Origin of the sequence: Pseudomonas sp. PA15(2017), from assembly GCF_001945395.1 — a bacterium.
Classification (GTDB): Bacteria; Pseudomonadota; Gammaproteobacteria; order Pseudomonadales; family Pseudomonadaceae; genus Aquipseudomonas.
In genome coordinates, this window is the sequence record NZ_MSXV01000051.1 from 1 (window position 1) to 45095 (window position 45095).

Annotated in this window: 36 protein-coding genes and 1 pseudogene; 21 read left to right on the top strand and 16 right to left on the bottom strand. The window is 65.4% G+C overall.

Annotated features, from left to right (window positions below; all coding sequences use genetic code 11):
* The 4 genes and pseudogenes from BVH03_RS26005 to BVH03_RS17090 form a co-directional block, all read left to right on the top strand.
* Nucleotides 1-105 (top strand): annotated as a pseudogene (locus tag BVH03_RS26005) (IS481 family transposase); the annotation flags it as partial.
* Nucleotides 106-307: 202 nt separating this feature from the next.
* Complete coding sequence (locus BVH03_RS17080) at nt 308-817, top strand: (2Fe-2S)-binding protein (RefSeq protein WP_075962292.1); 510 nt, start codon at nt 308-310, stop codon at nt 815-817.
* On the top strand, nt 814-1803 hold the full coding sequence (locus tag BVH03_RS17085; protein WP_075962293.1) for a xanthine dehydrogenase family protein subunit M: 990 nt from the start codon (nt 814-816) through the stop codon (nt 1801-1803). Before BVH03_RS17080 ends, BVH03_RS17085 begins: the two co-directional genes overlap by 4 nt.
* Complete coding sequence (locus BVH03_RS17090) at nt 1800-3995, top strand: xanthine dehydrogenase family protein molybdopterin-binding subunit (protein WP_075962294.1); 2196 nt, start codon at nt 1800-1802, stop codon at nt 3993-3995. Before BVH03_RS17085 ends, BVH03_RS17090 begins: the two co-directional genes overlap by 4 nt.
* Here BVH03_RS17090 and BVH03_RS17095 read toward each other — a convergent pair.
* Entirely contained in the window at nt 3973-4938 is a 966-nt protein-coding gene (locus tag BVH03_RS17095; protein WP_075962295.1) for a DMT family transporter, read from the bottom strand. The two genes, BVH03_RS17090 and BVH03_RS17095, sit on opposite strands and share 23 nt — an antisense overlap.
* A 98-nt stretch (nt 4939-5036) precedes the next feature.
* On the opposite strand from BVH03_RS17095, the gene BVH03_RS17100 reads away from it, so the two are divergent.
* The gene (locus tag BVH03_RS17100; RefSeq protein ID WP_075962296.1) at nt 5037-5891 is read left to right on the top strand and encodes a LysR family transcriptional regulator; all 855 of its coding nucleotides are present in this window, start codon (nt 5037-5039) and stop codon (nt 5889-5891) included.
* On the opposite strand, the gene hutC is transcribed toward BVH03_RS17100, so the two are convergent.
* From hutC to BVH03_RS17140, 8 genes are all read right to left on the bottom strand, one after another.
* Nucleotides 5892-6599, bottom strand: coding sequence for a histidine utilization repressor (hutC, locus tag BVH03_RS17105; protein ID WP_075962297.1), 708 nt, complete (start codon nt 6597-6599; stop codon nt 5892-5894).
* Nucleotides 6600-6745: 146 nt separating this feature from the next.
* Nucleotides 6746-8281 (bottom strand): histidine ammonia-lyase, encoded by a 1536-nt coding sequence (gene hutH / locus BVH03_RS17110; RefSeq protein ID WP_075962298.1) that lies wholly within the window; start codon nt 8279-8281, stop codon nt 6746-6748.
* A gap of 3 nt (nt 8282-8284) precedes the next feature.
* Complete coding sequence (gene hutU, locus BVH03_RS17115) at nt 8285-9955, bottom strand: urocanate hydratase (protein WP_075962299.1); 1671 nt, start codon at nt 9953-9955, stop codon at nt 8285-8287.
* 41 nt (nt 9956-9996) lie between these two features.
* Nucleotides 9997-11310 (bottom strand): YjiH family protein, encoded by a 1314-nt coding sequence (locus BVH03_RS17120; protein ID WP_075962300.1) that lies wholly within the window; start codon nt 11308-11310, stop codon nt 9997-9999.
* An 87-nt stretch (nt 11311-11397) separates the two neighbouring features.
* On the bottom strand, nt 11398-12354 hold the full coding sequence (gene hutG, locus BVH03_RS17125; protein ID WP_075962301.1) for a formimidoylglutamase: 957 nt from the start codon (nt 12352-12354) through the stop codon (nt 11398-11400).
* Nucleotides 12344-13561, bottom strand: coding sequence for an imidazolonepropionase (hutI, locus tag BVH03_RS17130; RefSeq protein ID WP_075962302.1), 1218 nt, complete (start codon nt 13559-13561; stop codon nt 12344-12346). The genes hutG and hutI overlap by 11 nt, the downstream gene beginning before the upstream one ends.
* A 137-nt stretch (nt 13562-13698) precedes the next feature.
* Nucleotides 13699-14070 (bottom strand): GFA family protein, encoded by a 372-nt coding sequence (locus BVH03_RS17135; protein ID WP_075962303.1) that lies wholly within the window; start codon nt 14068-14070, stop codon nt 13699-13701.
* A gap of 58 nt (nt 14071-14128) precedes the next feature.
* The gene (locus BVH03_RS17140) at nt 14129-14764 is read right to left on the bottom strand and encodes a TetR/AcrR family transcriptional regulator (protein WP_075962304.1); all 636 of its coding nucleotides are present in this window, start codon (nt 14762-14764) and stop codon (nt 14129-14131) included.
* A gap of 93 nt (nt 14765-14857) precedes the next feature.
* Here BVH03_RS17140 and BVH03_RS17145 point away from each other — a divergent pair, with 93 nt between their 5' ends.
* Both BVH03_RS17145 and BVH03_RS17150 read left to right on the top strand, forming a co-directional pair.
* Nucleotides 14858-15961, top strand: a complete 1104-nt coding sequence (locus tag BVH03_RS17145) for an efflux RND transporter periplasmic adaptor subunit (protein WP_075962305.1) — start codon at nt 14858-14860, stop codon at nt 15959-15961.
* A 6-nt stretch (nt 15962-15967) separates the two neighbouring features.
* Nucleotides 15968-19057 carry an efflux RND transporter permease subunit gene (locus BVH03_RS17150; RefSeq protein WP_075962306.1) on the top strand — a complete coding sequence of 1030 codons (3090 nt, stop codon included), beginning with the start codon at nt 15968-15970 and terminating at the stop codon, nt 19055-19057.
* A gap of 688 nt (nt 19058-19745) precedes the next feature.
* Here BVH03_RS17150 and BVH03_RS17155 read toward each other — a convergent pair.
* From BVH03_RS17155 to plsB, 3 genes are all read right to left on the bottom strand, one after another.
* Entirely contained in the window at nt 19746-20423 is a 678-nt protein-coding gene (locus tag BVH03_RS17155; RefSeq protein ID WP_075962307.1) for a DUF4197 domain-containing protein, read from the bottom strand.
* Nucleotides 20424-20548: 125 nt separating this feature from the next.
* Nucleotides 20549-21577, bottom strand: a complete 1029-nt coding sequence (locus tag BVH03_RS17160; protein ID WP_075962308.1) for a peptidoglycan-binding protein — start codon at nt 21575-21577, stop codon at nt 20549-20551.
* A gap of 159 nt (nt 21578-21736) precedes the next feature.
* Nucleotides 21737-24220 carry a glycerol-3-phosphate 1-O-acyltransferase PlsB gene (plsB, locus tag BVH03_RS17165; protein WP_075962309.1) on the bottom strand — a complete coding sequence of 828 codons (2484 nt, stop codon included), beginning with the start codon at nt 24218-24220 and terminating at the stop codon, nt 21737-21739.
* 43 nt (nt 24221-24263) lie between these two features.
* Between plsB and BVH03_RS26010 the strand changes: the two genes are divergently transcribed.
* The 4 genes from BVH03_RS26010 to BVH03_RS17180 all read left to right on the top strand — a co-directional run bounded on the left by BVH03_RS26010 (nt 24264) and on the right by BVH03_RS17180 (nt 28148).
* Nucleotides 24264-24743, top strand: a complete 480-nt coding sequence (locus BVH03_RS26010; RefSeq protein ID WP_143485987.1) for a hypothetical protein — start codon at nt 24264-24266, stop codon at nt 24741-24743.
* Between the two features lie 263 nt (nt 24744-25006).
* Nucleotides 25007-25786, top strand: coding sequence for a cytochrome b561 domain-containing protein (locus tag BVH03_RS17170; RefSeq protein ID WP_218189547.1), 780 nt, complete (start codon nt 25007-25009; stop codon nt 25784-25786).
* Between the two features lie 36 nt (nt 25787-25822).
* Nucleotides 25823-27178 carry a gluconate:H+ symporter gene (locus BVH03_RS17175; RefSeq protein WP_075962310.1) on the top strand — a complete coding sequence of 452 codons (1356 nt, stop codon included), beginning with the start codon at nt 25823-25825 and terminating at the stop codon, nt 27176-27178.
* Between the two features lie 37 nt (nt 27179-27215).
* The gene (locus BVH03_RS17180; protein WP_075962311.1) at nt 27216-28148 is read left to right on the top strand and encodes an SMP-30/gluconolactonase/LRE family protein; all 933 of its coding nucleotides are present in this window, start codon (nt 27216-27218) and stop codon (nt 28146-28148) included.
* 52 nt (nt 28149-28200) lie between these two features.
* Here BVH03_RS17180 and BVH03_RS17185 read toward each other — a convergent pair whose 3' ends face one another.
* The 4 genes from BVH03_RS17185 to BVH03_RS17200 all read right to left on the bottom strand — a co-directional run bounded on the left by BVH03_RS17185 (nt 28201) and on the right by BVH03_RS17200 (nt 32373).
* The gene (locus BVH03_RS17185; protein ID WP_075962328.1) at nt 28201-29139 is read right to left on the bottom strand and encodes a LysR family transcriptional regulator; all 939 of its coding nucleotides are present in this window, start codon (nt 29137-29139) and stop codon (nt 28201-28203) included.
* Between the two features lie 112 nt (nt 29140-29251).
* Entirely contained in the window at nt 29252-30772 is a 1521-nt protein-coding gene (locus BVH03_RS17190; RefSeq protein ID WP_075962312.1) for a tripartite tricarboxylate transporter permease, read from the bottom strand.
* Complete coding sequence (locus BVH03_RS17195; protein WP_075962313.1) at nt 30769-31299, bottom strand: tripartite tricarboxylate transporter TctB family protein; 531 nt, start codon at nt 31297-31299, stop codon at nt 30769-30771. The genes BVH03_RS17190 and BVH03_RS17195 overlap by 4 nt, the downstream gene beginning before the upstream one ends.
* Nucleotides 31300-31368: 69 nt before the next feature.
* Nucleotides 31369-32373 carry a tripartite tricarboxylate transporter substrate binding protein gene (locus tag BVH03_RS17200; RefSeq protein WP_075962314.1) on the bottom strand — a complete coding sequence of 335 codons (1005 nt, stop codon included), beginning with the start codon at nt 32371-32373 and terminating at the stop codon, nt 31369-31371.
* Nucleotides 32374-32628: 255 nt separating this feature from the next.
* Between BVH03_RS17200 and BVH03_RS17205 the strand changes: the two genes are divergently transcribed.
* The 10 genes from BVH03_RS17205 to BVH03_RS17250 form a co-directional block, all read left to right on the top strand.
* Nucleotides 32629-32997, top strand: coding sequence for a hypothetical protein (locus tag BVH03_RS17205; protein WP_075962315.1), 369 nt, complete (start codon nt 32629-32631; stop codon nt 32995-32997).
* The gene (locus tag BVH03_RS17210) at nt 32994-34010 is read left to right on the top strand and encodes a 4-hydroxythreonine-4-phosphate dehydrogenase PdxA (RefSeq protein ID WP_075962316.1); all 1017 of its coding nucleotides are present in this window, start codon (nt 32994-32996) and stop codon (nt 34008-34010) included. The genes BVH03_RS17205 and BVH03_RS17210 overlap by 4 nt, the downstream gene beginning before the upstream one ends.
* Nucleotides 34011-34141: 131 nt before the next feature.
* Nucleotides 34142-34669 (top strand): TRAP transporter small permease, encoded by a 528-nt coding sequence (locus BVH03_RS17215; RefSeq protein ID WP_075962317.1) that lies wholly within the window; start codon nt 34142-34144, stop codon nt 34667-34669.
* The gene (locus tag BVH03_RS17220; protein WP_075962318.1) at nt 34666-35946 is read left to right on the top strand and encodes a TRAP transporter large permease subunit; all 1281 of its coding nucleotides are present in this window, start codon (nt 34666-34668) and stop codon (nt 35944-35946) included. Before BVH03_RS17215 ends, BVH03_RS17220 begins: the two co-directional genes overlap by 4 nt.
* A 31-nt stretch (nt 35947-35977) precedes the next feature.
* Nucleotides 35978-36964: a TRAP transporter substrate-binding protein gene (locus BVH03_RS17225; RefSeq protein WP_075962319.1), complete on the top strand. Its 987-nt coding sequence runs from the start codon at nt 35978-35980 to the stop codon at nt 36962-36964.
* Between the two features lie 48 nt (nt 36965-37012).
* A complete protein-coding gene (locus BVH03_RS17230) occupies nt 37013-37939 on the top strand; it encodes a YncE family protein (RefSeq protein WP_075962320.1) in 927 nt (308 codons plus the stop codon).
* A gap of 24 nt (nt 37940-37963) precedes the next feature.
* Nucleotides 37964-38974, top strand: a complete 1011-nt coding sequence (locus tag BVH03_RS17235; RefSeq protein WP_075962321.1) for a TRAP transporter substrate-binding protein — start codon at nt 37964-37966, stop codon at nt 38972-38974.
* Between the two features lies 1 nt (nt 38975).
* Nucleotides 38976-39938 carry an amidohydrolase gene (locus BVH03_RS17240; RefSeq protein ID WP_075962322.1) on the top strand — a complete coding sequence of 321 codons (963 nt, stop codon included), beginning with the start codon at nt 38976-38978 and terminating at the stop codon, nt 39936-39938.
* Nucleotides 39939-40374: 436 nt separating this feature from the next.
* Nucleotides 40375-42099, top strand: a complete 1725-nt coding sequence (locus BVH03_RS17245) for a ShlB/FhaC/HecB family hemolysin secretion/activation protein (RefSeq protein ID WP_075962323.1) — start codon at nt 40375-40377, stop codon at nt 42097-42099.
* A gap of 26 nt (nt 42100-42125) precedes the next feature.
* The coding region (locus BVH03_RS17250) for a filamentous hemagglutinin N-terminal domain-containing protein (RefSeq protein ID WP_218189548.1) at nt 42126-45095 on the top strand (2970 nt) is incomplete at its 3' end.

Sequence of the window (45095 nt, forward strand, 5' to 3'; positions counted from 1 at the left end):
CTGCACCACTACAACTGGCACAGGCCGCACAGCAGTCTCAACTACAAACCACCAATCAGTCGGGCTCCATTGCCACTGAACAACGTACTGGGTTTACACAACTAGGCGTCCCCGCCCGTTCCCACAGGTGAAGCAACGATGGCCGCTCCTGCCTTGTAACCGCCTCACCAATGTCGCCGAAAAAGACCGTGACCAGGTCTTTCGACGAACCGCTCTACGGTCGTGATCCAACCTGAACGTTTTTGGCGGGCCTCACCTCAGATTTTGAACGGATGCACGAGACATCCGAGCGAACCGAGGTAGCCCCATGAGCGAGACCATCACAGCTGGCGCTGAGCGCCGGACGATTTCCCTGTCGTTGAACGGCAGCCCTACTCAAGTCGAGGTGTACCCGTGGATCACCGCCCTCGACCTGCTGCGTGAACAGCTCGACCTGATCGGTACCAAGAAAGGTTGCGACCACGGCCAATGCGGCGCCTGCACGGTGCTGGTGGACGGCCGGCGGGTCAACGCCTGCCTGACCCTGGCGGTCATGCTCGACGGTCGTCAACTGACCACCATCGAAGGCCTGGCCGGCGGCGACGAACTGCACCCGATGCAGCGCGCCTTCGTCAAGCACGACGCTTTCCAGTGCGGCTATTGCACGCCAGGGCAGATCTGCTCGGCGGTCGGCCTGGCCAATGAGGGGCGGGTCGGCGACGCTGCCGACATCCGCGAGCGCATGAGCGGTAACCTGTGCCGTTGCGGCGCCTACAGCAACATCCTGGCCGCCATCGAAGAGGCGCTGCCCGAGAGCGAACAGGCGGTGCGCCCATGACCCCCTTCGCCTATAGCAAGCCTGCGGCCATCGACGAAGCGGTGCGCCTGGCCGGGCCCGACAGCCTGTTCATCGCCGGCGGCACCAACCTGGTCGACCTGATGAAGGAAAACCTGGTACGGCCCAAGCGCCTCATCGATATCAATGCGTTGCCGCTGCGTGACGTGACCGTCACCGCCGACGGCGGCCTGCGCATCGGCGCCCTGGCCGGCAACGCCGAACTGGCCTGGCACCCGGAGATCGAGCGACGTTATCCGCTGCTCGCCCAGGCACTGCTGTCCGGTGCATCGCCCCAGGTGCGCAACATGGCCAGCGCCGGCGGCAACCTGCTGCAGCGTACCCGCTGCCATTACTTCTACGACGCCCAGGTGCCGTGCAACAAGCGCGAGCCAGGCAGCGGCTGCCCGGCTCGCGAGGGGCTGAACCGCAACCATGCGCTGTTCGGCGCCAGCGAGCATTGCGTGGCGGTGCACCCGTCGGACTTCTGCGTGGCCCTGGCTGCCCTGGACGCTCAGGTGGTGATCACCGGCCCGCAAGGCGAGCGCCGCGTGGCCATGAGCGACTTTCACCGCCTGCCGGGCGATACCCCGCAGCGCGACACGGTGCTGGAGCCAGGCGAACTGATCCTTGCCATCGAGCTGCCGGCTGAAGATTTCGCCAGTCATCACGCCTACCTCAAGCTGCGTGACCGCGCCTCGTTCGCCTTCGCCCTGGTGTCGGTGGCCGCAGCGCTGCAACTGGATGAAAACGGGCAGATTCGCCAGGCCCGCATCGCCCTGGGCGGTGTGGCCCACAAACCGTGGCGGCGAGCGGATGTGGAGGCCAGCCTGGTCGGCCAGGCCGCCACGCCGGAGCATTTCGAGGCTGCCGCTGAGCTGCTGTTGGCAGATGCCCAGCCGCTGGGCCACAACGCCTTCAAGGTCGAACTGGCGCGTCGCGCCGTGGTTCGTGCCCTGTCTACCGCCGCAAGAGGAGCCCGCCCATGAACGCGCGAACCCTCGGCCAACCCCTGGACCGCGTCGACGGCCCGCTGAAAGTCAGCGGCCAGGCGCGTTATGCCGCCGAGCATCCGGCCGATGACCTGCTGCACGGCAGCGTGATCTGCAGCGTGATCGCCCGCGGCCGCATCACTGCCATCGACGGCTCGGCTGCCCTGGCGCTGCCTGGCGTCAAGCTGGTACTCAGCCACCTCAATCGTCCGCCCATGGCCCAGGACGACGAGAGCTACGAGGATGACGATGCCGCCGACGGCTCACCCTTTCGCCCGCTGTTCAACGCGCGTATCCGCTACAGCGGTCAGCCGGTGGCGCTGGTGGTCGCCGACACCCTGGAGCTGGCCCGTCATGCCGGCTCGCTGGTGCGCATCAGCTACGAGCAGCAGCCCCATGCCACCGACCTGCGCGAAGCCCTCAGCGAGGCCCATGCCGCGCCGGCCGAATTGCCCAAGCCTCGCGGCGATGCCGATGGGGTGATCGCTGGTGCGCCGCTGCGCCTGGAGCTGGAATACGAGCTGCCGTGCGAGTATCACCACCCGATGGAGCCCCATGCATCGACGGTAATCTACCAGGCCGATGGCAGCCTGCTGGTGCACGACAAGACCCAGGGCCCGCAGAACAGCCAGCGGTATCTGGCCGATGTGCTCAAACTCGAGCCTGGCCGCGTGCGCATCAAGTCTTCCTTCGTGGGTGGCGCCTTTGGTTCCGGCCTGCGCCCGCAATACCAGTTGCCGCTGGCCGCCATGGCGGCGTTGAAGCTCAAGCAATCGGTGCGCGTGACCCTGACTCGCCAGCAGATGTTCACCTTTGGCTACCGACCACGGGCTATGCAGCACCTGCAACTCGGCGCCGATGAGAATGGCAAGTTGCAGGGCCTGGTGCACGAAGTGATCGCCCAGACTTCGCGCTTCGAAGACTTTACCGAGCACGTCGCCGAATGGTCGGGGATGCTCTACCACTGCGATCACGTGCGCCTGGCTTATCGACTGGCGCCGCTGGACGTCTACACGCCGCTGGACATGCGCGCGCCGGGTGCTGCCACCGGCCTCTACGCCCTGGAGTCGGCGATGGACGAGCTGGCCTGGGCGGCGGGTGTCGATCCCGTGCAGCTGCGCCTGACCAACTACGCCGAAACCAACCAGAACGAGGGCAAGCCGTATTCCAGCAAGGAGCTGCGCGCCTGTTACCAGCAGGGCGCCGAGGCCTTCGGCTGGAGCCGGCGCAGCCCGCAGCCACGGGGCATGCGCGAGGGCCATCAGCTGATTGGCTACGGCATGGCGACTGGCGTGTGGGAGGCCATGCAGATGCCGGCCAGCGCCCGCGCCAGCTTCACGGCGGACGGCCGCTTGATCGTCGCCAGCGCAACCTGTGACATCGGCCCGGGCACCGCCACGGTGATGATCCAGATCGCTGCCGACGTGCTGGGCATGGATCCCTCCCAGGTGGAGTTTCGCCTCGGCGACTCCAGCCTGCCCAAGGCGCCGCTGCAGGGCGGCTCGTTCACCGTGTCGTCGGTGGGCAGTGCGGTACGCGAGGCGTGCCTGGCACTGGCCGACAAGCTCTGTGAGGCGGCGCGACAATGGCCCGAAGCGCCGTTCAGCGACGGGGCGGCGCTGCGCTTCAGCGCGGGCCGCGTGCAGCAGGGCGAGGATGCCTGCCGTGCGGTCGAACTGAGCGCGCTGCTCGCTCGGCACGGCAGCCTGGAGGCCGAGGTGCAGGCGCAGCCCGGCAAGCAGCGCGAGCGCTACGCCAGTGCCAGCCATTCGGCGGTGTTCGTCGAGGTGCAGGTGGACGAAGCGCTGGGCACGGTACGCGTCACTCGGGTGGTCAGCGCCATCGCCGCGGGCCGGGTGATCAACCCGAAAACCGCACGCAGCCAGATTCTCGGCGGTGTGGTGTGGGGCATCGGCATGGCCCTGCACGAGGAGGCGATGATCGACCACGGCCTGGGGCGCTGCATGAACCACAACCTGGCCGACTATCACCTGCCGGTGCAAGCCGATATCGGCGATATCGAGGTGATCTTCGTCGAAGAAAACGACACCATCATCAACCCGCTGGGCTCCAAGGGTGTGGGCGAGATCGGTATCGTCGGCGTTGCCGCGGCGGTCGCCAATGCGGTCTACCACGCCACTGGCAAGCGCATCCGCCAATTGCCGATCACCCTCGACAAGCTGCTCTGACGGTTGCCGATGACGGGTTCGCCAGCGCGGGCCCGTCGTCGCGCCTCTTCGGTTCGTTACGTATCACCAGCCAGATTCCCAGCCCCGAAATCAGTGTGCCCAGGCCCATCAGCCAGGACAGCGGCTCGCCGAACATCGCCGAGGCCCATACCAATGTCAGCGCGGGGCTCAGGTACAGCACGCTGGCCACCCGGGTCGGCGTCGAGCGCTTCAGGCACAGCCAGTACAAGCCGTAGCCACCGATGGTGGAGACGCTCGTCCACAACACGCTCAGGGCGAAGCCGCTTGAGGGCACCGGCATCAGGCTGCCGTCCATCGCGGCCAGCAACGCGAACGGCACGCAGCAGATGCAGCACTGCAGCCACAGATTGCCGAGCAGGTCGAGTGATGCCGTGGCCTTGGTGCGTTTCTGCCACAGCGTCGCGACCGCCAGCGAGAACATCCCCAGCAGCGGCAGACCATAAACCCACAACGGCGCATCGCCCCAGGCCAGTGCGTCCGAGGTGACCAGCACCACGCCCGTCAGGCCGACGGTCAGGCCGAGCCAGGTGCGCCAGCCCAGGTGCTGCTGGAATACCAGCACGCTGAGCAGAGCGACGCCGATGGGCAGCAGGTCGGCCAGCAGGGCGGCGAGCCCGGCAGGTACGCCAAGGGCGATGCCCTGAACCACGCCGGCGAGGTAGCCGCCCATCGCCAGCAAGCCGATACCGGCGTGGCGCAGCAGGGTGGCTGGCGAGGCGTTGCGCAGGCGGGGCAGCGCCCAGGGGGCCAGCAGCAGCGCGAACAGCAGGCTGCGCCAGAACACCACCAGCATGGCCGGCGCATGCTCGATGGAGAACCGCGCGCCGATGAAGCCTGAGCTCCAGATCACCACCAATGCCGCTTCGAGCAGCAGCAGGGGAATCGCGACGGGCCAGAGGCAGGGAGTCAGTCGAGCGGACATGGCGGCAAACCGGATGAAGGGTGTAGGTCCAGCCTACGAAGGTGGCGTAATCTAATAAATCAAAATTTATCGAATCAGTCGTTCGGAGTTATTGAATAATGAGTGCCGTGCTCGACATCGAGTTGATCCGCACCTTTCACGCCGTGGCGCGTGGTGGGCGCTTCAAGGCGGCTGCCGAACAGTTGCACAAGAGTCCGGCAGCAATCAGCGTGCATATCCAGCGCCTGGAGGCAGTCGCCGGCGGCCGGCTGTTCGATCGCGACAACCAGGCGGTGGCGCTGACCGCGCTGGGCAAGCGGCTGCTGCGCTCGACAGGCGAACTGCTCAGCACCCATGACCGGGTGCTCGCCGAGCTGCATGGCCCAAGGCTGGTCGGGCGCATCCGCCTGGGAATACCCGATGAGTACGCCGCCCACGTGATCCGCGACATCCTGCCGATCTTCGCCGCGGCCTGGCCCAACGTGGTGCTGGAGGTGAAGACCGCCCCCAGCTATACGCTGCGCGACCAGGTGCAGGCCGGCAAGCTGCACGGCGCGATGCTCACCCTGCCGTTGGGGCAGCGCGAGCCGAGAGCCCAGGTGCTGGTCGCCACCACGCCGGTGTGGGTAGCGGCGGCGGTCTATCCCCAGGCCTGGAAAGAGACGCTGCCACTGGCCATCCACGCGGCCGACTGCCCCTACCGCAGCCTGATGCTGGAGTCGCTGAAGGCGGCGGGGCACACCTGGCGGGTGGTGCTGGAAAGCCCGTCCAGCCAGGCCATCAGGGCCTGCGTCGAATCGGGCCTGGCGATCACCCTGATGGATCGCGCGAAGATGAGCAGCGCCATGCGCATCGTCGAGGAGCTACCCCAGGCTGCCGAGCACGAGGTGATGTTCCTGCGCTCGGCCCAGGCGCAGCACGACGAGGCCCTGGAGCTGTTGGCCCAGGCCATTCATCAGCACTTTCGGCTGTGATCAGCGGTGCTTGGTACTCGAGCGCAGTTTGTAGCGTTCGCCCGGGTGAGTCAGGCGCACGTAGCTGATCAGGTGCTCGTCCGACCAGGTACGGCGGATCATTGACAGGCACGCGGCGCCGTTGGCGATGTCCAGCCATTCGGCGGTGCGGGCGTCGGCATGCACGGCCTCGACCACATGCTCCACGTCGCTGATCGGGCAACTGGCGACCAGCACTTCGTTGGGCGTCTGCCTGGAAAAGTCGCTGCTCAGGTAATGGGGCACCCAGCGGGGATTGACGAAGCGATCTTCGAGCTGGATCGGCACGCCGTCTTCCAGATGCACGAGGATGCTGTGAAACACCTCGGCACCGATGCGCAGGCCCAGGCGCAGCGCCACCTCGTCATCGGCGGCCAGCGCTTCACTGCGCAGGATGCGATTGGAATAGACATGGCCGCGGGCGCGCACTTCGGCGGCGATGTTCATCACCTCGTGCAGTGACGACTCGGACTTGCGGTCGGTGACGAAGGTGCCCAGGCCCGCCTGGCGGATCAGGTAACCCTGCTGTACCAGGTTGTTGATGGCCTTGTTGGCGGTCATCCGGCTGACCGAAAAATCCCTGGCCAGCTGCTCTTCGGGGGGGATCTGGTGATGCAGCGAGTAGTCACCGTTGCCGATGCGCTCGAGCAGAAAATCCTCGATGGCCTTGTAGCGCGGGGTGGTGGTCACGAAAGCTCCTTGGCAAGACCGGGTGCGCGGATGATAGCGCGCGATTCGCTCTGTAGGAGCCCCGCCCCGGGGCGAAGCGGAGCACAACCTGCGGTGTGTCCATCATTCGCCGCGACGCGCGGCCCCTACAAAGACCCTGGCTCGGCTCAGCCAACCGACGGCAGCAAGCCGGTCGGCAGCAACGGCGTCAGCACGCGTTCGGCCAGCAGTTCATCGGCGGCGGCGATGTCCGGGGCGAAGAAGCGATCCTCGACGTAGTAGGGCACCTTGGCGCGCAGCGTCTGGCGCGCGCGTTCCAGTTTCGCCGAGCTCTTCAGGCCATGGCGGAAGTCCAGGCCCTGGCAGGCGCCCAGCCATTCGATGGCGAGTATGCCGCGTACGTTCTCGGCCATTGGCCACAGGCGCTTGCCAGCGTTCGGTGCCATGGACACGTGATCTTCCTGATTGGCCGAGGTCGGCAGGCTGTCGACGCTGTGCGGGTGGGCCAGGGCCTTGTTGTCGCTGGCCAGGGCCGCGGCCGTGACCTGGGCGATCATGAAGCCCGAGTTGACCCCGCCGTTCTCGACCAGGAAAGGCGGCAGTTGCGACATGTGACGGTCCATCATCAGCGAGATGCGGCGCTCCGACAGGGCACCGATTTCCGCGATGGCCAGGGCCAGGTTATCGGCGGCCATGGCCACCGGCTCGGCGTGGAAGTTGCCGCCGGAGATCACGTCGCCCTGTTCGGCGAACACCAGCGGGTTGTCGGACACCGCGTTGGCCTCGATCTGCAGCACGTCGGCGGCCTGGCGCAGTTGGGTCAGGCAGGCGCCCATGACCTGGGGCTGGCAGCGCAGCGAATAGGGGTCCTGCACCTTGTCGCAGTTGGCGTGGGAGCGCGCCACTTCACTGCTGTCGCCGAGCAGGTCGCGGTAGGCCGCCGCCACATCGATCTGCCCGTGCTGGCCGCGGGCGGCATGGATGCGCGCATCGAAGGGGGCCCGCGAGCCGAGCATGGCCTCCACGCTCAAGGCGCCGCACACGGTGGCCGCGGCGAACAGGTCTTCGCCCTCGAACAGCCCGCGCAGGGCGTAGGCGGTCGATACCTGGGTGCCGTTGAGCAAGGCCAGGCCTTCCTTGGCGGCCAGGGTCAGTGGCTGCAGGCCGGCCACCGCCAGTGCTTCATTTGCCGGCAGCCACTGGCCCTTGTGGCGCGCCTGGCTCTCGCCGAGCAGCAGCAGCGACATGTGCGCCAGCGGTGCCAGGTCGCCGGAAGCACCCACCGAGCCCTTGAGCGGAATGTGCGGATAGACCTCGGCGTTGATCAGCGCGATCAACGCATCGATCACCGTGCGGCGAATGGCCGAGAAGCCGCGCGCCAGGCTGTTGACCTTGAGCAGCATGATCAGCCGCACCATGGCGTCGTACAGCGCCTCGCCGACACCGGCGGCGTGGGACAGCACCAGCGAGCGCTGCAGCTTTTCCAGATCGTCCGGGGCGATGCGCGTCGAAGCCAGGAGGCCGAAGCCGGTGTTGATGCCGTAAGCGGTGCGGCCTTCGGCGAGTATCTGCTCGACACAGGCGACGCTGGCGTCGATGCCGGCATGGGCGCTGGCGTCGAGCGTGACGTTGACCGGCTGCAGGTACACGGCGCGCAGCTGGGCCAGGGTCAGCGCGCCCGGTTTGAGGTTCAGGGTGGTCATCAATCAGGCTCCTCGGGTGATCATCGGCAGGTTCAGGCCCTGCTCATGGGCGCACTCTATGGCGATTGGGTAGCCGGCGTCAGCATGGCGCATCACGCCGCTGGCCGGGTCGTTGGTCAGTACGCGGGCGATGCGCTCGGCAGCCTCGTCGCTGCCATCGCAGACGATCACCACCCCCGAGTGCTGGGAAAAGCCCATGCCCACGCCGCCGCCATGGTGCAGCGACACCCAGGTGGCGCCGCCAGCGGTGTTGAGCAGGGCGTTGAGCAGCGGCCAGTCGGATACCGCGTCGGAGCCATCCATCATCGCTTCGGTCTCGCGGTTGGGGCTGGCCACGGAGCCGGAGTCCAGATGGTCGCGGCCGATCACCACCGGCGCCGACAGCTCGCCGCTGCGCACCATCTCGTTGAAGGCCAGGCCCAGCTTGGCGCGCTGGCCCAGGCCGACCCAGCAGATGCGCGCCGGCAGGCCCTGGAAGGCGATGCGCTCGCGAGCCATGTCCAGCCAGCGGTGCAGGTGGGCGTCGTCGGCGATCAGTTCCTTGACCTTGGCGTCGGTCTTGTAGATGTCCTGCGGATCACCCGACAGCGCCACCCAGCGGAACGGGCCTATGCCGCGGCAGAACAGCGGGCGGATGTAGGCCGGCACGAAACCGGGGAAACCGAAGGCATCGGCGACGCCTTCGTCCTGGGCCATCTGGCGGATGTTGTTGCCGTAGTCGAAGGTCGGCACGCCCATCTTCTGGAAGTCGAGCATGGCTTGCACGTGCACGGCCATGGACTGCTTGGCGGCCTTGACCACCTCGGCCGGCTGGGTCGCGGCGCGGTCGCGGTACTGCTCCCAGGTCCAGCCGGCCGGCAGGTAGCCGTTGAGCGGGTCGTGGGCGCTGGTCTGGTCGGTGACCATGTCCGGGCGCACGCCACGGCGCACCAGCTCGGGGAGGATCTCGGCGGCATTGCCGTGCAGGGCGATGGAGATCGCCTTGCCTTCGGCGGTGTACTTACCGATGCGCGCCAAGGCGTCGTCCAGGTCTTCTGCCTGCTCGTCGACGTAGCGGGTACGCAGGCGGAAATCGATGCGGCTCTGCTGGCACTCGATATTCAGCGAGCAGGCGCCGGCCAGGGTGGCGGCCAGTGGCTGCGCGCCGCCCATGCCGCCGAGCCCGGCGGTGAGCACCCAGCGGCCCTTGAGGTCGCCGCCGTAGTGCTGGCGCCCGGCTTCGACGAAGGTTTCATAGGTGCCCTGGACGATGCCCTGGCTGCCGATGTAGATCCACGAACCGGCGGTCATCTGCCCGTACATGGCCAGACCCTTGGCATCCAGCTCGTTGAAGTGCTCCCAGGTCGCCCAGTGCGGCACCAGGTTGGAATTGGCGATCAGTACCCGCGGCGCATTGGCGTGGGTCTTGAACACGCCCACCGGCTTGCCGGATTGCACCAGCAGGGTCTCGTCGTCGTTCAACTGCTTGAGGCTCTCGACGATGGCATCGAAGCATTCCCAGTTGCGCGCTGCCCGGCCGATGCCGCCATAGACCACCAGCTCCTTGGGATTTTCCGCCACCTCGGGGTCGAGGTTGTTCATCAGCATGCGCAGCGGCGCTTCGGTCAGCCAGCTCTTGGCGGTGAGCTGAGTGCCACGCGGGGTGCGGATGACGGTATCGCGAAAGGTGGTCATGGCGGGTTCCTCGATTGCAGGGGCAGTAGGGGCGGGCGGCATCACAGCCACCCCAGGTAAAGGGCCAGGTGGCCGAGCGGCAGGCTGAACAGCAGGCTCAGCAGACAGCGTTGCAGCCAGACCAGCAGCAGGTCGCGCAGGCGCAGGGGAATGCGGGTGGCGAGCATGCAGGGGATGGAGGCGGAGAAGAACAGCACGCTGCTAACCGAAACGATGGCGGTCACGAAACGCACCAGTTGGTCGGCGTCCTTGAGCAGGATTACTGGCAGGAACATTTCCGCCAGGCCCGAAGCCAAGGCGCTGGCCACCTGCATCGGCTGCTCCAGGCCGAACAGCCAGGTCAGCGGGTAGAGCAGCAGGCCGATGGCGTCGAACAACGGGGTGTACTTGGCGGCCAGCAGGCCCAACAGCCCGACGGCCAGGATGCTCGGCAGGATGTACGCGGTCATGCGCAAGCCATCGATGAAGGTGCCCCACAGCGACACGTGCAGCGAGGGCGCGCAGGCGGCCCGCGCCACCCCGGCGCGCCAGGCACTGGCGAAGCGGTTCTCGCCTTGCTCTAGTTCGGCTTCCGGCAGGCGCTCGGCAGACAGTGAAGCCAATGGATAGAGGCGGGCCGTGACCGATGTGACCAGAAAGGTGATCAGCAGCGTGCTCCAGAAATACAGGTTCCAGTGCTCCATCAGGTCCAGGGTCCTGGCCACCACCACCAGAAACGGCACCGACACGGTGGAAAAACCAGTGGCGATGATCGCCGCGTCGCGCAGGCTGTACTGGCCTTCGCGGTACATACGGTCGGTGATCAGCAGCCCCACCGAGTAACTGCCGGCGAACGAGGCGATGGCATCGATCGCCGATTTGCCCGGGGTGCGCCACAGCGGGCGCATCACCGGCTGCATGAGTACGCCGACCAGCTCCAGCAGCCCGAAGCCGATCAGAAACACCAGCGCCAGGGCGCCCAGGGGCACGATCACCGCCAGGCTCAGCACCAGCTTCTCGAACAGAAAGGGCAGCATGTCCGGCTGATACAGCGCCGCCGGGCCGAGCTCGAGCAGGTAGGCGATGCCCACCAGCAGGCCGAGGCTTCTGAGCACGCTGAATAGGATAGTGGTCACGCTGTTGCGCCAGGAGCCGTCGAACCAGGGCATCACTGCGCCGTAGAGCATGAACAGCAGGGCGCAGATGATCACCAGCGGCCGTGCATGGGTTTGCAGGGCCGAGGCGGCGTGGTCGAGCAGCAGGCTGGAGCGCCCGGCCAGTTCCATCGGCACGAAGAACAGCAGGATGCCGACCAGGCTGTAGCCGAGCAGGCGCGCGATGGCCACCGGGGCACTCAGGGGCGTTGCGCTGGTCATCTCGACGCGTCGGCTGGCGTGGTCAGGGCTTTGATGAGCATGGCAATCTCCGTGCTTGTTGTTATGGGAGAAGTGGGCAGCGAGCGCTCATTCGCTCATCGTGAGCAGATGCAGCAGCCGGGCGGCAGCACGGGCGGTGCGGTTGTCGATGTCGTGCTGTGGGTTGACCTCGGCGACGTCGATCAACCGCAGCTTGCCGCTGGCCTTCAGGCGCAGCAGCAGGGGTTCGAGCAGCGCCAGGGGCACGCCGCGGGCGGCTGGGGCGCTGACGCCGGGCGCTTCGCAGGCCGGCAGTACGTCGATGTCCAGGGTCAGGTAAAGCAGGTCGCAGCCGGCGACGAAGGCGTCCAGGTCGCGGCCGATGGCCTCCAGGGTGGCCTCGCGAATGTCGCGGTCTTCGCGCACCAGCACGTTCAGTTCGGCGGCGCGCTCGAACAGCGCGCGCGTGTTGCTGGCGCGGCTGATGCCCAGGCAGGCGTAGTTGAAGAGCCAGCCACGCGCGGTGCACTGTTCGGCAATCTGCGCGAAGGGCGTGCCCGAGGAGTGCACGTGCGCCGGGTCGCGCAGGTCGAAATGGGCATCGAAATTGATGATGCCGATGCGCGGGGCGGCCTTCCGCGCATCGGCTCGTTTTTCCAGGTGTCCGGCCAGCCCGGACCAACTGCCGTAGGCCACTTCGTGTCCGCCGCCGAGTACCAGCGGCAGGTGTCCGCTGTCGAGCAGCGCGCACACGCCGTTGGCCAGGCGCGTCTGGGCGGCCTCCAGGTCGCCGTCTTCGCAAACGATATCGCCGGCTTCGAAGGCCGGCGCGTCGCGATGCCAGGCCAGGTTGGCCAGTGCCTTGCGCAGCGCTGCGGGGCCGCCCGCGGCACCCACGCGGCCGTGGTTGCGCTGCACGCCTTCGTCACAGGCGAAGCCGAGCAAGGCGATGCCAGGCTCGGCACCGGCGTGCAGCGGCTGGATGCGCTGGTGCCAGCGGGCGCTGTCCGGTTCGGGGTCGACGCGGCCGGTCCACGGGGCCATGGTGAAACGGTCAGCGTGCATGGCTGATGACTCCATTGAAGACGCGCTGGCGCAGGCGCCCGGCCTGCACGGCATAGGCCAGCTCGGCTGGTTGGCGAACGTCCCACAGGCACAGATCGGCGACCGCGCCAATCGCGATGCGGCCCAGCTCCGGGCGGCCGAGGGCGCGCGCCGCATGGGCGGTCATGCCGGCCAGGGCTTCGCGCGGGGTCAGGCGAAACAGGGTGCAGGCCAGGTTGGCCATCAGCGTGGGCAGGCAGATCGGCGAAGTGCCGGGGTTGGCATCGCTGGCCACTGCCATGGGCACGCCGTGGCGGCGCAGCAGGTCGATGGGCGGCAGACGGGTTTCGCGCAGCACGTGAAAGGCGCCGGGCAGCAGCACGGCAACGGTCCCGGCCTCGGCCATGGCGCGCACGCCGTCCTCGTCCAGGTACTCGACATGGTCCGCGGACCAGGCGCCATAGCGGGCGGCCAGCGCGCTGCCGCCCAGATTGGAAAGCTGCTCGGCATGGGCCTTGATCGCCAGGCCGTGGCGCTGGGCAGCCTGGAAAACCCGCTCGCACTGGGCCGGGGAGAAGGCGATGCCTTCGCAGAACACGTCCACTGCGTCGGCCAGGCGCTGGCTGGCGGCGGTCGGAATCATCTGCTCGCAGACCAGCTCGATATAGCCATCGGCATCGCCGGCGTATTCCGGCGGCAGGGCGTGGGCGCCGAGCAGCGTGGTACTGATGCGCACCGGCCGCAAGGTGGCCAGGCGCAGCGCCACGCGCAACATCTTCAGCTCGTCGTGCAGGGTCAGGCCATAGCCGGATTTGATCTCCAGGGTGGTGACGCCATCGGCCAGCAGGGCATCCAGGCGCGGCAGGCTGGCTGCGATCAGCTCGTCCTCGCTCGCGGCGCGGGTGGCCCGCACGGTGCTGAGAATGCCGCCGCCGTTGCGGGCGATGGTTTCGTAGCTGACGCCTTCGAGGCGCTGTTCGAACTCGCCGGCACGGTCACCGGTATACACCAGGTGGCTATGGCAATCGACCAGGCCGGGCGTCATCACGCCGCCGCTGGCCGCTTCCTTGGCGCCACCGGCCAGGCTCGGGGCGAACTCGCTCTCCGGCCACAGACCGGCAATACGCCCATGCTCGACCTTCACGGCCATCGGCTCGGGGAGTTGTTCGAGGCCATCGAACAGGGTGACGTTGCGCCAGAGCAGGGGAGTGGACTGAGAGGAAGCCATTGAAGATCGCCTTTTTTGTAATGTATATACAATTAAGCGAAAGGCCTCAGATGGTCAAGCCCTACGCGATATTATCGGCATATATACGGGCTTTTTCCGTTATATATGTATATACATTTTTGTGGCTGGAAGACGACTCAGGAGCGATCCCGGGGATAGCGCTTGGCGAGAGGGAAGGCCGGCAACCAGGCTTCGCGCCGGCTCGTCCAGCATTCGTAGGTGGGCTGCAGCTGATCGGGTGCGTCGAGGGCGCCCAGGTGGATTTCGATTTCATCGCCGCTGTGGGCGAACAGCGAGGAGCCGCAAAGCGGACAGAAGTGGCGCCCGGCGTAGCTATGGGTTGCGCCGCTGACCGTCACGGCGTTGTGGAGGAAGATCGCCGCGGCGTAGAACAGCGCGCCATGGTGCTTGCGGCAGTCGAGGCAATGACAGATGCCGACTCGCTCAGGCTGGCCTGCCGCTGAGAGTCGGACCTGGCCGCACAGGCAGCCACCGGTGAATGGATCCATGCCGCACCTCCTGCAGGCTCACCGCAGAAACCATAGCAGCAGGCGAGCGCTTGGCGAGTCAGGGCCGGTAGGCGCGCAGGAACATCTCGACGGTGGCACGGGCGTGTTGCTCCTGCTGAGCCTCGGTTTCTGGCTCGCCGCAGCCGATCAGCAGGCGGAAATTGGCACAGCCCTTGAGCAGGGAGAAGAATTGATCGGCGGCAAGCTTCGGCGATTCGATACGCAACTGGCCGCTCTGATTCATCTTGCCCAGCAGGCGCTCCATTTCGGCGAGCAAGCGCTGCGGCCCGGCCTCGTAGAAAATCTTCGCCAGTTGCGGGTCCTGGGCGCCAAGGCTGCTCATCAGGCGATGCAGGTCGACGGACTCGCTGCTGTTGAGCAACTGGCTGAAGCCGCGGGCGATGTTGAGCAGCACGTTATGCACGGTCGCACCAGCGGGAAACTCGAAGAACAATTCGGGCAACTGCTCTTCGCAGCGGGCCTTCACCGCGGCGCAGAACAGCGTCTCCTTGTCGTTGAAGTGGCTGTACACCGTGAGCTTGGAAACCCCGGCGTGGGCGGCGATGGCGTCCATGCTGCTGCCGGCGTAGCCGTAGCGCAAAAACAGGCATTTGGCCGCTTCGAGAATGGCTTCGCGCTTGGCGAGGTCTTTGGGGCGACCGGGGCCGCTGGACTGCAGTGAAGTGTCTGACATCGGGCGATTTTAATACTGGACTGCCGAGTACGCTATTTTTAATATACTCGGCAGTACAAATATTAAAAAGTTCCCGCTGAAAGGACGCTCATCATGTTCTGCCATGCTCTGTATCGCCTTGCGCCCCTGTGCCTGGCTCTGTCCCTGGTTGCCTGCAGCGACGCGCAGGCGCCGCAGCCGGGCATTCGTCCGGCCATGGTCGCGCAGCCGCAGCTGTCGGCGGAGCAGGTGGACAGCTATCCGGGCGAGATAAGGGCGCGGCTGGAGCCGGAGCTGGCCTTTCGCATTGGCGGCAAGGTGACCCGGCGGCTGGTTGAAGTGGGCCAGCGGGTTGCCAAGGATGCGCCACTGGCCGAGCTGGACCCGCAGGACGTGCGCCTGCAGCTCGATGCCTCCCGCGCCCAACTGCAATCGGCCGAATCCAACCTGCAATTGGCGCGCGCCGAGCGCGACCGCTACCGCACCCTGCAGCAGCGCGGAATGATCAGCAAATCCCTGGGCGACAACGCCGAAAACACCTTTCGCGCCGCCGAAGCGCGCCTGCGTCAGGTACGCGCCGAGCTCAGCGTCGCCGACAACCAGGCCGGCTACGCCGTGCTGAAAGCCCCGCAGAGCGGGGTGATCGTGCAGCGCCGTGCCGAGGTCGGGCAGGTGCTGGCGGCCGGGCAGACGGTGTTCGTGCTGGCCGCCGATGGCGAGCGCGAGGTGCTGATCGACCTGCCTGAACAGGTGATCAGGCACCTCGCCATCGGCCAGGAGGTCGCCGTCGAGCTGTGGTCGCAGCCTGGCGAGCGGCTGGCCGGTCGCGTGCGTGAACTGTCGCCCGCGGCTGATTCGCGCTCGCGTACCTACGCCGCCCGGGTGGCGCTGCAGGCGTCCGATGCGCAGGTCGAACTCGGCCAGAGCGCCCGGGTGTTCATCGCCCGCAATGGCGACGTGCCGCTGGCAGTGCCGCTGTCGGCACTGAGCGCGGAACAGGGCCAGCCCTACGTCTGGGTGGTCGACCCGCAGACTTCCACGCTCAAGCGCACCGCCGTGCGGGTCGGCGCCTATGGCGAGAAGACCGTGCCGGTACTCGACGGCCTGAAAGCCAGCGACTGGGTGGTGGTGGCCGGTGTACAGGTGCTGCTCGACGGCCAGCAGGTGCGCCCGGTGGATCGGCAGAACCGCGCCGTCGATCTGGTTGCCAAGGAGTAAGCGCCGATGTCGTTCAACCTGTCCGCCTGGGCGCTGCAGCACCGCCAGATCGTGCTTTACCTCATGCTGCTGCTCGGCGTCGTTGGCGCACTGTCCTACACCAAGCTGGGGCAGAGCGAGGACCCGCCGTTCACCTTCAAGGCCATGGTGGTGAAGACCAACTGGCCGGGCGCCACCGCCGAGCAGGTGTCGCGCCAGGTCACCGAGCGCATCGAGAAGAAACTGATGGAGACCGGCGAGTACGAGCGCATCGTGTCGTTCTCGCGGCCCGGCGAATCCCAGGTCACCTTCATGGCCCGCGACTCGATGCACTCCAACGAGATTCCCGAGCTCTGGTACCAGCTGCGCAAGAAGATCGGCGACATTCGCCATACGCTGCCCGCCGGTATCCAGGGGCCGTTCTTCAACGACGAATTCGGCACCACCTTCGGCAACATCTACGCGCTGACCGGCAACGGTTTCGACTACGCGGTACTCAAGGATTACGCCGACCGCGTGCAACTGCAGCTGCAGCGGGTCAGGGATGTCGGCAAGGTCGAGCTGGTCGGTCTGCAGGACGAGAAAATCTGGATCGAGCTGTCCAACACCAAGCTCGCCACCCTCGGCCTGCCGCTCGCCGCCGTGCAGCAGGCTCTCGAGCAGCAGAACGCCATGCCCGTGGCCGGCTTCTTCGAGACCGACACCGACCGGGTGCAATTGCGTGTCAGCGGCAACTTCGAGACGGTCGAGCAGATCCGCGATTTCCCCATCCGCGTGGCCGACCGCACCTTGCGCATCGGCGACGTGGCCGAAATCAGCCGCGGCTTCAATGATCCACCGGCGCCGCGCATGCGTTTCATGGGCGAGGATGCCATTGGGCTGGCGGTTTCCATGAAGCCGGGCGGTGACATCCTGGTGCTCGGCAAGGCACTGGAAAGCGAGTTCACCCGCCTGCAGAACAACCTGCCGGCCGGCATGCAACTGCGCAAGGTGTCGGACCAGCCAGCGGCGGTGAAGACCGGCGTCGGCGAATTCGTCAAGGTGCTCACCGAGGCGCTGATCATCGTGCTGCTGGTCAGCTTCTTCTCCCTCGGGTTGCGCACCGGGCTGGTGGTGGCGCTGTCGATTCCCCTGGTGCTGGCGATGACCTTCGCCGCCATGTACTACCTGAACATCGGCCTGCACAAGATATCCCTCGGCGCCCTGGTGCTGGCGCTGGGCCTGCTGGTGGACGACGCGATCATTGCCGTGGAGATCATGGCGATCAAGATGGAACAGGGCTACGACCGCCTCAAGGCGGCGAGCTTCGCCTGGACCAGCACGGCCTTTCCGATGCTCACCGGCACGTTGATCACCGCGGCGGGCTTTTTGCCGATCGCCACCGCGCAGTCGGGCACCGGCGAATACACCCGCTCGATCTTCCAGGTGGTGACCATTGCCCTGTTGATGTCCTGGGTGGCGGCGGTGATGTTCGTGCCGTACCTGGGCGCGCGCCTGTTGCCGGACCTGGCTAAGCGCGCGGCCGAAAAGCACGGTAGCAGCCATGGCCACGACCCCTATGCCACGCCTTTCTATCAGCGCGTTCGCCGTCTCGTCGACGGGTGCGTGCGTTGGCGCAAGACGGTCATCGTGCTGACCCTGGCGTTGTTCGTCGGCTCGATCTTTCTGTTCAGGTTCGTGCCGCAGCAGTTCTTCCCCGCGTCGGGGCGCTTGGAGCTGATGGTCGATTTCAAACTGGCCGAAGGCGCTTCGCTGATCGCCACCGAGGCCGAGGTGCGCCGCCTGGAACAGCGCCTGGCGGGCCACCCGGGTGTGGACAACTACGTGGCCTATGTCGGCACCGGCTCGCCGCGCTTCTACCTGCCGCTGGACCAGCAGCTGCCGGCCACCAGCTTTGCGCAGATCGTGGTGCTGGCCAAAACCATCGAGGAGCGCGAGGCCGTACGCGCCTGGCTGATCGACGTGTTGCGCGATGAATTCCCGAGCCTGCGCACGCGCATCTCGCGCCTGGAGAATGGCCCACCGGTTGGCTACCCGGTGCAGTTCCGGGTCTCCGGCGAGCATATCGCAGAGGTGCGTGCGTTGGCCCGTCAGGTCGCCGACAAGGTGCGTGCCAACCCCGACGTGGTCAACGTGCATCTGGATTGGCAGGAACCGAGCAAGGTGGTGTACCTGAACATCGACCAGGAGCGCGCCCGGGCTCTGGGCGTGAGCACCGCCGATGTGGCCAGGTTCCTGCGCAGCTCGCTCAATGGCTCGTCGGTCAGCGATTACCGCGAAGACAACGAGCTGATCGAAATCCTCCTGCGCGGCACCTCGGCGGAGCGCCAGGCGCTGCGGCTGCTACCGAGCCTGGCGGTGCCCACCGACAGCGGCAAGAGCGTGGCGCTGGCGCAGATCGCCACCCTGGAATACGGCTTCGAGGAAGGGGTGATCTGGCATCGTAACCGACTGCCGACCGTCACCGTGCGCGCCGATATCTATGGGCCCCAGCAGCCGGCCACGCTGACCAGGCAGATCCTGCCGAGCCTGGCCGACATCCGCGCCAGCCTGCCGGATGGCTACCTGCTGGAAGTCGGCGGCTCGGTGGAGGATTCCTCCAAGGGCCAGGCCTCGGTGGTGGCCGGCGTGCCATTGTTCGTGGTGGTGGTGCTGACCCTGCTGATGCTGCAGCTCAAGAGCTTCTCGCGCATGACCATGGTGTTTCTCACCGCGCCGCTGGGGCTGATCGGGGTGACCCTGTTCCTGCTGCTGTTCGGCCAGCCGTTCGGCTTCGTGGCGATGCTCGGCACCATCGCGCTGTCGGGGATGATCATGCGCAACTCGGTGATTCTGGTCGACCAGATCGAGCAGGACCGCGAGGCGGGGCTGGACAGCTGGAACGCCATCGTCGAAGCCACCGTGCGGCGCTTCCGGCCCATCGTGCTGACCGCGCTGGCCGCGGTGCTGGCGATGATCCCGTTGTCGCGCAGCGTGTTCTTCGGGCCGATGGCCGTGGCGATCATGGGTGGGCTGGTGGTGGCCACCGCGCTGACCCTGCTGTTCTTGCCGGCGCTGTATGCGGCGTGGTTCAGGGTAAAGCCGAGCGACAGGGCGCATGCTGAGGGTGACAGTTAGGAACCTGATTGGGCTTTGAGAACCCGTGTTGCTAGGGTCTGTTCCCGTTTCACGCACGGCCGCGCCGGAGCCAGTTTTTGTGCGAGGCAAGGGCCGCGCCCGCTCCAGGCGGGCTTGCGGCATTTCCCACATCCATGTGGGGCACACAGATGCGAAGTTTGGCGGGCCAAATGAGCCATCGAGTAACGCCGCATCGCACAAAAACTGGCCCGGCCCCTCGGGTTGCGCGGGAAATGGCCTCCGCTGTCGTTGCAGGACTTGGCGAGGGAGAACGCGGACGGCTAGTCCATTCCCTGCGTCCTGCGCCTAACCGGAGGCCATTTCTCGCGGCAACGCGGCTCGCGCTGAAACGGGAACAGACCCTAGGGAATGTTGCTAAAAGGCAATAGCAGCCGTTCGCCGATCCACTGTGGGAGCGCGCCATGCGCGCGAAAAATCGCGGGCATGGACTGGGCGTCCCCGCCCGCTCCCACAAATACTCCGCTGATGGCCGCTCGCGGCACCTTCTAGTTTATGAGGGTGCAAAGAGCTCGGGGCTAAAGCCCCTCCTACAAGTATTCCGCTCACCGGCCGCTCCCGCCACTTTCCAGCCATCACGGTCGTAAGGTGGGCGACGCTTCATCCGTCTCGCGCGCAGAAAAAAGGGGCAGGCAGACAACGCGCCAGCCCCTTTTTTGCAGGCTATCAGTTACAGCGCGCCAAACACCTTTTTCGCCAGGCTGGTAGCCGCTGCGGCGGGGTTTTCGCGAATGCCGGCCTCCTGCTTGGCGATCATGTCGAACAGGCCGTCGAGGGCCTGCTCGGTCACGTAGCTTTCGATGTTGGCGCTCTTGGCGTCGAGCACCCCGAAGGTCGCCGCCTGGCCGGCGAAGCTGTTGTACTGCTTGGCGAGGCCGACCTGGTCGGTGGCCTGCTTGACGATGGGCAGGAACTTGGCGCGAATCTGCTCGCGGCTGCTCTTGTTCAGGTACTGGGTGGCCGAGTCCTGCGGGCCTGCGAGGATGCTCTTGGCGTCCTGCACGGTCATCTTCTTCACGGCGTCGACCAGCAGCGCCTGGGCCTGGGGCACGGCGGCCTCCGCGGCCTTGTTCATGCTGGTTTCCAGCTGATCGACCTGGGCGCCCATGCCCATCATCTTCATGGTCTTGGCGGCCTTGCCGAGTTTACCGGGCAGCTCGATGCGTACTTCGGGATTGCTGCTGAAACCGCCGGGCTTGCCGAGCTGTTGTACGGCCACCTTGGCGCCCTGGGTGAGGGCATCCTTGAGGCCGCCGCTGGCGTCCTGCTGGCTGAGGTCGGAGAGCGACAGGGCGAACACGTTGGCGGACAGCAGCAGGCCGGCGACGAGAACGGGGATGCGGAGCATGGCAGTAACCTTCGAGCGGTGGAGATAGGCAGCGAGCTTAGCAGGCTGGCGGCGGCGCGGCGAAGGTTGAGGCAACGCAGGGGCGGGGAGCGTGGCACGCCCGTGAAGGGCGTGCCGCTTCGGCGTTACCGAACTTGCAGGGCGGTGAGGCTTTCCAGGGTCAGGGCGCCGACGGCCAGGCCATTGGCGGTCTGGAATTCGGTGAGCGCGTCGAGGGTGCGCTTGCCGAGCTTGCCGTCGATGCTGCCCGGGTTGAAGCCGCGCTTGACCAGGCTCTGTTGCAGGCGAGTGACCAGGTCGTCGTTGATGTCCGGATCGCAGATGGTCTGCCGGGAAACGATGCGTGCGTTGCCTTCGAAACGGGTCACCTGCAGCTGGCGTTTTTCTTCCGGCAGGATGATCTGGTTGGCTTCGACCGGGCGAACCACTTCTGTGGAGGCGACCTTGGTGTACTCCGGGTCGAGGGTGACTTCCACCGCCTGGGCTGGCTTGTCGACGATCCAGCGGGTCACGCTCTTGTACTGGGCGGGGTCGGTTTCCACTCGCACGGTTTCCGGCGAGACCAGCTTCTTGACCTTGACCACTTCCTGCTTGGCTGGCACCTGGCGCGCGCAGAACGACATGGCGCCGGTGCCGCTCGAATAACGGGTACCGGCAGCGCGGCACTGGTCGAGCACGGTCTTGGCTTCTTCGAGGGTCACGGTTTCCCTGACGTCCTCGTAGACGGCCGGCACCACGATGTAGCGTTTCACTTCCGGGCGAATCTTCACCTGCTCGGAGACCACGCGGTAGGTCGGCGGCTCGATACGATAGGTCTTGGTGCCTTCACGGCTGACCACCTGCTTGAAGCCCTTTTCGAGCTCGGCAGGGGTGACGGTGATCTTGTTGACCGAGTCCTTGACCACCACTTCCTGGGTGCTCTGCACCGGGCGTGGGCGAACCTGGGCATGTACCCAGCACTGGCCCGGCTGGATTTCGTATTCCTGGGGCTCGCGGGCTGCCGGCGCAGCGGCAGGTGCCTGGACCTGGGTGCTCGGCGACGCGGCAGCCGCTGGTTGTGCTGTCGGCTGAGCGGCGGCGGGTGCGGTCTGTTCTGAGACTGGAGCCGGTTGCGCCGGCTTTTCTTCGTTAGTGGTCGATGCGGACGGTTGCATGGCGCAACCGGAAACCACGATCGCCAGTGATCCTAGAATGGTGTGATAACGCACGAAAATCCCTGCCCTAAGTGGCCCCAACGACGCATCTTAGGGGCTGTGGCGGCAAAGCTCAATAACGCCCGCCGCACTCTGCCCTTCCTGGAGATGGCCGGCGTGTCAGAGCCCGTCGAGCAGTTCCTCGCTGCGCGCCATGGTCACCTGGCGGATCGACAGGCGAATCTCGGCCGGCAGTACGCGCTTGGCCGCGCCTTCGGCCAGTTCGGCGAAGGCTGGCGGATGGCTGAGCTTGCCGGCTTCGTCCTGACGTAGCACGCCCTGGTCGAGCAACGTCTGGATGAAGTGGCGGAACAGGCTCTTGTCGAAGAACTCCGGTGCGTTGAGCCCGTGCAGGATCGACAGGCGCTGGGCCATGACCGTACACAGGTCCTCCAGCTCCTCGGCGCTGATGGTGTTCTGCCCGGCGTTGAGCAGCAGGGCGCTGGCCATGTAGAAGCGTTGCAGCGTCTGAGCGATGGCCCGCGACAGCAGGGTCAGCAACACGAAGTTGCGCGAGCTTGGCGCCGGGCGCACGTAGAGGTCGTTCTCCTGCCTGAGCAGGCCCTGCTCGACGAAGGCGTCGAGCCACTGGCCGACCACCTCGTCGAGCTCCTCGTCGGTCCAGCGGATGTACAGCTCGGATTGCAGGTAGGGGTAGAGCGCGTGGACGAAACGCAGGATCTGCTCGCGGCTCATCCGCCCGCTGCTCTGGAAGAAGCTGGCGATCAGGCCGGGCAGGGCGAAGATGTGCAGGACGTTGTTGCGGTAGTAGGTCATCAGCACCGCGTTCTGCTCATCCAGATAGAGGATGCGCCCCAGGGCATCCTTCTGTTCGCAGAGCAGTTGCATACCGCGCACGTGCTCGATCAGCGCCAGGCCATCACCCTCCGGCACCGTGGTGTGCGGCGAGTAAGGCACCCGGCGCAGCAGGCTCTGGTAAAGGTCGAGAATGCGCACCAGGCCACGCTCGTCCAGCGCCAGTTTGCTGGTGGACAGCAGTGCCAGGGCCACCAGGTTGACCGGGTTGATCGCCGCGGCCTCGTTGAGGCGCTGGGCCACCCGCTCGCCGAGGCGGTTGGTGGTTTCGTTGAGCCACGCCGGGCGGAAGTCCGGGCCCAGTTCCTGGGCGCGCCAGTCGGGCTGTTGGGCATCGAGAAAGGCGTCGAGCTTGATCGGTTCGCCGAAGTTGACCCACACGTGGCCGAAGCGCTGCTTGAGCGCGCCGATAACCTTGAAGATGTCGAAGATCGACTCCTTCTTCTTGCTCGCCCCGCGCAGTTCGCCCAGGTAGGTGCGGCCTTCCAGCACGCGCTCGTAGCCGATGTATACCGGCACGAACACCACCGGCAGGCGGTGGCTCTGCAGGTAGCTGCGCAGGGTAATGGCGAGCATGCCGGTTTTCGGCCGCAGCATGCGCCCGGTGCGCGAACGGCCGCCTTCGACGAAGTATTCCACCGGATAGCCCTTGCGGATCAAGGTGTGCAGGTATTCGTTGAACACCGCGGTGTACAGCGGGTTGCCCTTGAAGGTGCGGCGCATGAAGAAGGCGCCGCCGCGGCGCAGCAGGCCGCCGATGATCGGCATGTTGAGGTTGATGCCGGCGGCGATGTGCGGTGGCGTCAGGCCGTTGCGAAACAGCAGGTAGGAGAGCAGCAGGTAGTCGATGTGGCTGCGGTGGCAGGGCACGTAGATCACTTCGTTGCCCTGGGCGATGTCCTGCACGCCTTCGATGTGGTTGACCTTGATGCCGTCGTAGATCTTGTTCCAGAACCACGACAGGATCAGTTCGAGAAAACGGATCGCCGTGTAGGTGTAATCCGAGGCGATCTCGTTGCCGTAGCGCAGCGCCAGGGCCTCGGCCTTGTCGACGGAAATGTTGTCGCGGGCGGCTTCCTCGGTGATCGCCTGGCGTACCTGCGGGCCGTGCACCAGGCCCTTGACCAGATTGCGGCGATGCGACACGTCGGGGCCTATGACCGCGGCCTTCTGGTTGCGAAAGTGCACCCGCAGGATGCGATGCACCATGCGCAGGGTGCGCTCCTGGCCCTTGTTCTGCTCGATCAGGTCGCGCAGCTGAATGGGCGTGGAAAACTGCACGCGGGTCGTGCGGCCCAGAATCAGGATGCTCACCAGCCGGCGCAGGCGGCCGGTCACTGCCCAGCTATCGGCGAACAGCAGTTTCCAGGCGCTGGTTTCGCGGTTCGGCGACTGCCCCCAGAACACGCTGACCGGGATGATCTGCGCCTGCTCGGCAGGGTCCTTGCCCAGGGCTTCGACCATGCGCTGCAGGGTCGGCGAAATGCCGCGCTTGTCCTGGCGGCCGAGCCAGTCTGGCTCCGGCGTCAGGTAGAAGAACGCCGCCGGTTCGATGAGGTCGCCCACCGCCACGGGCAGCACCGGGCGCGGTAGATTGGCCTTGGTGCATTCGTGATCGAGCACCGCCAGGTCGCTCACCGAAGGCTGCTGCAGCACGTAGAACACCGGCTTGCTGCGGTCGAGCTTGAGGGGGAAGGCCGACTGGTTGATGGTTTCCGAGCGCACCCACAGGTACAGCAGGCGGCGCAGGGTACCGAAGGCAAGGCGGCGAAGCGGGGAGCGGGTCATACAAAATCTGGCTGCGGCGACGAGCCGTAGCTCGGGGCCGCTAGTGTGCCGGATCGCCGCCCTGTCGGCAAAATCTTGTAAAAGTTGGCGTTTCGTCGCGAAAAGTTCATTTGACAACTACCTGCTGGGGCACGAGGCAGTCCCGCGCGAAGCGCCATGGGCCAGGGTGGCGATCGCCAACGACCCGGTAAATGGCGGGCGTGGTCTGCAATGCGAAGGACATCCGCAACATCGAGGCTGGAAGCCTTGCGGGAGCTATACGAGCGGCCTTGAAGCGCTCGCCGTTGGTTTTGGTGGGCTGAAATCGACCCTGCAGCACACGCTTCAAGCCCTTGCTCAGCCGTCATCCAAGTGCCAGGACCCCATCGTTCCACACGACGGTGAGCGCGGTCTGGTGCGCGTCGTGGTGGGCCGCTGCTATAACCCTGATGAATATCCGGATAAGAAACCTCTATTAGACGATGATCATGCCTCTGTCCGACTATCGGGGTACGCGAATGCAATCAACGTGCTCGAACGTTGAGAAAGACAAGAAAGAGGAAGGGTCATGGCAGCAGCTCGCCTTGTCCGAATTACAGTCGCGGATTGTCCGCGCAGCGCCGGTCCGCCATGGGCCTTGTGTGCTTCCCCTGCAGTAGATTCGCTGTACACCTCAGCCCCGCAGTGCCCGCCACTGCCCACACCTGCGCTCCACCAGCCCATCTGCGCCCGCAACGATCGCCCGTCGATTGAGCAATCCGTCGGGTTTCCCCCACGCGGGCTGCCACTGCTGCGTGGCGGCGTCTCATGAACGGCGTGCGGTGGATTGCCGGGCTTGGCCTGGCGCTGTTTCTCTGCTCCCTGGCCGGATGGGCAGTGACCGAGCACTGGGACTGGCTGCGCCTGCCGCTGTCTGGCAGCGATGAGCATCGAATCGATATGCGGGCCGCCTGGCATGGACGCGTGATGGTGGTGAGCTGGAGCGTGATGCTCCCCCTCGGCGTGCTCGCGGCACGCTACTTCAAGGTCATGCCGGGGCAGGGCTGGCCTGCGGTGCTGGATAACAAGCGCTGGTGGCGAATGCATCTGTGGCTGCAGGTGGGCGGCAGCCTGGCCGGGGTGCTGGGTGTGCTGCTGGTACTGGGGATGGCAACCCGGCAGACGACGTTGGCGCAGTGGCATGCGTTGTGCGGCTGGCTGGTGATGCTGTGCGCGTGCGTCCAACTGGTCAGCGGTTTTTTGCGCGGCTCCAAGGGCGGGCCAACCTGTGAGCAATGGCAGGGCGATCACTACCAGATGACTTCGCACCGGGTGCGTTTCGAACGGCTGCACAAGAGCATTGGCTGGTTGGCGTTGCTGCTGGCGCTGGCCGCCACCCTGATAGGTATCACCATGGTCGATGCGCCGCGCTGGATGGCATTGTCAATCGCCGCCTGGTGGGCCGCGTTGTTCATGGTCGGCCTGTTGCTGCAGCGTGCAGGCCGCTGCATCGATACCTACCAGGCCATCTGGGGGCCTGCCCCTACCCACCCAGGTAATCGCCGTCGGCCTATCGGCTGGGGGATACGTCGCTTGTCTGGAGACTGACTGGCGCTGCCAGACCACAACAAGGAGATTACCTTCATGGAAATGTTGACGCTGCTGATGCTGGGCGCGGGTGCCCTGAGCATTCTTCTTCTCTTGATTCTCGTGGTTCGCATTCCGCCGTTCGTGGCCCTGCTACTGGTGGCTACCGGCCTGGCCCTGGCGGCAGGCGTGCCTGTCGAGCAACTGACCGAAGCCATCGAAGGAGGGCTGGGAAAAACCCTGGGGCACATTGCGGTGATCATCGCTCTGGGGGCGATGATCGGGCGCATGGTCGAACTGTCCGGTGGTGCAGAAGCGCTCGCCGGTTACATGGTGCGCCGCTTCGGCCAGCGACGCGTACCGGTGGCCATGATGTTCACGGCCTTCGGGGTGGGTATTCCGGTGTTCTTCGAGGTCGGTGTGATCATGTTGATGCCGCTGGCCTACGGCCTGGCACGCTCGCGCGGTTTGCGCCTGGTATCGCTGGCCCTGCCCATGTGCATGGTGCTGCTGGTGGTACATGCGTTGCTGCCACCACACCCTGGCATGGTCGCGGTGGCGGGGGAGCTGGGTATCGATATCGGCAGGATGCTGATGCTTGGCCTGCCGATTGCCGGGCTGACCAGCGTCGCGGTATTCCTCGCCAGCAATGTGCTGACCCGTCGTGATTTCGCCATCAGCGACGATGTTGCCGCCAGCCTGACGAACGCCACTAGCACCGTCAGCAACGAAAGCCCGGCGCTGCCACGGGCAAGGCTTGTCGCCAGCCTGATCGCGCTGCCCATCGCACTGATCATGCTCGGTACCCTGGCCTCGATGCTCATGCCGGAAAACGCGATGGGGCGTTCCCTGTTGATGTTCCTGGGTATTCCCTACGTCGCGCTGATGGTGGGTGTGCTGGCCTGCGCCTATCTGCTGGGCATTCGCAGAGGTATGCCGCTGGCGACGGTGAGCGACGTGCTTGGTTCGGCGATTCCGGGTGTAGCCATGGTGATTCTGGTAACCGGTGCCGGAGGCGCCTTCGCCAGGGTTCTGGTGTCCACGGGCATCGGCGGCGCGTTGGCCGAGGCGCTGCAATCCACCGGCCTGCCGCTGCTGCTGCTGGCCTTCTCCGTCACCCTGTTGCTGCGTGCCGCCCAGGGGCCCACGACGGTAGCCCTGATGACCACCGCTGGCATCATTGCGCCGCTGATCGTGGAGGCATCCCTGAGCGCCAGCCAGCTGGCACTTCTCGGCTTGGCCATGGGGGCCGGCGGCATGGCGCTCTCCCATGTCAACGATCCGGGGTTCTGGATCGTCACGCGCATGCTCGGGCTGAGCGTGGCCGATGGCTTGCGCACCTGGACACCGCTTACCACCGTGGGTGGTTTCGTTGCGCTGATTCTCATCCTGCTGGTTTGGCCGTGGGTCTGAGCCTGGCGGGATCGGTCTTTTTCAGGAGATTCGAAACATGAGTGACCAACCGTTGCAGGCAACACCTGAAATTTTCGACGCACGAGCGGCCGAGCTGTTTCCTCCGGGCGCTGTCGTGCAGCGACTGGCCAGTGGTGCAACCTGGGGCGAAGGGCCGGTATGGATCGAGGACCAGGCCGCCCTGCTGTGGAGCGACATACCCAATGACCGCATATTGCGCTGGAACGAGGAGCAGGGGCTCAGCGTGTGGCGAACGGGTGCCGAGTTCTGCAATGGCCATACGCTGGATCTGGATGGCTCGTTGCTGCACTGCTCCCACGGGCTCAGGGCGATTCTGCGTACTCGCCTCGGCAACGGGCGTTCGCAGCCGCTGGCCGACGACGAACTGGTGGTCAGCCACTATCAGGGGCGACGTCTGAATTCGCCCAACGATATCGTGGTCAAGGGTGACGGTTCCTTGTGGTTCACCGATCCACCTTACGGCATTCTTTCTGATCGAGAAGGGTACAGGGCCGAGCCCGAGCAGCGGCACAACCATGTATTTCGTTTCGATCCGGTCATCGGTGCGCTGGAGATCGCCAGCGACCTGCTGGAAGAGCCCAACGGCCTGGCATTCTCACCGGATGAGCGGGTGCTCTACGTTTCCGATACCTCGGCGGCACGGCGTGCGAATGGCAATCATCAGGTCATCGCCTTCGATGTGCTGGGCGGACGGGTGCTGGCCAATCCCAGAGTCTTCGCGGTGATCGAGCCTGGGCTGCCGGACGGCTTTCGTGTCGATGCCCGCGGTTGGCTGTTCATCAGCAGTGCCGATGGGGTACAGGTCTATCATCCGGATGGAACCCGGCTGGCGCACGTTCCTGTTCCCGAGAAGGTCGGCAACCTGACGTTCGGTGGTGCGAATGGTCGCTACCTGTTCATCGTCGCCAGCACCTCGCTGTATCGCCTGGAAGTACGGCCGGCGTTGTAACTTGGAGGGTTCGGTCCGCGTAGCCTCGGTGGGCCGACCCTTCCGGGGCGTTCTAGTCCGCAGCGTGTTCTTCCTTCACCGCGTCGATGAACGCCTGCATGGCCGACGACTGGATGCGGTGGCGGCGGGTGATCAGGCCATAGGGCGGCAGGCGTGGCTCGAAGGTGATCGGCAGGATCTTGAGCAGGTGCTTGCCGGGGTAGTCGTTGATCACCGACACCGGGGTCACGCCGATCATGTCGGTCTGCTGCAACAGCGACAGCAGGGTCATGATCGAGGTGGTTTCGACGATGCTGCTGGGAATGTCGACCCGTGCGTTGTGAAACGCCTGGTTGATGATGGTGCGCATCGGGCTGGGGTGCTGCTGCAGCACCCAGGTCAGGTCCTGCAGCTCGTGCCAGGTCAGCTTGCTGGCGCCGGCCATGGGGTGCTGGGCGCCGGCCACCACGCACAGGGTTTCCTCGCCGAGGCTGTCGAACAGCAGGTCATCGGTGCGCGCGCCATCGGGAATCCGCCCCAGCACCACGTCCAGTTGGTCCTGCTGCAGGGCCTGCACCAGCACGTCGCTGGTGTCGACCTGGATGCTCATCGACAGCCGCGGGTGGCTCTGCTTGAGGGTGGCGATGGTGCGCGTCAGCAGGCCCGAGGCCAGGGCCGGAATGGCGCCGATGGTGACCCGACCGAGGTTGCCCGATTCCAGCGCGGCGAATTCCTCGCGCATGCCCGACAGCTCGGCGAAGATCATCTTGGCGTAGTAGATCGCCGTTTCACCGAACGCCGTGGCACGCATGCCGCGCGGCAGGCGCTCGAACAGCTCGACGCCAAGCAGGCTTTCCGCTTCGTGGAGCATCTTGGTCGCCGCCGGCTGGGTCATGCCGATCTCCTCGGCGGCCCGGCGCAGCGAGCCGAACTCCTGCAGGGCCAGCATCAGGCGCAACTGCCGCAAGCGCAGGCGGCTGTGGATGATGCTGGCGTCAGGAATGCGGGACATGGCGCGGCTCGTGGCAGGGGAATCGGCCAAGGGTGACAAGAAATCGCGGCGCTCGCCAGTCAGCAGCGAGCGCCCCGTGGCCGTGGCCAGGAACAGCCCGGCCTGCTGGCGATTACGAGACATGACGGGCCTGCCCCTGGCGTGCGCCGAACAGCGCCTTGAGGCCACGGGCCAGCAGCGGCCAGAACAGCATCAGCAGCGCGGCGGTGGTCAGGCTGCCGACCAGTGGGTTGGACCAGAAGATCGACAGCTGGCCGTCGGAGAACAGCATCGACTGGCGGAACGCATCCTCGGCCTTGTCGCCCAGCACCGCAGCGAGGATCAGCGGGGCGATGGGGTAGCCGAGCTTCTTGAACAGGTAACCCAGGGCACCGAAGATCAGCATCAGGCCAACGTCGAACATCGAGTTGTGCACCGAATAGGCGCCGATCGAGCAGACCATGATGATGATCGGCGCGATGATCGAGAACGGAATGCGCAGGACCGAGGCGAACAGCGGCACGGTGGCCAGCACCACGATCAGGCTCACCACGTTGCCCAGGTACATGCTGGCGATCAGGCCCCAGACGAAGTCGTGCTGCTCGACGAACAGCGTCGGCCCCGGGTGCAGGCCCCAGATCATCAGGCCGCCGAGCATCACTGCGGCGGTCGCCGAGCCGGGGATGCCGAGGGTCAGCATCGGTAGCAGGGCGCTGGTGCCGGCGCTGTGGTCGGCGGTTTCCGGGGCGATCACGCCTTCCACTTCGCCCTTGCCGAAGTTGTCGCGGTTCTTCGAGAAGCGCCGCGCCAGGCTGTAGCTCATGAACGAGGCGGCAGTCGGCCCGCCGGGCGTCACCCCCATCCAGCAGCCTACCAGGGCGCTGCGCAGCCAGGTCAGCCAGTAGCGCGGCAGCCTGGCCCAGGTACGCAGGATGGTCATCGGTGTGATGCGTGCGCGTTCGCCACGAAACACCAGGCCTTCCTCGACGGTGCAGAGAATCTCGCCGATACCGAACAGGCCGATCACCGCCACCTCGAAGCTCAGGCCCGAGAGCAGCCAGGGCTGGTCGTAGGTCAGGCGCAGTTCGCCGGACACGGTGTCCATGCCGACGGCGGCCATGGCGAAGCCGATCATCATCGCCACCACGGTTTTCAGCGGCGGGTTCTTGCTCATGCCGATGAAGGTGCAGAACGCCAGCAGGTAGACGGCAAAGAACTCCGGTGAGCTGAATTCCATGGCGAACTCGGCGATGCGCGTCGACAGGAAGGTCAGCAGCAGCACGCCGACCAGCGCACCGAGCAGCGCCGAGGTGAAGGCCGCGGTCAGCGCTTCGCCGGCCTGGCCGTTGCGGGCCATGGGGTAGCCGTCGAAGGTGGTCGCCACCGACGAGGGTTCGCCGGGAATGTTGAACAGGATCGAGGTGATCGAGCCGCCGAACAGTGCGCCCCAGTACATGCACGAGAGCAGGATGATCGCCGACACCGGTTCCATGGTGAAGGTCAGCGGCAGCAGCAGCGCCACGCCGTTGGGGGCGCCGAGGCCGGGCAGCACGCCGACGAGAATGCCGAGTAGCACGCCGATGACCATCAGGCCGATGTGGTGCGGGGTCAGGATCAGCGCCATGCCCTGCATCAGGGAGTCGATTTCGCTCATCGCAATGCCCCTCCGGCAACGGCCACCAGGTCGCCGAGCACGCCGCTGTCCAGTGGCACCTTGAACCACAGCGCGAAGATCAGGTAACTGGCCAGTGCCGCCCCGCAGGAAAACGCTGCCACGGTGACAATGCCGTAGGGTTTGCTGCGCTGGCGATCGCGCCACATGAACCAGGCGATGAACACCGCCGAGGCCAGGTAGATGCCGGTGAAGGGCATGGCGATCACGTACAGGGCGATCGGCACGAACACCGCCAGCACCTGGCCGAACGCCTGGCGGCTGACGAACGCGGCGCTCATCGCCGGCGTGCGCAAAAGGGCCAGGATCAGGTTGCCGACGCTGGCGGCGCTCATCAGCAGACCGATGTAGAAGGGGAAGTAACCGGCTTGCGGGCCGGCGTCGCCCCAGCCGATGCCGATCTCGATGGCGCCGAACATGACGATGCCGCCCAGGGCAGCGGTGAACGATGCCAAGCCGATCTCCACCCAGCGGGTGGCGACCAGCGGCGTATCCGTGGTGTTGGACATGGGTATTTTCTCCTGAGTGCAGGGCTGTCCGACGGCCGCATGGCACGCCGGACCCGATCAGCGCGTGGGCTACTCGCGCAGCCAGCCGGCCTGCTTGAACACAGGTGTCACGCGCTCACGATCCTTCTCGATGTAGCTCACCAGCTCATCACCGGAAAGGAAGGTCGGCGCCAGGGCCGAGCGCTCCACGTAGGCCTTGAACTCCGGCGTCTGGCTGACCTTGCGCATCAGCTCGACGTAGAACGCGCGCTGCTCGTCGCTGACGCCACCAGGCAGGAACACGGTGCGCGGGAAACGGTACTGGTCGATGCCCAGGCCCTGCTCCTTGCAGGTCGGCACGTCGGCCCAGGACTGGGCCTCGGTGACTTTCCGGGTGTAGCCCATGCGCGACTCGCTGAATACGCACAGCGGCACCACCTGGCCACCGCGCCACTGGCTGACGCTTTCGGCCGGGTTGTTGAAGTTGGCGGCGATGTGCTTGCCGGCCAGTTGCGTGGACGCCTCGCTGCCGCTCTTGAAGGGGATGTAGGTGATCTTCGCGCCTGCCTGCTGACCGAGCAGCAGCGACAGGGTCTGGTCGACGTCCTTGGACTGGCTGCCACCGATGCGCATCTTGGTGGTGTTCTTGGCCAGGTCGGCCTTGAACGCGGCGGCATCCTTCCAGGGCGAACCCTGGTAGGTCCAGAGAATGAAGTCATCCTCGGCCACCGCCGCGACCGGCGTCAGGTCCGTCCACTGGTAACCCAGCTTGGCCACCAGTGGCAGCAGATAGATGTTATTGGTGCCGATCACCAGCTTGTTGGCATCGCCTTCGGCGAGCTTCATCTCCAGGAAGGCTTCGGCACCGTTGCCGCCACCCTTGTTGAGCACCACGGTGTTGACGTCGAGCAGCTTGTGCTGGGTGATCGCCGACTGGATCACCCGGCCGAGCTGGTCGGTGCCGCCACCGGGGCCGCCGGCCACCACGATCTCCACGTTCTTTTCGGGTTTCCAGTCCGCTACCGCAGCCAGGGGCGCAGCGCAGAGCAGTGCGGTAAGCAGGGCCGGAAAATGACGCGTACGGGGGCTGTACATGGGGCTACCTCATTGTTGTCGTTCTTGTGGGTTGCCTGGAGTGTGCGAAGGGTGTCGATAAGCGTCCACTCAAAAGAACTGATACTCCGATAGCCTCAGGTTATGCCTGGCATCCGTGCGCAGTGATAACTCCAGGCTATGTCCGTATGAGAAGCTTTGATTAGACGGTTATCGTTGGCCGGGCAGATAGTTTGCTCAGCCGGCTGACCGCTCGTCGCTCGGTACTACAAGAACAACATTGCAGAGGTAGTCCCCATGGCTCAGGCTCAACCTGGCGCCCTGCCGGTGCACGCTTCCCTGAATCAGGCCCTGACAGGCAGACCCTGCGGCGCACACCGACGTATCGTCTTCGCCGTCATCGTTTTTGGGGCGATCATCCTGCTCGCTCTTGGCGCAGTGGCTGGCACCCCGCCCAGCGTGCAGGCGCTGATGCTTTGCAGCCTGCCTCTGGCTGCCGCGTGGTGGCAGTTCTCTCCTTCTTTCAGCAACGGTGGCTGCCAACCCATAGCCACCGGGTCATTGCCTGCGCAGCAGGTGGCCCGTTTCTACCGTAACGCACGGCGCACCGTGCCCGATGTCGTTCGCATCCCGGACGCAGCTTCTGACCTGAGGACAACCGCATGAGCAACTCGACGCTTCCCCGCCTGGCCATGGTGCTGGGTGATCCCGCCGGCATCGGCCCCGAGCTGATCGCTCGCCTGCTCGCCGAGCCACAGGTCCGCGGCAAGGCCCAGGTGCTGCTGATCGCCGACGAAGCCGAGGTGCGCCGCGGCATGGACATCGCCGGTCAGTCGTTCCCGTACCGCGTGATCGACTCGACCGACAATCTGAGTTTCGCTGACGACACACCGCTGCTACTGCCGTTTCGCGGCCGCGCCGAGGGCGATTTCCCGCGCAGCGAAGCCAGCGTGATCGGCGGCCAGTACTGCCTCGACACCCTCGAGCAGGCCCTGCGCCTGACCGCCGACGGTACGACCGACGCCATTCTGTTCGGCCCGCTGAACAAGACTTCGCTGCACATGGCCGGCATGGGCCACAGCGACGAGCTGCACTGGTTCGCCGAATACCTGGGTTTCGATGGTCCGTTCTGCGAATTCAACGTGCTCGACAACCTGTGGACCTCGCGGGTGACCTCCCACGTGGCATTGGCCGACGTGCCGGGCATGCTCAGTCAGGATCGAGTGATCGAGGCGATCCGCCTGATCGACACCGCACTCAAACGCAATGGCCTGGAAAAGCCGCGCATCGGCGTCTGCGGCCTCAATCCGCACAACGGCGACAACGGCAGTTTCGGGCGCGAGGAACTGGACATCATCGGCCCTGCAGTGGAGCGCGCCCGTGGGCAGGGAATCGACGCCATCGGCCCGTATCCGGGCGACACCATCTTTCTCAAGGTGCAGGGCGACAGCCAGGCCTTCGACGCGGTGGTGACCATGTACCACGACCAGGGCCAGATCGCCATCAAGCTGATGGGCTTCTCCCGCGGCGTGACGGTGCAGGGCGGCCTGCCGATCCCGATCACCACGCCGGCCCACGGCACCGCCTTCGACATCGCCGGGCAGGGCAGGGCCAACGTTGGCGCGACCCGTCAGGCCTTCGAGATCGCCTGCCGCATGGGCAGCCGGCAACGGAGCTGATCGCACCTTCTTGCCTAGAACAACAATAAAGAGGAGCCAGTCATGGACGTTCACAACAGTTGGCGGCCCTTGCGGCCATCGATGGGCTGCCCCATGGGCGGCGTCAAGGGGTTGAAGGGGAGGGCACGGCCATGCGTCTGCTGACCTTGCTGCTGTCGCGGCTGTTCGAAAGCATCGTGGTGTTGTGCATGGGCACCATGGTGATCCTGGTGTTCTGCAACGTGGTGCTGCGCTACGGCTTCAACTCGGGCATCGCGCTGTCCGACGAAGGCGCGCGCTACCTGTTCGTGTGGCTGACCTTCATCGGTGCGGTGGTCGCCCTGCGCGACAACGCCCACCTGGGCATCGACCTGCTCTACCGCCGCCTGCCGGCCCTCGGCCAGCGCATCTGCGCGGTGCTCGCCGAGTTGATGATGCTGTTCTGCTGCGGCCTGTTTCTGGTCGGCAGCTACAAGCAGACCGTGATCAACATGGACAACCTGTCGCCAGTGGCGGGGCTGCCGCTGGGCCTGATGTACGCCGCCGGCGTGGTGTGTAGCCTGGGCATGGCGGCAATCATGATCCAGCGCCTGTACCTGTTGTTGTTCCGCCATATCGACCCGGATCGGGTGATGCCGCAGAACCCTGAAGACGCGCCGATTTCCGAGGTGTCGAAATGACCATCATGGTATTTCTCGGCTCCCTGCTGGGTGCCATGGCGATGCGTATTCCGGTGGCCTTCGCGCTGTTGGTGGCCGGCGTCGCGCTGATGATCCAGCTCGACACCTTCGACGCGCAGATTCTCGCCCAGAACCTGATCAGCGGCGCCGACAGTTTCCCGCTGCTGGCCATTCCGTTCTTCATGCTCGCGGGCGAGCTGATGAATGCTGGTGGCCTGTCGCGGCGTATCGTCGCCCTACCCATGGCACTGGTCGGTCACAAGCGCGGTGGCCTGGGTTTCGTGGCGATCATTGCGGCCATGGTGATGGCGTCGCTGTCCGGCTCGGCGGTGGCCGACACCGCCGCCGTGGCGGCGATGCTGATGCCGATGATGCGCAAAGCCGGCTACGACCCCAACCGCTCGGCTGGGTTGATCGCCGCTGGCGGCATCATCGCGCCGGTGATCCCGCCGTCGATTCCCCTGGTGGTGTTCGGGGTCGCCGGCGGCGTATCGATCACCAAGCTGTTCATGGCCGGCATCGTACCGGGGCTGATGATGGGTCTGGCGCTGTGGATGACCTGGTGGTGGCTGGCGCGCAAGAGTGATCTGCCTTGTGGCGAGAAGGCGCCGTTCAGTGAAGTCTGGAGAGCCTTCCTCGACGGTATCTGGGCCTTGCTGCTGCCGGTGCTGATCATCGGTGGTCTGAAGATGGGCATCTTCACGCCAACCGAGGCCGCGGCCGTGGCGGCGATGTATGCGCTGTTCGTTTCGCTGTTCGTGTACCGCGAGCTGAAGATCCGCGACCTGTTCAAGGTGTTTCTCGATGCCGGGCGCACCAGCGCGGTGGTGATGTTCCTGGTGGCCGCGGCGCTGGTGTCGTCCTGGCTGATGACCATCGCCGAGCTGCCAATGCTGGTCAGCGGCTTGCTCGAACCGCTGATCGATCGCCCGCAATTGCTGCTGGTGGTGATCATGGTCATCGTGCTGCTGGTCGGCACCACCATGGACCTGATGCCCATCGTGCTGATCCTCACTCCGGTGTTCATGCCGGTGATCAAGATGGCCGGTATCGACCCGGTGTACTTCGGCATCCTGTTCATCCTCAACACCTCCATCGGCCTGATCACCCCGCCGATCGGCAACGTGCTCAGCGTCATGAGCGGCGTCGGCAAGGTGCCGCTCGATGGCGTGATGCGCGGCGTGACCCCCTTCCTGTTCGCGCACCTGGGCGTGCTGGCGCTGCTGATCATTTTCCCGGAACTGGTGATGACACCGATGCGCTGGTTCCTGCCCTGAATCCGTTTTCCCTCACTGCAAGGATGTAACGATGAAAAACAACAAGAACACCTTACGCACCCTGGGCTGCCTGTTTCTGCTGAGCTGTTCGCTGCTGCAGGCCGAGGCGGCCACCACCCTGCGCTTCGGTTTCGCTGGCTCGGACAGCGACACCCAGAGCCTGGCGGCCAAGGAATTCGCGCAGCGGGTCAAGGATGGCTCCAAGGGTGAGTTGCTGGTGCGCCCTTACGGCAACAGCATGCTGGGCAACGACCAGGCGATGATCGCTGGCGTGCGCGGCGGCACCATCGAGATGGAGATGTCCGGCACGCCCAACTTCAGCGGCCTGACGCCGCGCATGTCGGTGCTCGATCTGCCCTTCGTGTTCGCCGACAGCGCCCATGCCTACCGCGTGCTGGACGGCGAAATCGGTCAGCAGCTGCTCGACGATCTTGCTGCCTACAACCTCAAGGGCCTGGCCTACTGGGAAGTGGGGTTTCGCGATATCACCAACTCGCGCAAACCGGTGCGCGTGCCCGATGACGTCAAGGGCCTGAAGATCCGCACGTCCAGCAACCCGGCGCAGATCGAAGCCTTCCGTCTGCTCGGCGCCAATCCGCAGCCGCTGCCGCTGGCCGAGCTGTACAACGCCCTGGAAATGAGGGCGGTTGACGCCCAGGAGCACCCGCTGAGCATCACCTGGTCGTCAGGCTTCTACGAAGTGCAGAAATACCTGTCGCAGACCCACCACGCCTACACCGCCCTGGTGGTGGTGATGAACAAGAAGAAGTTCGACGCGCTGCCAGCCGAGCAGCAGACGCTGCTGGTAGACGCCGCCCGCGCCGCAGGCGCTACTCAGCGCCGCCTGAATACCGAGAACGACAGCAAGTTCCTCGTCGAGCTGGCCGAGAAGGGCATGCAGATCGAGCCGGAAGTCGACCGCGAGGCCTTCCGCGAAGTGGTGTCCGCGCCGGTGCGCGAGGCCTTTGCAAAACAGCACGGCAGCGAACTGCTCGAAGCCATCGACGCCCTGCGCTGAGTTATCAACCCGTCGGCGCGTCGAGCGCCGCTTCAAGGAATCGAGATCATGAGTCAGGAAATTCTGTTGCTGGTGCAGAAATGCGCCCATACCTTCAGCTTCTATGACGTGCAAAGCGGCAACGCCATCAAGCACATCCGCCTGCCGGAGTTCCCCCACGAGTTCGTGGTGGATTCGCAGAACCGCTTCGCCTACGTCGGTCACTACGGTATCGAAACCTCCAGCCATGAAGGCGAGGGTGGCTGCTCGGTATTCGTCATCGATCTGGAAAAGGCCGAGCACGTGCGCACCCTGAGCATCTGGCCGTTCCGCCGTCCCCACGGCTTGGCGATGGACGACCAGGATCGCCTCTACGTGCTCAGCGAAGGCAATTCGACCCTGCTGATATTCGACCAGCCGCACCTCAAGGACACCGCGGATCGGGCCATTCCGTCCGGCGGCTACAAAAGCCACCTGGTGGCACTGACCCGCAGCGGCGAGACCGCCTTCGCCCTCAACCTGCTGAGCAACACCATCACCCGCCTCAAGCCGCAGGACCCGACCATCGCGCCAGTGCCGGTGCAGCCTGGCAGCATGCCCGAGGGTAACTGCTTCAGCGCCGACGAACGCACCCTGTACGTCGCCACCCGCGGCGACAACAGCATCGTCGCTGTGGATGTCGAGACCCTGCAGGTGACCCGCCGCGGCCGCACCGGCGCCGACCCGACGCGTATCTACCGCGACCGCCAGGGTCGCCTGTTCGTGACCAACTACGCCGAACACTCGATCTCGGTATTCAACGCCGATCTCGAGGAAATCCAGCGCATCGAGCTCGACACCCATGCCATCGCCATGAGCCTGCACCCGACCCGTGACCTGGCCTTCGTCACCCTCAAGGATCAGCGCGTCGGCATGCTTGATCTCGACACCTTCACCTTCCAGCGTTACTTCCACACCCTGCTCGAGCCTGATGTTTCCCAGGTCATCGTGCGCTGAGGTTCCGAGCTTTCGGAGAACAAGATGAACAACGCACTCACTCGTACCCTGGCCGCGCTCGGTCTGGCCCTGCTGCTGCCAGGGCTGGCCGCCCATGCCGACGTGCGCAGCCTCAAGCTCAGCGCCGGTGACCCCATCGACGCCCCCGGGCCACAAGGCGCCAAGCTGTTCGCCGAACATCTGAAGCAGGGCAGCGGCGGAGCGCTGAACGTCAAGGTGTTCCCGTCAGCCATGCTTGGCAACGATGTACAGATGCTCGGCGCTCTGCCGGCCGGCACCATCGAGTTCGCCCTGGTGGGCGCGCCGACACTGGTCGGGCTGGTCAAGGAGTTCGGCGTGCTGGACCTGCCTTACCAGTTCAATTCCAGCGCCGAGGTGGACACCATGCTCGACGGGCCGATGGGCCAGCAGCTGTTGGCCAAGCTGGAGGCCAAGGGGCTGGTCGGCCTGGGTTTCTGGGAGATCGGCTTTCGCAACCTGACCAACAGCAAGCGCCCCATCGACAAGTGGGAAGACCTCGAGGGCCTGAAGATCCGTACCGTGCAGAGCCCGGTGTTTCGCACCTTCTTCGATCACCTGGGCGCCAATGCTCAGCCGATGCCGATCAACGAAGTGTTCAGTGCCCTTGAGATGCATGCCATCGACGGCCAGGAAAATCCCATCTCGCTGATCGCCACCCAGCGCTACAACGAAGTGCAGAAGTACCTGACCCTCAGCGAGCACATCTACACCGCTTACGTGCTGCTGACGAGCAAGAAGACCTGGGACTCGCTCGACGACGCCCAGCGCACCCAGGTGCGCAAGGCCGCCGAACAGGCACGAGCAGAGCAGCGTCAACTGGCGCGCCAGGCCAACAACGAGAAACTCGCCGAACTCAGGGACAGCGGCATGCAGGTCAATGCGCTGAGCGACGAGCAGCGCCAGCGCTTCGTCGATCAGGCCAAGGTGGTCATCGAACAGGTGAGCGGCAGCATCGACGCCGGGTTCTTCAGCGCCTGGCAGGCCGAACTGCAGCGTCTGCGTGGAGCCAACTGAAATGCCCGAGTGCCTGCACCAGCGCCTTGGTCTGCCGTACGCGCCAGGCGGGCAGCGGCTGATCGATGCCCATCACCATCTGTGGAATCTCGACAGCCACCGCTACCCCTGGCTGCAGGACGAGGTCGACCCGGGTTTCTTTCTTGGCGACTACAGCGCCCTGCGGCGCAACTACCTGCCCGAAGATTACCTGGCCGACAGCGCCGGCCAGCGGATGCTGGCCACGGTGCATTGCGAGGCCGAGCACGACCGCGCCGATCAGGTGGCGGAAACCCGCTGGATACACGAGCAACATGGGCGCTACGGCTTTCCCAATGCGGTGGTCGCCCACGTCTGGCTGCATCGCCCGGAATGCGAGGAGGTGCTTGGCCGGCATCTGGAATATCCACTGCTGCGTGGCATTCGCAGCAAGCCGCTGACGGCACCGCGCCCCGAGCTGGCCGCCAGCGTGCGCGGCCAGTGTGGCAGCATGCAGGACGAGGCCTGGCTGCGCGGCTTCGAGCTGCTGGCCAGGCACGGGCTGTCCTGGGATTTACGCGTGCCCTACTGGCACCTGCAGGAAGCCGCCGAGGTAGCGGCGGCTTTTCCCAGGGTGCCCATCGTGCTCAACCACCTGGGCTTCCCCTGGGACCGCAGCCCGGCCGGGCTCGACGGCTGGCGCGCCGGCATGGCCGCGCTGGCGGCGCAGCCGAATGTCAGCGTGAAGGTTTCCGAGTTGGGGCTGCGGGATCAACCCTGGACGCTGGAAGGCAACCGCGGGGTGATCGAAGAAACCCTCGCGTTGTTTGGCATCGAGCGCTGCCTGTTCGCCAGCAACTACCCAGTGGCCGGCCTGCGCATCGGCTATGGGGAGCTGGTCACGGCGCTGCAGACGATCCTCGCAGACTACGACGAGGCGCAGCGCGATGGCTTCTTCTGGCGCAATTCGCGGGATTTCTATCGGATCGAGTTGAGGGGCTGCTAGGGTCTGTTCCCGTTTCACGCACGGCCGCGCCGAAACGGGAACAGATCCTCGCAACGGACTGAATCAGCTCGGCTCTAGAAACATCCCTGAGAGCCTGTTCAACGTCTTGTATGCGCATGAAGTGGCAACTACAAGGCAGAGGCGGCCGTTCGCCGGTCCAGTTTGGGAGCGCGCCATGCGCGCGAAAAATCGTGGGCATGGACAGGCGTTCCCGCCCGCTCCCACAAATGCTCCGCCGATGACTACTCCCGCCATTTGGCGCCAAAGTCGACGAATCTGGGCTTAAAGATTATGAACAGATTCTAATAAAGCAGGATTAGCGGTAGCGGCGAGCTTTGACAGTGGGACCCGCTTCCGCCGAACGGTCTTTGATGGCTAGGTGCCATATGTTTTAATTCGTGCTCTCAAACGACATGCTTTTTTCAGGGACGACCCTATGTTTTTCCGCAATGGACCTGCGGCGGTATGCCTCTGTCTGTCTGCTCTGTCGCTGGCCGTATCGGCGCAGACCCCCCCCATTGACCTGCCCGGCAACCGCCAGACGCCCCTGAGCCAGGACCTGATCCGCGATCGCCAGGAACGTCTGCTCGACGAGCAGCAGCAGCGCCTGCAGGAACTCCAGCAGCTACCAGGCAAGCGCGCCGAGCCGGCGGCGCCACCGGCACCCGAGGGCGAGCGCTGCTTCGCCATCGAACAGATCGAGATCAGCGGCGCCAGCCTGCTGTCCGAGGCTGACCGCGCAACCATTCTCGCGCCATTCGCCGACAGTTGCCTGGGCGTCAGCCAGCTCAACGAGCTGCTCAAGGCGATCACCAACCATTACGTCGACCGTGGTTACGTGACCACTCGCGCCTACCTGCCGCAGCAGGACCTGTCGGCCCGTACCCTGAAAATCACCGTGGTCGAAGGGCGCCTCGAAGGCCTCGACAGTTCCGCCCTGGCCAGTGACCGCGAGCTGGCCATGAGCTTTCCGGGCGAGCCCGGCGAGGTCCTCAACCTGCGCGAGCTGGAGCAACTGGTCGACAACCTCAACCGTCTGCCGTCGCGCCCGGCCCAGTTGGAATTGGTGCCGGGTGAGCAGGTAGGCGGTAGCCGCGTCGGCCTCAAGGGCGAGCGCAGCAAGCCCTGGCACGCCAACCTCAACCGCCACAACGATGGCCAGCGCAGCACCGGTGAGCAGCAGTGGGGCCTGGGCCTGACCTGGGACAGCCCGCTGGGCCTGGCCGACCAGCTGAGCCTGCGCGCCAGCCGCGACGGGGTCAGTGACCGCTACCGCCACTCCCACGCCCAGAGCCTGTCCTACAGCATCCCCTATGGCTGGTGGCGCGTGGACTATAGTTACAGCCAGAGCTATTACCGCACCCAGGCGCAGAGCAACGGTTTTCCCTTCGAGACCGATGGCGACAGCCAGCAGCATGCCCTGCGCGCCGAGCGCGTGCTGCACCGCGACAGCGTCAGCAAGACCGCCTTCAATACCGGCCTGAGCCATATCCGTACCAACAACTTCATCCTTGGCAGCCGCATCGATCCCTCCAGCAACCGCTTGAGCGAATGGCAGTTGGGCTTCAACCATGGCCGGCGTGTCGGCAGCGCCTTCGTCAACGCCGACATCGGCTGGCAGCGCGGCATCGGCGCCTTCGATGCCCAGAGCAACGGCGACCCCCGGGGCGACCAGCCCGTGGCGCGCTACAACAAATACAGCCTGACCTTGAGTTACCTGCAGCCTTTCAGCCTATGGGGCGAGCGCTTCAGCTTCGACAGCCTGGCCACCGGCCAGAAGAGCGAAGACGAGTTGTTCAGCTCCCAGCGCATCAGCATCGGTGGGCTCAACTCGGTGCGCGCCTTCAAGGACCAGAATCTTTCTGGCAGCAGCGGCGGTTACTGGCGCAACCAGCTGCGCTGGACCCGGCCGGTCACCTGGGCGCCGGTGCAACCCTTCGTGCAGCAATACGGCGCCGCCCTGGCCTATGACGTTGGCGTGATCAGCCACGATGAGCACAACCCCGGTGCCAGTGGCCGCCTGAGCGGCCACGCCCTGGAGCTCAGCGCCCGCGGTGAGCATCTGGCCGCCAGCGTGACCTTCGCCCACGCCCTGGAACGCCCCGGCATCATCGCCGAGCGTGAGCGCCCGGTGTATTTCCGCGTTGACCTGTTCTTCTGATTCGTTACGCCCTGGAGCACCCCGACATGGACGTTCGCAGCCCCTTCTTCCAGAACATTGCCCTGATCCTCGCCGGCGTGATGTTTCTCAACCCCATCGCGGCCACCGCGGCGCAACTGACCGTCGACGCCCAGGCGGGCGGCAATACCAGCCTCGACCGGGCCGGCAATGGCGTGCCCATCGTCAACATCGCCACGCCCACTGGCAGTGGCCTGTCGCACAACAAATTCACCGACTACAACGTCGGCGGGCAGGGGCTGATCCTCAACAACGCCACCGAGCGGCTGCAGAGTACCCAGCAGGGCGGCATCATCGTCGGCAACCCTAATCTGCAAGGGAGTGCGGCAGGCGTCATCCTCAACGAAGTGACCGGCAGCAACCGCAGCCAGCTCCAGGGCTACACGGAAGTGGCCGGGCAGGCTGCACATGTCATCGTTGCCAACCCCCACGGCATCACCTGCGACGGTTGTGGCTTTATCAACACCCCGCGCGCGACCCTGAGCAGCGGCGCTCCAGTTGTAAACAACGGCCGTTTACAGGGCTTCGACGTCAATGGCGGCGACATCGCCATCCAAGGCGCCGGCCTCAATGCCAGTAATGTCGACCAGTTCGACCTGATCACTCGCAGCGCGCAGATCAATGCCGAAATCCACGCCAAACGCCTGAACGTCATCGCCGGTCGCAATGAAGTGGACATCGCCACCCTGCAGGCCACTGCCAAGGCCGATGACGGTTCCACGCAGCCCCAGTTGGCCATCGACAGCTCTGCACTGGGCGGCATGTATGCGGGCGCGATCCGCTTGATGGGTACCGAAGCGGGCGTGGGCGTGAAACTGGCGGGCGACATGGCGACCAGTGCCGGGGATATTCAGATAGATGCCAACGGGCAGTTGACCCTCAATAATGCGGCGGCCAGCGGGCAGATCGTGGCACGCGCCAAGAGCGTTGAAACCCAGGGGCCGGTGTACGCCGGGACCCAGCTCGATGTTCAGGCCAGGGAGAGCCTAGTGAACCGCGGTAGCCTGGCTGCTCGCGATCGGGTCGAGCTGACTGGCAGCGCCAGCTTGACCAACGAGGGGCATGTCGAAGCGGGCGTGAATGGCGACGACAGCCGCAATGACGTGGGCAGCGTCGTGCTCGCGGGCAAGCAGATACGTAACGCGGGCAGCGTGGTTGCAAACCGTGATCTGCAGGTAGATGCCAAAGGCTTGCTGGATAACCGTGACGGTCGCCTGCTGGCGCGACGTGACCTGACCATCGGCAGCGATGGTGTGGACAACCGCAGCGGTAGGCTGCTCGCTGAGGGCGCTCAGCGCCTGGCGGCCGGGGCTCTGGATAATCGTACTGGCCAAGTGGCTGCCAATGCCGCGCTGCATCTGCAAGCCGATAGCCTGGATAACCGGGCCGGGAACATTTCCAGCCTCACCACGGCACGTATCGATAGCCAAACTGTGGACAATAGCGATGGCGGCCGGCTGCTGGCTGGTGATTTGCGCCTCGATGCCGGGCAACTGCTCAACCGCGCCCAAGGGCAGGTACATGGCGAACGCAGCGTGCGCCTCGATGGCGGCCAGGTGGATAACAGTGGCGGCAGGCTTTCCAGTGCTGGCGATCTGCATGTCGAGCTGGCAGCGCGACAAGGCAATGCCACGTTCGACGGTAGCCTGGACAATGTCGGGGGGGTAATCGGCAGTGACGGCCGTTTGGCAATCGGCGCCACACGTATCGATAACCGTCAGGGCGAGGTGTCCGGCCACAGCCTGCAGCTGTCCAGCGAAGGTACGCTGGGCAATCAGGGTGGACGCATTCTGAGCGATGTCGATCTGCACCTGCGCAGCGCCGACCTGAGCAACGAGCAGGGCCTGCTCTCGGCCGGCACAATACTGGATATCGGTGCCCGACAGGTGCTCAATCGCCAGGGCAGGATTCTGACCGAGGGTGCATTGCTGCTCAACGCCAGCGGCCTTGACCAGCACGACGGCGTGTTGGCGGGGCAAAAAAGCCTCAGCCTCGATCTGCAAGGCGGCGCGTTGAACAACGACGGCGGCCTGCTCAATACCCCCGGCGCGTTGTTGCTCGCCAACCTGGGTGCAGTCAGCAACCGCAGCGGGGAAATCTCCAGCGCCCAGGGCTTCACCCTGGCAGCCGAACGCCTGGACAACAGTGGCGGCCGGTTGCTTTCGGAGCAGGGACTCGTGCTCCGCATTCAAGGCACCCTGCTCAATCTCGCGGGATTGGTCAGCGCCAGGGGCCTGGAACTGTCCGCGAGTCGCCTGGATAACGCAGCGGGACGCCTGCTCAGCCAGGCCGGGTTGAATGCCCGGGTCGAGCAATTGGATCAGCAGGGCGGTGCGTTGTCGGCGGAGCGGGGGCTGAGCCTCAGCGGCAACGTGCTGGACAATCGTAACGGTCGGATCACTGCTAATGATGACCTGACCCTGATGGTCGAACGTATCGACAATCGTGGTGGTGAAGTAGCCGGGCAAACGGTCGTTGCGGTGAGTGGCCAGCACTTGGACAACAGCGCAGGACGCCTCATCGCCAATACCGACTTGACGCTGGGCTTGCAGGCCGGGCGCTTCGGTGAGGGCACGCTGCGCAACGAGCAGGGCGTGCTTTCCGCTGGCGAGCGGTTGCAGGGCAGCACGGGCCATGCGTTCAACCATCAGGGCCGTATCGAGGCGAGGGGGGCGCTCGACCTGCAGGTCGGTCAACTGGACAATCGCCAGGGGCGGCTGTTCGGCGCACAGAGCCTGAGTCTGCAAGCCGCTCAGGTCGATGGTACGGGGGGGTATATCACTGCCCAAGGACCGCTGCTGCTCAAGGCAACGAGTCTGGTACAGCAAGGCGGTGAACTCTCCAGTCAGGACAGCCTCAGCCTCGATCTGCAAGGTGGCGCGTTGAACAACGACGGCGGCTTGCTCAACACCCCCGGTGCGTTGCTGCTCACCAACCTGGGTGCAGTCAGCAACCGCAGCGGGGAGATTTCCAGCCAA

What these genes read in the sequence shown, in the direction of transcription:
- BVH03_RS17080 (WP_075962292.1), top strand. Translation starts at nt 308, where the DNA reads ATGAGCGAGACCATCACAGCTGGCGCTGAGCGCCGGACGATTTCCCTG.
- BVH03_RS17085 (WP_075962293.1), top strand. Translation starts at nt 814, where the DNA reads ATGACCCCCTTCGCCTATAGCAAGCCTGCGGCCATCGACGAAGCGGTG.
- BVH03_RS17090 (WP_075962294.1), top strand. Translation starts at nt 1,800, where the DNA reads ATGAACGCGCGAACCCTCGGCCAACCCCTGGACCGCGTCGACGGCCCG.
- BVH03_RS17095 (WP_075962295.1), bottom strand. Translation starts at nt 4,938, where the DNA reads ATGTCCGCTCGACTGACTCCCTGCCTCTGGCCCGTCGCGATTCCCCTG.
- BVH03_RS17100 (WP_075962296.1), top strand. Translation starts at nt 5,037, where the DNA reads ATGAGTGCCGTGCTCGACATCGAGTTGATCCGCACCTTTCACGCCGTG.
- hutH (WP_075962298.1), bottom strand. Translation starts at nt 8,281, where the DNA reads ATGACCACCCTGAACCTCAAACCGGGCGCGCTGACCCTGGCCCAGCTG.
- hutU (WP_075962299.1), bottom strand. Translation starts at nt 9,955, where the DNA reads ATGACCACCTTTCGCGATACCGTCATCCGCACCCCGCGTGGCACTCAG.
- BVH03_RS17120 (WP_075962300.1), bottom strand. Translation starts at nt 11,310, where the DNA reads ATGACCAGCGCAACGCCCCTGAGTGCCCCGGTGGCCATCGCGCGCCTG.
- hutG (WP_075962301.1), bottom strand. Translation starts at nt 12,354, where the DNA reads ATGCACGCTGACCGTTTCACCATGGCCCCGTGGACCGGCCGCGTCGAC.
- hutI (WP_075962302.1), bottom strand. Translation starts at nt 13,561, where the DNA reads ATGGCTTCCTCTCAGTCCACTCCCCTGCTCTGGCGCAACGTCACCCTG.
- BVH03_RS17135 (WP_075962303.1), bottom strand. Translation starts at nt 14,070, where the DNA reads ATGGATCCATTCACCGGTGGCTGCCTGTGCGGCCAGGTCCGACTCTCA.
- BVH03_RS17140 (WP_075962304.1), bottom strand. Translation starts at nt 14,764, where the DNA reads ATGTCAGACACTTCACTGCAGTCCAGCGGCCCCGGTCGCCCCAAAGAC.
- BVH03_RS17145 (WP_075962305.1), top strand. Translation starts at nt 14,858, where the DNA reads ATGTTCTGCCATGCTCTGTATCGCCTTGCGCCCCTGTGCCTGGCTCTG.
- BVH03_RS17150 (WP_075962306.1), top strand. Translation starts at nt 15,968, where the DNA reads ATGTCGTTCAACCTGTCCGCCTGGGCGCTGCAGCACCGCCAGATCGTG.
- BVH03_RS17155 (WP_075962307.1), bottom strand. Translation starts at nt 20,423, where the DNA reads ATGCTCCGCATCCCCGTTCTCGTCGCCGGCCTGCTGCTGTCCGCCAAC.
- BVH03_RS17160 (WP_075962308.1), bottom strand. Translation starts at nt 21,577, where the DNA reads ATGCAACCGTCCGCATCGACCACTAACGAAGAAAAGCCGGCGCAACCG.
- plsB (WP_075962309.1), bottom strand. Translation starts at nt 24,220, where the DNA reads ATGACCCGCTCCCCGCTTCGCCGCCTTGCCTTCGGTACCCTGCGCCGC.
- BVH03_RS17170 (WP_218189547.1), top strand. Translation starts at nt 25,007, where the DNA reads ATGAACGGCGTGCGGTGGATTGCCGGGCTTGGCCTGGCGCTGTTTCTC.
- BVH03_RS17175 (WP_075962310.1), top strand. Translation starts at nt 25,823, where the DNA reads ATGGAAATGTTGACGCTGCTGATGCTGGGCGCGGGTGCCCTGAGCATT.
- BVH03_RS17180 (WP_075962311.1), top strand. Translation starts at nt 27,216, where the DNA reads ATGAGTGACCAACCGTTGCAGGCAACACCTGAAATTTTCGACGCACGA.
- BVH03_RS17185 (WP_075962328.1), bottom strand. Translation starts at nt 29,139, where the DNA reads ATGTCCCGCATTCCTGACGCCAGCATCATCCACAGCCGCCTGCGCTTG.
- BVH03_RS17190 (WP_075962312.1), bottom strand. Translation starts at nt 30,772, where the DNA reads ATGAGCGAAATCGACTCCCTGATGCAGGGCATGGCGCTGATCCTGACC.
- BVH03_RS17195 (WP_075962313.1), bottom strand. Translation starts at nt 31,299, where the DNA reads ATGTCCAACACCACGGATACGCCGCTGGTCGCCACCCGCTGGGTGGAG.
- BVH03_RS17200 (WP_075962314.1), bottom strand. Translation starts at nt 32,373, where the DNA reads ATGTACAGCCCCCGTACGCGTCATTTTCCGGCCCTGCTTACCGCACTG.
- BVH03_RS17205 (WP_075962315.1), top strand. Translation starts at nt 32,629, where the DNA reads ATGGCTCAGGCTCAACCTGGCGCCCTGCCGGTGCACGCTTCCCTGAAT.
- BVH03_RS17210 (WP_075962316.1), top strand. Translation starts at nt 32,994, where the DNA reads ATGAGCAACTCGACGCTTCCCCGCCTGGCCATGGTGCTGGGTGATCCC.
- BVH03_RS17215 (WP_075962317.1), top strand. Translation starts at nt 34,142, where the DNA reads ATGCGTCTGCTGACCTTGCTGCTGTCGCGGCTGTTCGAAAGCATCGTG.
- BVH03_RS17220 (WP_075962318.1), top strand. Translation starts at nt 34,666, where the DNA reads ATGACCATCATGGTATTTCTCGGCTCCCTGCTGGGTGCCATGGCGATG.
- BVH03_RS17225 (WP_075962319.1), top strand. Translation starts at nt 35,978, where the DNA reads ATGAAAAACAACAAGAACACCTTACGCACCCTGGGCTGCCTGTTTCTG.
- BVH03_RS17230 (WP_075962320.1), top strand. Translation starts at nt 37,013, where the DNA reads ATGAGTCAGGAAATTCTGTTGCTGGTGCAGAAATGCGCCCATACCTTC.
- BVH03_RS17235 (WP_075962321.1), top strand. Translation starts at nt 37,964, where the DNA reads ATGAACAACGCACTCACTCGTACCCTGGCCGCGCTCGGTCTGGCCCTG.
- BVH03_RS17240 (WP_075962322.1), top strand. Translation starts at nt 38,976, where the DNA reads ATGCCCGAGTGCCTGCACCAGCGCCTTGGTCTGCCGTACGCGCCAGGC.
- BVH03_RS17245 (WP_075962323.1), top strand. Translation starts at nt 40,375, where the DNA reads ATGTTTTTCCGCAATGGACCTGCGGCGGTATGCCTCTGTCTGTCTGCT.